Source organism: Prevotella micans F0438, from assembly GCF_000243035.1.
GTDB lineage: Bacteria > Bacteroidota > Bacteroidia > Bacteroidales > Bacteroidaceae > Prevotella > Prevotella micans.
Genome location: NZ_JH594521.1, coordinates 546400 through 588779, shown reverse-complemented (window position 1 = coordinate 588779; position 42380 = coordinate 546400). Strand labels below are relative to the sequence as shown.

At 46.3% G+C, this 42380-nt stretch carries 36 protein-coding genes, 1 tRNA gene and 1 pseudogene; 14 read left to right on the top strand and 24 right to left on the bottom strand.

Annotated features, from left to right (window positions below; all coding sequences use genetic code 11):
* The first annotated feature begins 355 nt into the window (after window positions 1-355).
* Window positions 356-649, top strand: coding sequence for a hypothetical protein (locus tag HMPREF9140_RS02390; protein WP_006951509.1), 294 nt, complete (start codon window positions 356-358; stop codon window positions 647-649).
* 84 nt (window positions 650-733) lie between these two features.
* Here the strand turns inward: HMPREF9140_RS02390 and HMPREF9140_RS02385 are convergent, their stop codons facing one another.
* Both HMPREF9140_RS02385 and HMPREF9140_RS02380 read right to left on the bottom strand, forming a co-directional pair.
* Entirely contained in the window at window positions 734-1909 is a 1176-nt protein-coding gene (locus tag HMPREF9140_RS02385; RefSeq protein ID WP_006951508.1) for a MalY/PatB family protein, read from the bottom strand.
* Window position 1910: 1 nt separating this feature from the next.
* Window positions 1911-2759, bottom strand: a complete 849-nt coding sequence (locus tag HMPREF9140_RS02380; RefSeq protein WP_006951506.1) for a DUF3737 family protein — start codon at window positions 2757-2759, stop codon at window positions 1911-1913.
* A gap of 115 nt (window positions 2760-2874) precedes the next feature.
* Here HMPREF9140_RS02380 and HMPREF9140_RS02375 point away from each other — a divergent pair, with 115 nt between their 5' ends.
* The 4 genes from HMPREF9140_RS02375 (at window position 2875) to HMPREF9140_RS02360 (ending at window position 7560) form a co-directional block, all read left to right on the top strand.
* Complete coding sequence (locus HMPREF9140_RS02375; protein WP_006951505.1) at window positions 2875-3735, top strand: T9SS type A sorting domain-containing protein; 861 nt, start codon at window positions 2875-2877, stop codon at window positions 3733-3735.
* Between the two features lie 322 nt (window positions 3736-4057).
* Window positions 4058-4519, top strand: coding sequence for an Lrp/AsnC family transcriptional regulator (locus HMPREF9140_RS02370; protein WP_006951504.1), 462 nt, complete (start codon window positions 4058-4060; stop codon window positions 4517-4519).
* 137 nt (window positions 4520-4656) lie between these two features.
* The gene (locus HMPREF9140_RS02365; RefSeq protein WP_006951503.1) at window positions 4657-6519 is read left to right on the top strand and encodes a gamma-glutamyl-gamma-aminobutyrate hydrolase family protein; all 1863 of its coding nucleotides are present in this window, start codon (window positions 4657-4659) and stop codon (window positions 6517-6519) included.
* Between the two features lie 24 nt (window positions 6520-6543).
* A complete protein-coding gene (locus HMPREF9140_RS02360; protein ID WP_006951502.1) occupies window positions 6544-7560 on the top strand; it encodes a M28 family peptidase in 1017 nt (338 codons plus the stop codon).
* A gap of 421 nt (window positions 7561-7981) precedes the next feature.
* Here HMPREF9140_RS02360 and HMPREF9140_RS02355 read toward each other — a convergent pair.
* The 5 genes from HMPREF9140_RS02355 to HMPREF9140_RS02335 all read right to left on the bottom strand — a co-directional run bounded on the left by HMPREF9140_RS02355 (window position 7982) and on the right by HMPREF9140_RS02335 (window position 10989).
* Window positions 7982-8058 (bottom strand) — tRNA-His (locus tag HMPREF9140_RS02355).
* Window positions 8059-8146: 88 nt separating this feature from the next.
* Window positions 8147-8530, bottom strand: coding sequence for a preprotein translocase subunit SecG (gene secG / locus HMPREF9140_RS02350; protein WP_006951501.1), 384 nt, complete (start codon window positions 8528-8530; stop codon window positions 8147-8149).
* Between the two features lie 4 nt (window positions 8531-8534).
* Window positions 8535-9257, bottom strand: coding sequence for a hypothetical protein (locus tag HMPREF9140_RS02345; RefSeq protein WP_006951500.1), 723 nt, complete (start codon window positions 9255-9257; stop codon window positions 8535-8537).
* Window positions 9258-9275: 18 nt separating this feature from the next.
* Window positions 9276-9794, bottom strand: a complete 519-nt coding sequence (lptE, locus tag HMPREF9140_RS02340; RefSeq protein ID WP_006951499.1) for an LPS assembly lipoprotein LptE — start codon at window positions 9792-9794, stop codon at window positions 9276-9278.
* Window positions 9772-10989 (bottom strand): sigma-54 interaction domain-containing protein, encoded by a 1218-nt coding sequence (locus tag HMPREF9140_RS02335; protein WP_006951498.1) that lies wholly within the window; start codon window positions 10987-10989, stop codon window positions 9772-9774. The genes lptE and HMPREF9140_RS02335 overlap by 23 nt, the downstream gene beginning before the upstream one ends.
* 693 nt (window positions 10990-11682) lie before the next feature.
* Here HMPREF9140_RS02335 and HMPREF9140_RS02330 point away from each other — a divergent pair.
* Window positions 11683-12651 (top strand): DUF6261 family protein, encoded by a 969-nt coding sequence (locus tag HMPREF9140_RS02330; protein ID WP_006951496.1) that lies wholly within the window; start codon window positions 11683-11685, stop codon window positions 12649-12651.
* A gap of 38 nt (window positions 12652-12689) precedes the next feature.
* Here HMPREF9140_RS02330 and metG read toward each other — a convergent pair whose 3' ends face one another.
* On the bottom strand, window positions 12690-14753 hold the full coding sequence (metG, locus tag HMPREF9140_RS02325; RefSeq protein ID WP_006951495.1) for a methionine--tRNA ligase: 2064 nt from the start codon (window positions 14751-14753) through the stop codon (window positions 12690-12692).
* A 25-nt stretch (window positions 14754-14778) separates the two neighbouring features.
* Window positions 14779-15339 carry a hypothetical protein gene (locus HMPREF9140_RS02320; RefSeq protein ID WP_025073389.1) on the bottom strand — a complete coding sequence of 187 codons (561 nt, stop codon included), beginning with the start codon at window positions 15337-15339 and terminating at the stop codon, window positions 14779-14781.
* A gap of 159 nt (window positions 15340-15498) precedes the next feature.
* On the opposite strand from HMPREF9140_RS02320, the gene HMPREF9140_RS02315 reads away from it, so the two are divergent.
* Window positions 15499-17193 (top strand): putative transporter, encoded by a 1695-nt coding sequence (locus tag HMPREF9140_RS02315; RefSeq protein ID WP_006951493.1) that lies wholly within the window; start codon window positions 15499-15501, stop codon window positions 17191-17193.
* 236 nt (window positions 17194-17429) lie between these two features.
* Here the strand turns inward: HMPREF9140_RS02315 and HMPREF9140_RS02310 are convergent, their stop codons facing one another.
* The 6 genes from HMPREF9140_RS02310 to truA all read right to left on the bottom strand — a co-directional run bounded on the left by HMPREF9140_RS02310 (window position 17430) and on the right by truA (window position 23986).
* A complete protein-coding gene (locus HMPREF9140_RS02310) occupies window positions 17430-17837 on the bottom strand; it encodes an OsmC family protein (RefSeq protein ID WP_006951492.1) in 408 nt (135 codons plus the stop codon).
* Window positions 17838-17842: 5 nt separating this feature from the next.
* The gene (locus tag HMPREF9140_RS02305; protein ID WP_006951491.1) at window positions 17843-18373 is read right to left on the bottom strand and encodes an NAD(P)H-dependent oxidoreductase; all 531 of its coding nucleotides are present in this window, start codon (window positions 18371-18373) and stop codon (window positions 17843-17845) included.
* Window positions 18374-18462: 89 nt separating this feature from the next.
* Window positions 18463-18654, bottom strand: a complete 192-nt coding sequence (locus HMPREF9140_RS02300) for a PG1828 family lipoprotein (protein WP_018571961.1) — start codon at window positions 18652-18654, stop codon at window positions 18463-18465.
* A gap of 148 nt (window positions 18655-18802) precedes the next feature.
* Window positions 18803-21346 (bottom strand): ATP-dependent Clp protease ATP-binding subunit, encoded by a 2544-nt coding sequence (locus HMPREF9140_RS02295; protein WP_026253238.1) that lies wholly within the window; start codon window positions 21344-21346, stop codon window positions 18803-18805.
* Between the two features lie 966 nt (window positions 21347-22312).
* Window positions 22313-23197: a 4-hydroxy-tetrahydrodipicolinate synthase gene (dapA, locus tag HMPREF9140_RS02285; RefSeq protein ID WP_006951482.1), complete on the bottom strand. Its 885-nt coding sequence runs from the start codon at window positions 23195-23197 to the stop codon at window positions 22313-22315.
* Between the two features lie 39 nt (window positions 23198-23236).
* The gene (gene truA, locus HMPREF9140_RS02280; protein WP_006951481.1) at window positions 23237-23986 is read right to left on the bottom strand and encodes a tRNA pseudouridine(38-40) synthase TruA; all 750 of its coding nucleotides are present in this window, start codon (window positions 23984-23986) and stop codon (window positions 23237-23239) included.
* Between the two features lie 132 nt (window positions 23987-24118).
* Here truA and HMPREF9140_RS02275 point away from each other — a divergent pair, with 132 nt between their 5' ends.
* From HMPREF9140_RS02275 to aroB, 7 genes are all read left to right on the top strand, one after another.
* The gene (locus HMPREF9140_RS02275; RefSeq protein ID WP_006951480.1) at window positions 24119-25231 is read left to right on the top strand and encodes a PCMD domain-containing protein; all 1113 of its coding nucleotides are present in this window, start codon (window positions 24119-24121) and stop codon (window positions 25229-25231) included.
* Entirely contained in the window at window positions 25221-25991 is a 771-nt protein-coding gene (locus HMPREF9140_RS02270; protein WP_006951479.1) for a porin family protein, read from the top strand. The genes HMPREF9140_RS02275 and HMPREF9140_RS02270 overlap by 11 nt, the downstream gene beginning before the upstream one ends.
* 15 nt (window positions 25992-26006) lie before the next feature.
* Window positions 26007-27071, top strand: a complete 1065-nt coding sequence (locus HMPREF9140_RS02265; protein ID WP_006951477.1) for a LacI family DNA-binding transcriptional regulator — start codon at window positions 26007-26009, stop codon at window positions 27069-27071.
* Between the two features lie 2 nt (window positions 27072-27073).
* Window positions 27074-27859, top strand: coding sequence for a hypothetical protein (locus HMPREF9140_RS02260; RefSeq protein ID WP_006951473.1), 786 nt, complete (start codon window positions 27074-27076; stop codon window positions 27857-27859).
* A 596-nt stretch (window positions 27860-28455) separates the two neighbouring features.
* On the top strand, window positions 28456-28848 hold the full coding sequence (locus HMPREF9140_RS02255) for a hypothetical protein (RefSeq protein WP_006951472.1): 393 nt from the start codon (window positions 28456-28458) through the stop codon (window positions 28846-28848).
* A 31-nt stretch (window positions 28849-28879) separates the two neighbouring features.
* Window positions 28880-31336: a ferrous iron transport protein B gene (gene feoB, locus HMPREF9140_RS02250; RefSeq protein ID WP_006951467.1), complete on the top strand. Its 2457-nt coding sequence runs from the start codon at window positions 28880-28882 to the stop codon at window positions 31334-31336.
* Window positions 31337-31370: 34 nt separating this feature from the next.
* Window positions 31371-32405, top strand: coding sequence for a 3-dehydroquinate synthase (gene aroB / locus HMPREF9140_RS02245; RefSeq protein WP_006951463.1), 1035 nt, complete (start codon window positions 31371-31373; stop codon window positions 32403-32405).
* Window positions 32406-32444: 39 nt separating this feature from the next.
* Here the strand turns inward: aroB and obgE are convergent, their stop codons facing one another.
* The 9 genes and pseudogenes from obgE to HMPREF9140_RS02200 all read right to left on the bottom strand — a co-directional run.
* Window positions 32445-33611 (bottom strand): GTPase ObgE, encoded by a 1167-nt coding sequence (gene obgE, locus HMPREF9140_RS02240; RefSeq protein ID WP_006951462.1) that lies wholly within the window; start codon window positions 33609-33611, stop codon window positions 32445-32447.
* Between the two features lie 25 nt (window positions 33612-33636).
* Window positions 33637-34209 carry an adenylate kinase gene (locus HMPREF9140_RS02235; RefSeq protein WP_006951458.1) on the bottom strand — a complete coding sequence of 191 codons (573 nt, stop codon included), beginning with the start codon at window positions 34207-34209 and terminating at the stop codon, window positions 33637-33639.
* Entirely contained in the window at window positions 34209-34748 is a 540-nt protein-coding gene (hpt, locus tag HMPREF9140_RS02230) for a hypoxanthine phosphoribosyltransferase (RefSeq protein WP_006951457.1), read from the bottom strand. The genes HMPREF9140_RS02235 and hpt overlap by 1 nt, the downstream gene beginning before the upstream one ends.
* A 76-nt stretch (window positions 34749-34824) precedes the next feature.
* On the bottom strand, window positions 34825-35265 hold the full coding sequence (locus tag HMPREF9140_RS02225) for a lipocalin-like domain-containing protein (protein ID WP_006951455.1): 441 nt from the start codon (window positions 35263-35265) through the stop codon (window positions 34825-34827).
* Window positions 35266-35283: 18 nt separating this feature from the next.
* Complete coding sequence (locus HMPREF9140_RS02220; RefSeq protein ID WP_006951453.1) at window positions 35284-36873, bottom strand: capsule assembly Wzi family protein; 1590 nt, start codon at window positions 36871-36873, stop codon at window positions 35284-35286.
* 32 nt (window positions 36874-36905) lie between these two features.
* Window positions 36906-37694 (bottom strand): tRNA (guanosine(46)-N7)-methyltransferase TrmB, encoded by a 789-nt coding sequence (gene trmB, locus HMPREF9140_RS02215; RefSeq protein WP_018571964.1) that lies wholly within the window; start codon window positions 37692-37694, stop codon window positions 36906-36908.
* Between the two features lie 280 nt (window positions 37695-37974).
* Window positions 37975-39966: an OPT family oligopeptide transporter gene (locus tag HMPREF9140_RS02210; RefSeq protein ID WP_006951450.1), complete on the bottom strand. Its 1992-nt coding sequence runs from the start codon at window positions 39964-39966 to the stop codon at window positions 37975-37977.
* 60 nt (window positions 39967-40026) lie between these two features.
* Window positions 40027-41655 carry a beta-N-acetylhexosaminidase gene (locus tag HMPREF9140_RS02205; RefSeq protein ID WP_006951449.1) on the bottom strand — a complete coding sequence of 543 codons (1629 nt, stop codon included), beginning with the start codon at window positions 41653-41655 and terminating at the stop codon, window positions 40027-40029.
* Between the two features lie 514 nt (window positions 41656-42169).
* Window positions 42170-42380 (bottom strand): annotated as a pseudogene (locus tag HMPREF9140_RS02200) (TfoX/Sxy family protein); the annotation flags it as partial.

Here is a 42380-nt window from a genome sequence, read left to right as displayed (position 1 = left end):
ACGTTTCCCCACCGGGAAGTAGTCTAACTTTTTTCTAGGGCGACGTTTCCCCCACCCGGGAAGAGCAACTTTTTTTCTCAGGCGACGTTTCCCCCACCCGGGAAGAGCAACTTTTTTCTCAGGCGACGTTTCCCCCACCCGGGAAGAGCAACTTTTTTCTAGGGCGACATTTCCCCTGCCCGGGAGACAGACAGAAAATCATTGCGAGTTCTGTAAAAATAGGTAGATTTGCGTTCGTAAATTTCAATAATACAGAGATAGACGGCAATTCGGATGAGAATATAATTTCACGACTCGCGTCACGGAAAATCCCATCCGCACAAGTTGAATATCGATTAAAACACATCTAAGTAAAATGACAAAAGTTTTTGTAATGAGCACCTGCCCTGATTGCACGCAGGTTAAGACCCGGTTGACCGGCAACCCCGATTATGAATTGATAGACATTGGCGAACACGTCAGGAATCTTAAGCAATTCTTGTCTCTTCGCGATAATAATCCGGCTTTCAATCAAGCAAAGGCTAACGGCAGTGTCGGCATCCCATGTTTCCTCCTCGAAGATGGAACCATTCAATTCTCGATGGATAATCTTACCATTGATTCAGCCCCTTCCAGTGGTTCCTGCAGTCTGGACGGCAAAGGCTGCTAATAGCAATGGAACGCAAAACGAGATTCGCTTATAGGCGAATCTCGTTTTGCATTCTTATGTTATGTTTCTACGAAGAAATAGGTATTAAGATACCCCCTGCAGAGCCTGCGAAATGCGTTGCAGAGCCTCCATGAGAATGAGTCGTGAAGTAGCAATGTTTATGCGGATGTAGCCCTCGCCGGCCGACTGGCCGTACATTGTGCCACTGTTCAATCGCACGTGAGCCCTTTCAAACAAAAGTTCAATAAGCTCGTCGGAAGTCAGCTTGGAGTTCCTAACATCTACCCAAACAAGATAAGTGCCCTCCAAACGAAGCACCTCAAACGCAGGAATGTTTTGTGCGAAGAACTCTTTGAGGGCGTTATAATTTCCAAACAAATAATTGTTAAGTTCGTCTATCCAGTCTTCGCTTTTATTGTAAGCGGCTTCGAGAGCAATCGGGCCGAACGGATTCACATCACAAACCTCGAAAATATTGATAGCACGATTTATTCGGCGCCTCAACTCGGCATCTGAACAAATGATATTTGCAATCTGTAATCCTGCAAGATTGAAATTCTTTGTCGGCGAATTAAGCGTCACCGAGTTATTCAAGCAATCGTTAGAAACACTTGCGAAAGGAGTGAACCGATGGCCTGGCATAACCAGCTCGCAATGGATTTCGTCGCTCACCACACGCACGTTGTGTTCCATACAGATTTCATTCATCTTAAGCAATTCCTCTTTTGTCCACACCCGTCCGGCCGGATTGTGAGGATTGCAGAGCAGAAACGCAACCACTTTTTCGTCGGCACAACGGCGTTCAAAGTCATCCCAATCCATCACATACGTATCGCCCTTGCGAAGCAATGGTGTTTCTTCAACTAGACACCCCTGATTGCGTATGCTCGAGAAAAAACAATTGTAGGCCGGTGTTTGCATGAGAATCTTTTCGCCCGGCATAGCCAAAGCCTTAATCGTTGCACTGACAGCCGGAACAACCCCCGTGGTATATATAATCCACTCTTTGTTGATGGCCCAGTTGTGCCGACGACCGAACCAACTGATTATCGCTTCATAATAACTTTCCGGTACCATTGCATATCCGAAAACACCATGCTCAACTCGCTCCTTCAGTGCGCGTTGAATTTCGGGAGCCACAGAAAAATCCATATCGGCAACCCACATCGGTATGATATCCTCGGGCATTGCGCCATCATCCCACTTATAACAGTTTGTTCCGCGACGATTTACAACATTATCAAAATCATATTTTTTCATCTTATGCAGTTTTTTCAGTGATAATCGTGTTGTGTCCTTTAGCAAACTCATCGTAGGTTACTTTTCCCACCTTGTCGGCTATTATCCTACCGGATATCGGATTCTTAATCTCTGAAATTTCGCCCAAAATCGTTGCGTCGATTCGTTTACTGTCCTCGAAAGCGCGGTCGCAAGCAGAATCGAAAGTACAATCCTCGAGTGTTATTCCGTCGAGATAGCACAAGGGCTGTTCGCCTGCAATATGACATCGAACCAATCGCACGTTCTTTGAATGCCACGCCAAATACTCTCCGTCAAGCACAGAATCGAATACTGACACATTGTCGCATTCCCAGAAAGAATCTTTAGTTGTTATGCGAGCGTTGTGGACCTCAACATTCTTACAGTATTGGAAAACATATTTAGAATCAGAAACCAAACCATCAACGAACACATTTTCGCAGAACATAAAGGGATAGGTTCCGTCATGAAGTTCAAGATTACGCACACGGAGTCCGATAACTTTCCAGAAAGTTTCATCAGCGTCGTTTATCTTCACATTTTCCAGTTCGAGGTCTTTCATCTCACGGAAGAACTTCGGACCATCTATAATACAGTCGCGCATCTTCATTTTGTTCGAGTACCAAATTGCCGAACGCGACCCCGCAGCGAAATAACAATTCCTAATATCGCTCCCGTCGACATGCCACCAGGGATATTTTCCATAGAATTTCGACTGTTCACACGCAACGTTCTCACAACATTTTATACCCGATTCCCCATCAACTATCTCTATGTTCGACAGCCGGACATTCTTTAAGCCGAACAACGGCCGTTCGCCGCCAAACTTTTTATTTTCTATTATTTCCATCCTGAATTATTTATTTAAACCGACGTATTAAACACAAAATCAATGCCAGATGGGCCATTTTACACTTTATAGAATTATTAATATATTTGCGACATCTAATCAAAACCTTTTTAAAATGAAAACAAGTACATTCTTATTTCTTTTGCTCGCAGCAAGCTCTATAACCGCGAGCGCACAGTCAACTAAACCTCAGACACCTTCATCCACAAGCGAGATTCACTTCGATTTCGATTATTCTGATTGGAACAATTGGGCGACATACTCGCTAGAAGCGCGCGACGGCTCAAAGTGGTCATCTGGCAATGGACGTTTCGAACACGACTATGCACCAGGCTACAAAATGGATAATCCCGTTGTAGACGACTGGATGGTAACACGCAAAGTCTACAAAATAGAACCGGGAGCAAAAATCGACTCGATTAAGATTTGGAACGTTAGTTGGATGATGCAAGTATATGAAGGCGACACCATAGGCGTTTATTTCCTACAGGGCGACAGACATCCGAACAAAGCCAAAAAACGTATCCTGGTGTTCGACATGCGCGGCGACAACTATAAAGACCGCGCCGACATCATCCGCAAGAATATTCCCCTTCCCACAGTTGATGGCCCCTTCCACATCGCGTTGAGATACAGAAATACAAAAACTCCAAGTAACTGGTATCAAATCGGGTTCGACGACATCTGCTTCAGAGGAATGAAGCAAACCACAGGTATCGAGAAAATCGCAGAAACCAAGAACCAACTATCTTACACCTTATGTAATAGTAGGCTGCAGCTAACCCGCATCATTCAAGGCTCACGAATCCGAATCTTCTCCTCCGACGGCCGAATCGTTTATTCTGCCATTTGCCCTGCCACAGAATGCGCCATTGACCTATCCTCTCAAACAACAGGAATATATATTGTAGAAGTTTCGAGCGGAAAACAAATTATCAAGCAAAAAATCGCCATCGGCAAGCCTGTCGAGAAATAATTAAATACAGTATTCATAATATCAGATTAAATCAACAAAGACTTTTTAGGATAACATCTAGCTTCGGCTTCGGCCGAAGCGTTTTTTTATGCTAGCCGGCGATCTTACGAATCGAGCAAATATTTCTTCAGGCTATTTTCCCGCAATCAATCTTCTCTAGAAACTATCGCCAGCTCTCTCAACTGTCTAAAAGTCCGATAAAATAGCCTCAGGACAGAATTCTCACACGAAACTGTTGCGTATATCACTAGAGATGGCTACTTTTGCTTTCAAATTGCAAAATAATAACACGCCCGCCAAACGCGAGCAAAAACACATGAATATGGACAAAATAGACAAACTCGACAAAAAAATTTTAGAGATACTTTCTAAGAGCGCAAGAACTCCATTCAAAGATGTTGCTGCAGAATGCAATGTTTCTAGAGCAGCAATTCATCAGCGTGTGCAACATTTGGTAGCTAATGGAGTAATCACGGGGAGCTGCTTTAACGTAAATCCAAAGAGTCTAGGATACACAACATGTACCTACGTTGGTATGAATCTCGAACGTGGCTCGATGTACAAGGATGTAGTTGAAAAACTCAATACCATACCCGAAATCATCGAGTGTCATTTCACCACAGGCCCCTACACTATGTTACTTAAACTCTACGCAAAAGACAACGAGCAACTCATGAACTTACTAAACAACAAACTTCAGAGAATACCGGGTGTTGTGTCAACTGAAACACTAATTTCGTTAGAACAAAGTATTAAACGAGAAGTACCTATATTACAAGAATAGAATAGAATAAAAAGCAGCAAAGACTGGCAATGTCCGTATCGAGCCCTAAACCAACAAGCTGAAAAAATCTATCGGGGCAAGACCGAACATCGTCAGTCTTTTCTTTGCATAAAAACAGCCAACTCAAACTCCAAAAAATGAACTACGATTTAAACGCTCAGCTCGAGCCAGTATATTCCAGATTTCCCGAAGCAACGACGCGTCCAATCATCGGAATAACCTCGAATTTCATGAACGACGACGCATGCCTACGAAAATTCTATTACGAGCAGGTAGCCGCTGCAGGAGCAACCCCCATAATTATTCCCCCCATCAGAAACACCGACATCATTTTAAATACACTTGCACAACTCGACGCCTTACTGCTTAGCGGCGGAGGCGATATAAACCCCCTCTGGAGCGGTGAAGAACCAATTCGCGAACTTCACAATATCAACTCCGAACGCGATTTGCCAGAGTTGTTAATTACACGACTAGCTTTCAATCAACAAATACCAATCTTAGGAATTTGTCGAGGTATGCAAACACTAGTAACAGCTCTCGGTGGAAAAGTGACTCAAGACATTTACATCTCTCACCTTCCAGAAACAGCACAAACTCCTGACCGTCCGTCATACACCTCGCCACAAAATATTCAGCGCCCCGCCACCATCAAACATTCTCAAGACGCCCCAGCCAACGAATCAACACATAGTGTAAAGCTCGAAAAAGGTTCGATAATTCATTCTATCTACAAAACCGAAAGAATATTTGTAAACTCATTCCATCATCAGGCTGTGAGCTTTCCCGGCGAAAAATTCAAGACGACCGCAACGGCGCCCGATGGTGTTATAGAAGCGATTGAAAGTAACGAATTTAAGAACATCCTAGGCGTTCAGTGGCACCCCGAACGCATGCAGCGCGAAGGTCAACCAATTTTCCGCTGGCTCGCAACACAAGCTGCAAACTTTAATGAAGTTAAACAACTTCACAAACGTATGCTAACCCTCGATACACATTGCGACACACCAATGTTCTTCCCACAAGGAGTTAAATTCAACTGCCGTGAAAGTAAAACACTCTACGATTTGCATAAAATGACCGACGGACTTCAAGACGCAGTCACGATGGCAGCCTATCTTCCACAGCCAAAACTTGGCGAGTCGTTTTCATCTAAAATAGATATTATTGGACTCAAACGTAACAATCCCGAACTTGGCGACATTTTAGACAACATCTCACCTGCCCGATATGCTAATCTAGTTTTTGACAAGATTGAGAAAATAGTCAAGGACAATCAAAAATACGTTAGCATAGCCCGTACACCGGCTGATCTTTACGAGGATAAACGTAAAGGAAGAAAGAGCATTATGTTTGCAATCGAAAATGGACTTGCGCTAGAACATAATCTCTCGAATGTGAAGCAATTTGCACAACGCGGAGTCACTTACATAACGCTTTGTCATAACGGTGATAACGATATCTGCGATTCAGCTCGCGGAAGTAACATGCACGGCGGTTTAAGTGCTTTTGGGCGTGAAGTCGTTTCAGAAATGAATCGCAACGGCATTCTTGTCGATCTCAGTCATGGGGCTGAAAGCAGCTTCTATGACGCACTCGAGTTAAGTTCGCAGCCAATTGTCTGTAGTCATTCTAACTGTAAAGCCCTATGCAACCATCCGCGCAACCTATCAGACGACCAGTTACGGGCCCTCGCAAAAAAAGGAGGTGTTGCACACACTACACTATATAAAGGATTTCTTACAGCAAGCGAGGCAACAATCCTCGACGTGCTCGCACATCTTGAGCATGCAATAAAAATAATGGGAATCGACCATGTAGGAATTGGTACAGATTTCGACGGCGACGGAACAGTTCGCGGAATGAGCGACGCAAGCGAAATGCTCAACTTCACACTCCTACTTCTCAAACGAAGATTTAACCCGCGAGATATCGAGAAAATATGGGGTGGCAACTGGCTCCGCGTCATGTCACAAGTCCAAAGCGTTCGCAACAAATAAACAAAGATCTCAAACTCACAAACAATGAAAAAAGCAGCAAAATTAATCCTACTAGTTTTAGTAGTCGCGCTATTTACGCAAGCAAGTAACTCGTGCATAGGGCACAAAAAACAATCCGGCGAAACCGATACCGTAGCTATTCAGAAGCCGTGCGGACCGATTTTTAATCCAGACTCAGCGATAACATTCACTGCAAAACAATGTAGCTTTGGACCACGCATCATGAACTCTCCCGCACACGATGCCTGCCGAGAATGGATCGTTTCAAAGTTCGCACAATATGGTTGCACAGTAAACCAGCAAAAAACAAATCTCACAGGATACGATGGAACACAACTTCGAGCAACAAACATCATAGCACAATTCAACCCAAAAGCAACTCGCCGAATACTAATTTGCGCACATTGGGACAGCCGTCCATGGGCCGACAACGATCCTGATTCAACGAATCATAAAAAACCAGTGCTAGCAGCCAACGATGGCGCATCGGGAGTAGCTCTAATGCTTGAAATTGCACGTTGCTTAAATTCAGACAGTACTTTCGCGGGAGGTGTAGACTTCGTATGTTTCGATGCAGAAGATTGGGGAGTACCTACATGGGAAAAAAACTTTATCGGAAACCAGGAAGACACGTGGGCACTTGGCGCACAATATTTCGCTAAGAACCTGCCACTTTCAGTAAAGCCCGAATTCGGGATACTAGTAGACATGGTAGGTGGTGAAGGTGCGCAATTCTATCAAGAAGGAATGTCACTCAAATTCGCTCCAAAAATTGTAGACAAAGTGTGGAATGCAGCACACACAATTGGATACGGAAGCTATTTCCCAAAAACAACAGGCGGAATGGTCACAGACGATCATCTACCACTAAACCAATACGCAGGCATCCCAACAATTGATATCATAGCTTTCTATCCCGATTGCGAACAAAGCTCATTTGGCCCCACCTGGCACACTATCAGCGATACAATGGAACACATTGACAAGAACGTCATGCAAGCCGTTGGACAAACCATTCTGCAAGTTCTTTTCAAAAGCTAAACCGTTCACAGTCTAGAACACATTCCATCCAACTATTTTGTTAGCATGCAGACAGCTCAATACAACCCATCCAATTAACCGCAAGTCTTCGTTAATAAATTATATCTATTTGGCCGGCCCTGTGAGGAGCCGGCTTTTAATTTATTGTATCTACACTAACCCTTCAGTCTTATAGCTCGAAATAATTTTACTGCATTTTATAGTAAGGGCAACTAATCTGCCAATGTCTGTGAGGTCTCCTTCAAAGAGAGCATTATTTTACGTTTCTAATTCTTTCAGATTCAACCTCACGATGTTATACTATTAATTAGCTATACACTTAACTCTATCGCGTATATACATACTTTCGCCAATTAGAGAATAAAGAAATGTGCTGTAATAAAAAAATAAGCGAGAACTCTTTTAAAAGAATTCTCGCCTTTGGGGTGGAAGGTCGGACTCGAACCGACGACATTCAGAACCACAATCTGACGCTCTAACCAACTGAACTACGTCCACCATTTAAGTCTATCATTGACACCTTTGCAAAGGTAAATGTTTTGTGAAATTCTGCAAAGGGTTTCTTTCCTTTTTCATTATCATGTCTTTATTTTGCTGGCTTTTCCGCACTGTTTTGTGTTGCAGGCTTATTAGCCGGAACTGCTTGTTTTTGCTGACTTGCACCGAAGTTGGGAAGGTTATTAGGGTTTGTTTTGCTGCTTTCTGTTGCGGCTTGCTCTACAACGCTTTCTTCGTTAACTGCTGAAGGAACCACGTAGGCGCATACAATGCTAACTACAACCATTGCTATGGCGAGACTCCATGTTGCTTTCTCAATAAAGTCAGTAGTTTTGCGAACTCCCATAATAGCGTTAGATGAGGCGAAGTTAGAGGCTAGGCCACCACCTTTAGATTCTTGTATCAGAACGATGCCAATCATTAGGAGTGCTATGATAACAATGAGAATAACTAAGAGGAAATAAAAAGACATTGTTTTATTGTTTATTGTTTATTATTAATTTCTCAAGAAACCTTATCTGGTCTGCAAAGTAACTGTTTTTTTTTGGATGAGCCAAATCTAAACGTTTAATAATTTCCAGGGCGTTAGCGTATCTTCCTTGCTGAATATAAATGCGTGCAAGAGTCTCGGTGAAGTATTCATTTTGGTCATTTTGTAATGGTTCTTCAATGTCAAGGGGTTCGTATTCGGGTTCTTCTTGGAGAGTTATTTTACCGCTTTCGTTACTAATGAAGTTATCAATGAGCGTTTGGCCTTTGAGTTCGGGGGTGCTATGCTCTTGATTTCCGTTATCGGATTGCAGCAGATAGGAAACATAATCTATCGTTGCGTCAGCTGGTGTGGGCTTTTTGGTTTCTTCGGATGCTTTGGGTTGGGATTTTGGTATTTGACTCAGGAAGTCGTCGATGAGAGACGTAGTTCTATCTCCGGACGGCGTAGACTCAATGACCTTTTTAACTTGTTGAGGCTTATAGTGTGCTGCTTCGACGAGCTCGAAGAGTGTTTGGCGATTGGTGATGTAGACGGCTGCCCGACGTAACTCTTCGTCGAACGTCGGGTCGTGCAGCAGGAAAAGATTTTGAAGCAGTAGGATCCTCGCCGGCTGATAGTAGGGATACAAGGCGATTAGGCTGCGCAAATCGTAGAGTGTTTCCTTATCGAGTTCTTCAGGATGCTTAATGAGGTGAGTTATATTCATAATCGATGTTTTCGGTAATTACCAGTTAGCCACTGTTGCATTGAAAATCTGGTCGGTGATGTCCTTTATCATTTGTCGCACCAGTTCCTCTTGCACGGAATTCAGGTTTCGGGTTGTTTCATAGCTCGATGTTGCCGTGAACTGGCGCTCGAAATCCTCGTGATGGTTCTTGTTATTAGTGAATCTCACGTTAACCGTGATGGACAGCTCTGTCTGGGCTGAATAGCCTTCGCTCGACACGCTTTTGTTTCGTTGCTGATATTGTGTTATTTCGCCCTCGATTTTCAGGTCGCCATTACGTTTCACCTGTTGAAGGCGTGTATTTCGGGCAAAGATGTCTTTGAGTTCATTATTGAACATTGGTCCCATTGGTCCCCAGACATACGTTGCCCGAATCGGGAAGTCGGCAATCTGAATGGTCTTAACCTTAGTGTAATCTATACTAGCGCCATTGAAAGTGTAGCTCACCGAGCATGCTACGAGTAGCAACATCGCGGCGCCAAGAAGCGTCAACTTATTTATTGGTTTCCAGCCCATATTGTTTGATTCTTCTATATAATGTTCGATCGCTGATACCTAGTTCGTGTGCAGCTTTTTTCCGATTTCCATTATTACGTTCGAGTGCTTTTTCAACCAGTTGCTTACCGATATCGTTCAGGTTCAAGCTTTCCGGTTCTGACACTTCTTCGGCATCCTCGAAGGCCTGTATCATTGTTGGTGAGGTTGTGATGACCTGGTTGTTTCCTTCCGATGATATAGGAACGCCAGACGATTGCCCGATATGACTATTTTCTTCCAACTTCTTGTGAATGTTGTTTATATCGCGCCGCAGCGTACTGACATTTTCTCTCAGTTCGTAAAGTATTTTATACAATATGTCTCGTTCTTTCTCATAGCTGTGTTTGCTTCCGTTTTGAATAATTGCCAGTTGCATACTTTCCTGGTCTTGCGGTATGAAATGCGTTAGATTTTCGGCCGTGATTTCACGCTCTCTGCTCAGAATTGACATTTGTTCTGTTATGTTCTTGAGTTGTCGAACATTTCCAGGCCATTTATAGTTTATCAGAATTCTCTTTGCTTCTTCGTTGAGTGTGATTTTCGGTAACTGATATTTTTCGGCCATTTGCAGTGCAAAAAGTCTGAAGAGAAGTATAATATCCTCTCCTCGGTCGCGCAGTGGCGGTATCTGAATTGGTATAGTGTTGAGCCTATAATAAAGGTCTTCACGGAATTTGCCTTCCGAAATGGCTTTTTGCATATTAACATTTGTAGCTGCAACAATTCTCACGTTTGTTTTTCTGATTTCCTGTCCGCCCACCTTTATATATTCTCCTGTTTCGAGCACTCGCAACAGTCTGGCCTGCGTTGCCATGGGCAGTTCGCCAACTTCGTCCAGGAAGATTGTTCCTTTATCGGCTGTTCCGAAATAGCCTTCGCTCTGTCCTATGGCTCCGGTGAATGAGCCTTTTTCATGACCAAACAATTCACTATCGATGGTGCCTTCGGGAATCGAACCGCAGTTGATTGCGAAGTATTTTTCTCTTCTTCTTGGCGAATTATCGTGAATGATTCTCGGGATAATCTCCTTTCCCACTCCACTTTCACCTATCACGAGTACCGACAAGTCGGTCGGTGCAACCTGCAGAGCAATATCGAGTGCTCTGTTGAGTTCGCTCGAATTTCCTACGATATTGTATCGCTGCTTAACGCGTTGTAGTTCTGTATTATTCATTATGCTGACAAAATTACGTCTTTAGGGCTTAACGTCTGCAATTTTGTCGTGCTTTAACAGCCGGCACCCTTTTCATCGGCTAGTGAAACCGTGCCGACAAGTTTTTTACCCTATAATACTGATATTATAATGTAAAAATTATAATATTACTTCATCATAGAAATATTTTGGTGCAATAATAATTTTGATGCAGCAGCGTAGTGCTACGATGATGTAATAAATAATTTGATGCAGCAGCATAGCAGTATTTTGGTGTAATAATAATTTCGATGCAGCAGCGTAGTACTACGATGATGTAATAAATAATTCGATGCAGCATCATAGCAGTATTTTGGTGTGATAATAATTTTTATGCAGCATCGTAGTGCTACGATGATGTAAAAAATAATTTTATGCAGCATCGTAGCAATATTTTGGTGTAATAATAATTTTTATGCAGCATCGTAGCAGTATTTTGGTGTGATAATAATTTTTAAGCATCATCGTAGTGCTATGTTGAAGTATATATAAAATTTACACATCAACATATTTATATTTTGAGGCAATAATAAAATTGACACACTATCGTAGGAATATTATAAATGAAAAATATTATATTTGCATCATAATATATGTATGATGATGTAACAACAATTTCGGCTACATCTGCATGCTATGATTTTGGCTCGTAAACAATAAGGAGACTTGAATATTATGGAATTGAAGAGGTTTGAAAGAAGTCGGCTCCACCATATGGAGCATTTTCAGTTTGCCTCGCATGTTTTGCGACTGTGCGAAGAGGCCAATTTGCCTAAACTGAATGATGCGCTTCCGCCGCTGGTGCGTGCTATTAATAATGAGGACAGGGCGCTAAACAGGCCGCGGCGTCTTCCGGGTACGGAGGAGTTGAGGCTGCTCGACAAGGAGCGTGATAACGCCTATCAGGCTTTGAGGTTGTTGATGATGGCTCAGATACGGTCGGACGACGATGCGGTGGTAAAAGCGGCTAAGGTTCTGGAGGAGGTGATGTCGCGTTACCCGCGGACGCCGATTTCGAACTATGACATGGAAACGGGAATGATAAAAAACCTGATTACCGACCTGAAAGAGCCCGAGGTGGCTGCGCAAATTGTGGTTCTGGGTATGAAACACGTTGTGGAGCGTTTAGAACGGGTTAATAAAAAGTTCGATGTTGAGTTTCATCATCGTGTGCAAATTGCGCTTCCAAGCGGAACGTACAATGTAAAGGCGCTTCGTGCGGCGGTTAACGTGGAGCTTGATTTCGTGTTGAAGCGTATCGAGGCGTTAGATAATCTGGAGCCGTCGGCAGAGGTAGAAAAGCTCATTAAGAATTATAATAATTTGGTGGATAACAGGCGGATGTTGCTCGCTCATCGTAAGGCTACAAATCGTTCGGCTCGCGAACGTGATATGGAGCGCAGCGTGCAGGCGGTTACGCCCTTGATTCCTGTTTTGGAGCATAAGTTGAATCTTACTGCGGGTTCGATTTCCTTCGCTCGGAAGACGCTTATTTTCAATCGACTTAAATATTATCTTCTGAATGTTGCCGATTCGGAGCCTATTTGGGTTTGTATAAAGAAGGGCAAGCCGGTTATTACGGTTGACCCGACATTGCGGAGGGTTAAACGCAAGAAAAAGGTTGCCGTTGAAGAGGATGGCTAAAAAAAAATGCGCCGTGCAGAACACGACGCATTGAGTATTTAGCCTACCTGACTTCCGGGGTCTGACGGCTTAAGAACCGTAGTTACGCTTAGCGAACCGTCGGCGTTCTCGGCCGAAAGAATCATTCCCTGACTTTCGATGCCCATCATTTTACGTGGTGCAAAGTTGGCTACGAAGAGTACGCTCTTGCCGGTGAGTTCTTCGGGTTCGTAGAACTTGGCTATACCGGAGAGAATTGTACGGTCGGTTCCGGAGCCGTCGTCGATAGTGAATTTGAGCAGTTTGTTGCTCTTCGGAACGCGTTCGCACGCTTTGATGTGCCCCACGCGAATATCCATCTGCTCCCAGGTTTCGAATGGCACGTTGGGTTTAACAGGCGTGCTGTCGGTTTGTGCCGATTCGTTGGCAGCCTTCGTGTCGGCTAGCTTTTTGAGCTGGGCATCGATTACGTCGTCGTCAATCTTTTCAAAAAGCAGATGCGGTTCTTTAAGCTGGTGCCCGGCTTTGAGTAGTTCGGTAGAACCGAGTTCGCTCCAATCATATTCCGTCATGTTAATCATTCCTCGCAAATCGCGACTGCTGAAAGGCAGGAAGGGCTCGAAGGCTATGCTAAGATTGGCCACCAGCTGGAGCGATATGTTCAGAATGGTTTCAACACGCTGCGGATTGGTTTTCCACACTTTCCAGGGTTCGCATTCGGTTATGTATTTATTGCCGATTCGAGCCAGATTCATTGCTTCTTTAAGTGCCTCGCGGAATTTGAATGCTTCGAGACATGTTTCGAGTTTCTCTTTAACGTCTTTGAATTCGCGAATTGTTTCGCTGTCGATGTCGTGCAGTTCGCCGCAGGCTGGCACGGCGCCATTCCAATATTTCCAGGTGAGTTGCAGGGCGCGGTTCACGAAGTTTCCGTAAATAGCCACAAGTTCGGAGTTGTTGCGCTCCTGAAAATCTTTCCATGTGAAGTTGTTGTCCTTAGTTTCGGGTGCGTTGGCCGTGAGAACATAGCGCATAACGTCTTGCTTATCGGGCAATTCACGCAGATATTCGTGCAGCCACACAGCCCAGTTCCGACTGGTTGAAATCTTATCGTTTTCGAGGTTCAGGAATTCGTTGGATGGTACATTGTCGGGCATCGCATATTCGCCGTGAGCTTTGAGCATTGTTGGGAAAATAAGGCAGTGGAATACGATGTTGTCCTTGCCGATGAAGTGAATGATTCGGCTGTCGGAATCTTTCCACCACCGCTCCCAGGGGCCGAACTTGTCGGGCTGAGCGTCGCAAAGTTCTTTCGTGTTGGAGATGTAACCAATCGGCGCGTCGAACCACACGTATAGCACTTTTCCTTCTGCTCCTTCGACGGGTACTGGTATTCCCCAATCAAGGTCGCGCGTCATGGCTCGCGGCTGCAGGTCAAGGTCGAGCCAGCTTTTACACTGTCCGTAAACGTTCGGTCGCCATTCCTTGTGCTCGTCAAGAATCCATTGTTTGAGCCAAGTTTGATATTCATTCAGCGGCAAATACCAGTTCTTGGTTTTCCTGATAACCGGTTTTGCGCCCGATATGGTGCTGTGCGGATTGATGAGTTCCATTGGCGAGAGGGCTGTTCCGCAGCGTTCGCACTGGTCGCCATAGGCATCGGGATTACTGCAATGCGGACATTGCCCCATGATGTATCTGTCGGCCAGGAACTGATGGGCCTGCTCGTCGTAGTATTGCTCGCTTTCCTGTTCGATTAGCTTCCCGTCGTCGTAGAGCTTGCGGAAGAAATCAGAGGCGAAGCGATGATGGATTTCGCTGGTTGTTCTGCTGTAAATGTCGAACGATATCCCGAACTCCTCCATAGAGTCTTTGATGAGCTTATGATATCTGTCGCAAACATCCTGCGGCGTGATGCCTTCTTTCTTTGCACGGATGGTTATAGGCACACCATGCTCGTCGCTGCCGCCAATGAAAATTACTTCGCGCTTTTTGAGTCTCAGATAGCGCACGTAGATGTCGGCCGGCACATAAACGCCCGCCAAATGTCCTATGTGAATACCACCGTTGGCATATGGCAAAGCCGCCGTGACGGTGGTTCGTTTAAAATTCTTTTCGTTCATTCTTTATTTTGTGTTTTGATTCTGTTTATTCAATTCTCACGCTCCGACCTGCTCGATGACATGCAATGCGTCGGGCACCTTTCACATAAATATCTTCGTTGCCCGCCATGTCGAGATTGAACTGTAGGGCAATAATCTGGTCGAGCAGATTCTGGTAAGCCTGGTCGTTGAAGACTGTTATGATTATAGCTCCGTCTTTGAATGCAACATAGCTGGAAACGCCTTTCTTCATGGGCTTCGGATAATCGGAATATTGCGTTGCTGTGAGAAGTTTTGCCAGCCGACAGTTCTTGTAGTACATCTTCGGAAACTTGTCGAGCCTGTAGACCTCGTAGTTCGTTTTGAGCAGATAGTCGTGCTGTCGCATAATGTTTGCCGTGCGCTCCGGATTCTCGAATATTTCTATAGCTTCGGCCACGCTTATAACGTTCGGTTGGGCTATAGCTGCCGCTGCTTGTATGAGGTTTTCCCGGGGTTGTTCGGGTTCTGCAACTGCAGGAACTTCCGCCGTTTTCACAACCTTGCGCGACGTTCCGCAACTGCTCATAATAGCAACCAGAGCAATGGCTATCAATGTTTTCTTCATGTTTTTAATTGTTCTGTATGTTAAAATCATCGCGTGCAAAGGTAGCATAAAAGATGTACGGATTTTCAGTCCGTGTAGCCGCTTTACCCAAAAAGGATGTGGCTGTTTAAGGCGTCTGCAAGTTAAACATTACCTTTGCATCGTTAATTTTTAATACTTATGGATTGGTTAATTAAATTATTTACTACCCAAGATAGTGTAGCCCACATCGTGCTGCTCTATTCTATGGTCATAGCCTTAGGAGTATACCTTGGAAAAATCAAAATTGGCGGTATCTCGCTTGGTGTGACTTTCGTTCTTTTTGTCGGCATCATTGCCGGCCATATCGGTTTCACCGGCCCATTGCCAGTGCTGAATATTCTTCAGGATTTCGGACTAATTCTGTTCGTGTTCATGATTGGTTTGCAGGTGGGTCCAGGCTTCTTTGAAAGCTTCGGAAAAGGAGGAATAAAACTCAACATGCTTTCCTGCCTGGCAGTGCTGCTGAACATTCTGGTGATGTTTGGATGCTACTACATTTTCTTCGACACCAGCAAGTCTTCAAACTTGCCGATGATGATTGGAACGCTCTATGGCGCGGTGACAAACACTCCTGGATTGGGAGCCGCCAACGAAGCTCTGTTGAGCGTTTTCCCTAATGGCACCAACTTCGATATCGCATCGGGATATGCATGTGCCTATCCGCTCGGAGTTGTCGGAATCATCGGCGCTACACTCGCACTTAAATACATGTACAAGATTAACATGGAGCGCGAGAACGAAGAAGTACTTGAGCTGGAAAACGAGAACCCCGACGCCAAACCACATTCCATGCATCTAAAAGTATCTAACTCGTATATAGCCGGGCGCACGCTGATGGAAATATCGGAGTTTCTGAAACGTAACCTTGTTTGTACACGTATCATGCACAATGGCGAATTAAGCGTCCCGAGTAGAAATACAGTGTTCGAACTGGAAGACGAGGTTCTAGTGGTTTGCGCCGAAGCCGACGTTGAAGCTATTCAGGCTTTCATCGGCCCCCAGATAGATGCGCATTGGAACGAGGAAGACCAACCGCAACCAATCGTTAGCCGACGAATCATAATAACCAATAGCTCGATGAACGGTAAAACTATCGGCAAGATGAACCTCGGAGCTGTCTACGGAGTGAACGTAACAGGAATAATCCGCCAGGGAATGGAACTCTTCGTGAGTCCAAACTTCCACTTCCAGGTGGGCGACCGTGTGATGGTTGTAGGCCCGAAAGACAATGTGAAGCGAGTTGCCGAAATGATGGGAAACTCTGAAAGACGCCTCAATGCTCCAAACATAGCAACCATATTCGTGGGAATCATCGTGGGAATCATCTTCGGAACTCTCCCAATAGCCATTCCAGGAATGCCTGTTCCGTTAAAACTCGGTTTGGCAGGAGGACCACTTATTATAGCCATCCTTATCGGCCGTTTCGGTTACAGAATGCACCTCGTTACCTACACCACCGCATCGGCAAACATGATGCTTCGTGAGTTCGGTCTTGCACTATTCCTGGCGTCGGTAGGAATCAAAGCCGGAAACGGATTCTGGGAAACAGTCGTGCAGGGCGACGGATTGAAATATGTCTACACAGGTTTTATCATAACCGTGATTCCCATCCTCATCATAGGTACAATAGCCCGTGTGAAATTCAAGTTCAACTATTTCACAATTATGGGTATGATTGCCGGAACATATACCGACCCACCAGCACTGGCTTATGCCAATTCTGTTTGTGCAGGCGAGGCCCCGGCGCTAGGCTATTCAACGGTTTATCCGCTCACAATGTTCCTTAGAATATTCACAGCACAAATGATTGTACTATTCTTCTGCGGAACCTAAAGGTCAGCTATAACAATATATAAAAGGTCGGATGCTCTATTTATGAACTCCGACCTTTTTTGTTTTGCGTTTACGACGTTGGCACAAGAGCTATGCAGTTTTGTTTTGTATTTGCGGCACCAGCGCAAACGTGATGCTTTTAAATAGTGATGATAAACTATTTATTCTGAGTAACATAATCGGGTAAGGAGGCAAACCTAAAATCATATTTATCCCCCTACCCTATTTTATTTCTTTTAGAGATCATATGTGAAAGTAAATTCTTTCTCTGCATCCAACGTGTTACCCACGAAGCATCCTTTTCTAGAGAAATTCTCCAAGCGTTTACGGAGCTTCTCATCAAACGATGCTTTTAGATGGAAGTTGATGCTGAACTTGGTTACACGATGTTCTTGCATGTCTTCCTCACATTCTCCAACCTCAGCATAGCAATCCGAGAAATCGCTTCCGGCACGCTCGGCTTGTAATCCCATAACGGTTAGAGCGCAAGCAGCCAACGAAGATGCTAGCAGTTCAACCGGTGTTTGATATTCACCCAGTCCGCCAACTGATTTCACAGCGTCGGTTTGAACGTTGATTCCCGATGTATTGTGGACAGCATCTACATGTCCATGGGATTTGTACTTTGCAATTGTGATTGTCATAATCTTTATCCTCTTATCCTGTTTATTAATTTCCGAGCATGTTCTTTCGATAGTTTTTTGATTTGCAGCAGCTGTTCCGGGTCGTTTCTCAAAGCATACGATACGGCTGGAGTGCAGATATGGTCCTGCAAGTTAAACCGGCACAAAGCTGCAATCTCCTTTATTTGTTGCATAACTATTTCGTCTATAGGATAATCCTCGGATGCTCCAAAAGTGAAAGAAGGAATCAGAATCTTTCCTTTCAAAGCATCACCTTTTGAACCATGCGAAAAACCATGCACAAACACCAATTCAATCCAGCGATGCATTATAGAGGGCATGCTATACCAAAACACGGGGAATTGCAGAACTACAATATCAGCCTTCACCAGTTTCTCTTGTTCAGCCTTTACATCAATCTCGAAATTCGGATAAAGCTCGCTCAATATTGAGAACTCGGCGTTTGGGAAAGCATTCTTCAGCTCATCGATTATCAATCTGTTTGCCACGGAATCGTTCAAGTCTGTATGGCCAGAAACTATTAGAATATTATCCATCATTAAATCCTTTTACTTTAAAACTAAAAACCGTCGAACTCTTTGAAGAGTCCGACGGTCAAAATCTCTACTTTTTCTGTTCTTGTAGCTTACTTAACAGTCTTAGCGCTGTCAGCCATGTTAGCGGTAGAATCGTTCATTGTGCTGTCGTTAACAGTAGAATCGTTCATTGCGCTGTCGTTAGCGGTGCTGTCTGCATTAGGAGCAGGTTTTGTTTTGTCACCACAAGATGCGAAAGAGATAGCTGCAATAGCTACGAACATTAAAACTAATTTTTTCATTTTTCTTTGCTTTTAAATTCTGTAAGACAATTATTGGTTTATTAAAACAATGCAAAGGTATGTATTTTTCCAATACACCATGCAAGTTCCTGAAAAATTTTTCGGGATTTATTGTAACCTTTCCGTAAACCACTGAAATCAAGAAGTTCTATACGCCTTGTTTTTGAGACGACGGAGTGAACAATAGTTCCTCGGAGTCGGATTTTTTATCGATTACGATAGTTGAACCCTTGGAAATAGACTCGGAAAGAATGAGTTCGCCCAATCCATCTTCGATGTAGTTTTGTATGGCACGTTTCAGCGGACGGGCGCCAAATTGTACATCATAGCCTTTGGTAGCGACAAATTCTTTTGCTGCATCAGTAATCTGGAGCTCGTAGCCGATGTTCTTCACACGACTGAGCAATCCTAACAGTTCGATGTCGATGATGCGCTTGATGGCATTGAGGTCAAGCTGGTCGAAAGTAATTATTTCGTCCAAACGGTTCAGGAATTCAGGGGCGAACTGCTTGCTGAGGCTCTTTTGGATTATGGCGCGAGCACGTTCCTTGTCGTGTTCGCTCTTTGAGAGGCCGTTAAGATTAACTGCGTTGAAACCTACTCCTTGCCCGAACTCTTTGAGCTGACGAGTGCCGGCATTGGAAGTCATTATGATAACGGTGTTGCGGAAATCTATTATCCTGCCGTTGCCATCGGTTAGTCGACCTTCGTCGAGCACTTGCAGAAGCATATTGAATACATTGCCGTGGGCTTTCTCTATTTCGTCGAGCAGGATGATTGAGTAGGGATGACGACGTACGCGTTCCGTGAGCTGTCCGCCCTCTTCGTAGCCTACATATCCCGGGGGAGCGCCTATAAGTCGAGAGGTGTTGAAGCTTTCGGAGTATTCGCTCATGTCTATTCGGATCAGCGCATCTTTAGAGCCGAACATTTTTTCGGCTAGTCGTTTTGCAAGATATGTTTTACCCACGCCCGTCGGGCCAAGGAACATGAAGGTTCCTATGGGATGATTCGGGTCTTTCAATCCCAAACGATTACGGCGAATTGCTTTCACCATTTTGTCTATGGCCGGGTCTTGTGCTATGACGACTTGTTTCAGTTCGGCATCCATATTTTTCAGTCTGATTCCTTCGGCCTGTTTCATACGTTGCACTGGCACTCCGGTCATCATTGAAACGACGTCGGCTACATCGTCTTCGGTTATTCTAACCTTTTCGTTGCTTTCATTTTTCTGCCATTTTTCTTGTGCTTCGGCGAGTTGTTTTTCCAATTCGGCTTGTTTATCGCGATAGCTGGCAGCGAGTTCGAAATCTTGTGCTTTAACTGATTTCTGTTTCTTTTCCTGAATAATATCCAGTTGTTTTTGGATGTCGACAATTTCTTTTGGAACCTCGGCGTGCTGGAGATGTATTCGCGACCCCACTTCGTCCATTGCATCTATGGCTTTGTCGGGGAAGAAACGGTCGGTTACATATCTATCTGTCAGTCTGACGCAGGCTTTGAGTGATTCGTTTGAATAGTCGACGTGGTGATGTTCCTCGTAGCGTTCCTTTATGTTTTGGAGAATTTGGATTGTTTCGTCGACCGTTGTGGGTTCGACCATTACCTTTTGGAATCGACGTTCCAACGCTCCGTCTTTCTCGATTGAGTTACGATATTCATCGAGTGTCGTTGCTCCGATGCACTGAATTGTACCGCGTGCCAGAGCCGGTTTGAGTATATTGGCTGCATCCATCGAGCCTGGCGTTGAGCCGGCTCCGACGAGGGTATGTATCTCGTCTATGAATATAATGAGGTCGGAATTCTGCTCGATTTCTTTAATCAATGCTCGGATACGTTCTTCGAACTGTCCGCGATATTTCGTGCCGGCCACAATGGCAGTCATATCGAGTGTCACCACTCGTTTGTTGAACAACACGGGCGATGTTATTCGCTTAACTATCATTTGTGCCAGTCCTTCAACGATTGCACTTTTTCCAACTCCGGGCTCGCCTATAAGGATGGGATTATTTTTCTTCCGCCGACCCAGGATTTCGCTCACACGCAGGATTTCTTTTTCGCGTCCGACCACCGGGTCGAGCTTGCCTTCTATGGCAGCAGCTGTGAGGTCGGTTCCGAAATTGTCGAGTACGGGAGTTTTAGATTTCGTTTGTTGTTTCTGACTTGTTCGCGCGGCGGAGTCTTTGTTTTGCTGACTGAAAACGGGTTCATCTTCTTCCTCATCGGCCATATCGATTCCATCGCGTGTTTGATTAGCCTTTTGTTGTAAATAAAGCAGGGCCGTTTCATAGTTCAGCGAATTTCTCTCGAGTAGATTCTTGGCTCCATTTCCGGCATTATCGTGTAGCAGGGCGAGCAGCAAATGATGCAGGTCGACAGTTTCGGTTCGTTGTCGTCGTGCCTCGAGTACTGCCAATCTGAGAATATTATTGGCCTGTTCGTTCAGCAGCATGTCAGCTGGCGGTATGTCGGCCTTGTTGTCACTCTTTCGAATGAGTTCCTCGAGTTCGTTTTTCAAACTCTCTATATTCACATTCAAGCTTGCTATCATTGTCGGCACGAGTCCGTTTTTCTCTCTAAGTATGGCCAGAAGAATATGTTCCGGTCCTATCGATTCGCTTGCAAGTCGTTCGGCTTCTTCTTTGCTGAACGACAGAATCTCCGAAACCTTTTGTGAAAACTGGTTCATAATGTTGTTTACCTTTCTATGTTATACGGGGTTCTAAATAATCTCTTTCTCAATTGCAAAGGCTGTGCCAAGCGTCGCAAGGCCCCAAAACTGTTTGGTTTCTTGTCTGCAACACTGTTGCAAGGCTCAAACTGTTTGGTTTCTTGTCTGCAACACTGTTGCAAAGCCCGAACCGTTTGGTTTCTCGTCTGCAACGTTGTTGCAAAGCCCGAACCGTTTGGTTTCTCGTCTGCAACGTTGTTGCAAGGCTCAAACCGTTTGGTTTCTCGTTTGCAACGTTGTTGCAAGGCTCAAACCGTTTGGTTTCTCGTTTGCAACACTGTTGCAAGGCCCAAACCGTTTGGTTTCTTGTCTGCAACACTGTTGCAAGGCCCGAACTGTTTGGTTTCTCGTTTGCAACGTTGTTGCAAGGCCCGAACCGTTTGGTTTCTCGTTTGCAACATTGTTGCAAGGCTAAAACCGTTTGGTTTCTCATCTGCGGAACTTCCGCGAGGCCCAAACCATTTGGTTTCTCATCTGCGGAACTTCCGCGAGGCCCAAACCATTTAGTTTCTCGTTTGCGGGACTTCCGCGAGGCTCAAACCATTTAGTTTCTCATTTGCGGAACTTCCGCGAGGCTCAAACTATTTGATTTCTCATCTGCGGAAGTTCCGCGGAGCTCAAACCATTTAGTTTCTCATCTGCGGAACTTCCGCGGGGCCCAAACCATTTGGTTTCTCATCTGCGGAAGTTCCGCGGAGCTCAAACTATTTGGTTTCTTATTTGCGGGACTTCCGCGAGGCCAAAACCATTTGGTTTCCTGTCTGCGGAACTCCCGCAAACGATAAACCGGTTGTTTTACTCCTTCGCTCATGGCGCAACGATTTTACGATATAATCATCCAACCTCTTCAGGATGAAAAGAGCGAATACATCGTGGTTCGACATATCCGCTCTCTTTGTTTGTTACACCTTTTCTATATATATAGGCCTACAAATTCAGCTCGGCGAGTTTGCCACGCAACTTTTTGCAGGTTGATGAACTAGCCGGAACGAGAGGCAGTCGGAGTATGTTTTCAATCATGCCCATTTCGCTGAGAAGGGCTTTGCAGCCTGCCGGATTACCGTCGACGAAGAGCAATTTGTAAAGCTCGGCCAAACTATTGTGAATCTTTCGGGCTCCGAGCATATCGCCATCGAGCGCACAGTGAACCATCTTGGAAAATTCTTTCGGAAGAGCGTTGCCGATTACTGATATCACGCCTACTGCACCGCTTGCAATGAGGGGGAAGGTGAGAGCGTCGTCGCCACTGATGACCTCAAATCGTTCGGGTTTATTTTTGATTATCTCATTAGCCTGGTCGGCATTTCCCGAGGCTTCTTTTATTGCCACGACGTTAGAACAATCGGCAGCTATACGCAGGGTTGTTTCGGCAGTCATATTCACTCCGGTTCGGCCCGGCACGTTGTAGAGAACTATTGGCAGCCGGCTATCTTGCGATATTGCTTTGAAGTGCTGGTAAATTCCTTCCTGACTGGGTTTGTTGTAGTACGGGCAGATGCTTAGCATACCGTCTATTCCGCTCCAGTCGGTACTGTTCATCTCTCGAATCACAGCAGCCGTGTTGTTTCCGCCACAATATTTCAGAATCGGAACCCTGCCGGAAACGATTGCCTTAACGGTATCGGTTATTTTATTCTTCTCGTCGGCAGAGAGGCAGGGAGTTTCGCTTGTCGTGGCGAGTATGCAAAAGAAATCGGCCCCATTTGTCAGCTGGTATTCAATCAATCGTTCTAGGGCTTTGAAGTCAACGGCTCCATCTTTTTTGAATGGTGTGATGAGCGCAATTCCTAAACCATGAAATACGTTCCGCATAATATTATTGCTTTTAATCAGTTGCTTGCAAAAGTAAGTTCAATATTTTATATCCCAAAGAAACAGGGCGTTGGCGGGCATGCTTTCTCCGGCATCACAGCGCGAACCCGAATCGAGTATTTGTTTAAATTCAGCGAGAGTTGTTCTACCGCGGCCTACTTCAATAAGAGTTCCCACAACAGCGCGCACCATATTTCGGAGGAAACGGTCGGCGGTTATTCTGAAGAACCAACGCGAAGCAAGGGTGCACTCATCGGCGGGGAGCTGATGCCATGCGGCTTCGATTACGTTGCAAATAGTTGTTTTCGAATCGGCTCCCGTTTTGCAAAAGCATTTGAAATCTTTCTGCCCGAGAAGAAGTTTTGCAGCATCATTCATCTTCTCAAAATCGAGTTTGTAGCGCAGTTCGCATGAGTAATGACGCTGAAATGCGTCTTTCTCGGTGTGCAGATAGTAGTGATAGGTTCGCGACTTAGCCGAGAATCGGGCGTGAAAATCGTTATCAACCTGCTCAACGGCCGATACGGAAATATCATTCGGGAGAAAACGGTTCAGCTTGTAAACCAAATCATGCTCGTCGATTGAGTTCCCCAAATCGAAATGCGCAACCATCATTCGGGCATGCACTCCGGCATCTGTTCGCCCAGCTCCGGTTATCGAAGTATTAGTTCGCATAATTGTGGTGAGCGCGTTTTCCAAAACCTCTTGCACGGATATTCCGTTTGGCTGAATTTGCCAGCCGTGATAGCGAGTTCCATCGTAGGAAAGCTTGATAATGTATCGTTGCATAATGCAGCAAAATTACTATAATACGCTCGGCCTCAACAGAACCTCGCAGATAGAAATGATGTATTGTTTCGATGTTTCATGCCCGAAGTGATTAACTTTGTCCGGCAGAAATCAAATAATAACCAATAGTTTATGGATAACATCAAGACTCTTTTTCTAGCCGTTCTGGCATTAGTTTCGTTTGCTTCATGCATCAAAGACGAAGCGCCGAATCAGGAAGCCGATATCCTTTCGTGCAAGGTTGGCGATGGCCTGCTCATCCGCGAACCAATAATCACGAACGATGAAGTTCGACTATATGTCAACGGTTGGATCGACCTCACGAATTTGGCACCCATATTCACACTCACCGAGGGCGCAACAATAGAACCGGCAAGCGGAACTGCACGTAATTTCACCACACCGCAAAACTACACGGTAACGTCGCAAGACGGACGGTGGAAGAAAACCTACAAGGTGTCGTTCCTCTCGGACGACCTCGCAACCGAATATCATTTCGAGAATATGAAATGGTACGAATATGCCGACGACGAAAGCCAACCGGCAAAGAAATATTTCCACATATTCTTCGACAAAACATCCGACAACAGCGAAATGGAATGGGGAAGCGGCAATGCAGGATTCATGATAACAAACAACAACGCACAGGCCGAAGACTATCCCACCAGTCAAGCCAACGACGGATATATCGGCAAATGCGCCAAACTCACAACCGTGAGCGCGGGCGAGCTGGGTAAAATGTTTGGCGCACCAATCGCAGCCGGCAACCTCTTCACGGGAACATTCCAAATCAACCCAACCGATATGCTCAAGTCAACCCGGTTCGGATTACCATTCAGCAAGAAACCGCTCGAGCTCACAGGCTACTACAAATACAAAGCCGGCACAACATTCACAAACAAAGAAGGCAACGAGGTCAAGGGACAGAAGGACGACTTCTCTATCTATGCCGTCTTCTATGAAGTGACACCCGAAGTACCCACACTCGACGGAACCAATTCGCAAACCAGTCCGAACATCGTTCTCGCTGCAGAGCTCGACGAACGACACGAAACCGACCGCTGGACACGATTCTCCATACCCTTCAAACCTGTGGCTAACCGAACCATCGACGCCGAGAAACTCAAAGCGGGGAAATATAATCTAGCCATCATCATGTCGTCGAGCAAAGACGGCGGACTGTTCAACGGCGCCGTAGGAAGCACGCTCTATGTCGACGAATTGCAATTATTCTATGAGAAATAAAATCATCACCCTCCTGCTCGTCATCAGCGCAGTTGCCCACGCGCAAACCGACCGTACCGAAGCCCTCATCCTGTCAGAAAACAACGGCTGGGAATACGAAGTGAAAGCCGGCATAAATATCGGTGGAGCATCGCCCATTCCGCTGCCTGTGGAGATTCGCAAGGTTGAAAGCTATAGTCCGAAATTCAACGGAACCATCGAAGGCGTAGTTACTAAATGGCTAGGCGCCGAAAAGAAATGGGGAATCTCGGCCGGACTAAAGTTCGAAGAAAAAGGAATGATAACCGGCGCACAGGTGAAAGCCTACGGTATGGAAATAATCAGCGAAGGCAGTCGAGTGTCGGGCCTCTGGACAGGCCACGTAAAAACAAACTACAACAGCACGATGCTCACCATCCCCGTCATGGCAAACTACAAACTTGGCAGACTCTGGAAAGTACGTGCCGGTCTATTTGCCTCCCTCAAACTCGACGGCGACTTCACTGGCAGCGTGAGCGACGGTTATCTACGCGAAAAAACACCAGTCGGACAAAAAATCGCTTTCACCAACGGCAATTCAGCCACCTACGACTTCGGCTCTCATCTTTGCCACATGCAATGGGGAGCCCAGATGGGCGGAACCTGGCGCGCCTTCAATCATTTCACCGTGAACGCCGACCTCACATGGGGATTCAACGACATATTCGAAAGCAATTTCAAGACAATCTCTTTCAAACTAATTCCCATCTATCTGAACCTCGGATTCGGGTACAGATTCTAAAAGCAAAAACATTATATGAACGAAAAAATCAGAATAAAAGACATCGCCGAACGAGCCGGCGTGAGCGTAGGAACCGTAGACCGCGTGTTGCACAACCGCTCCAAAGTTTCGAAAGAAGCGCTCGCAAAAGTTCAGAAAGCCCTCAGCGAAATGAACTATCAGCCCAACGTATATGCAAGCGCGTTGGCTTATAATCGTAGTTACACATTCCACTGCATCATTCCCAAACACAGCCGGGAAGAATATTGGGAGGAAATAGAACTCGGAATAAAGAAAGCAACCGAACAGCAGAGAGACTTCCGAGTAGAAGCCCAACTGATGTACTACAATCGACTGGACCCTGACTCGTTCGTCAAAATCCATAAAGAATGTCTCCAGCAAAAGCCCGACGGAGTGATTCTCGTGCCCCCAACCCTGGAACTCACTCAACCATTTGCCGACGAACTGCACGCAGCAAAAATTCCTTTCATCCTGCTCGACTCCAATATGCCCGAAGTGCAGCCGCTATCGTTCTACGGACTCGACTCCGTGCAAAGCGGCAAGTTCGCAGCCCGAATGTTCATGCTCCTGGCCCATGCCGAACCAGCCGTGATGCTAATGAAACAAACCATAAACGGACGAGTACTAAACCGACAGCAAGAAAACCGAGAAGTGGGCTTCAGAGCCTACATGAAAGAGCATTTCCAAAACACGGAAATAATCGACCTCAACCTCCCGCTCAGGTTAAACCAAAAACATCACGAACTGATACTCGAAAAAACATTCAACGAGCATCCCGAAATACGCCACATCATAACCCTCAACTCAAAAGCCTCAATCGTGGGCAACTATCTCCACAAAACAAGCCGGAACGACGTACAAATAATGGGCTACGACATGACCAACCGCAACGCCGAATGCCTACGCCGAGGAAACATATCCTTCATCATCACCCAGCACGCCTATCAACAAGGATTTCTAAGCATCGATACACTATTCAAAGCCATCGTGCTAAAGAAAAAAGTGCGACAGGCCAACTACATGCCCATCGACCTCATCACGAAAGAAAACATCGACTTCTATCACCGCACCCTACTCTGAACATGAATATCGTTCAACGAAACCTATTCAGCATCTTACGGGCGGGAGCTTTCAACGACCGAACTCTCCCGCCCGAACCGATGTCGGCCTACAAATGGCAAACACTATTCGAAATCGTCAGTACGCAAAACCTCATCGCCCCATTCGCCATCGGAATAAGCCAGTTCGACAACAACAAACAAACGAATCTGCCCGATAGCCTGAAAGAAATCATTAGCCAATCCCCCACCCCATCCCACCCCAAAACCGAGAAAACCATAACCCTTGCCAATCCGTTCCTCAACCGAAAGCTCCACAAAATAATCGACAACGAACGCCACAGCATCGACACCTCCGTTGAAACACTTAAAGCGCTACGCATCATCATCGACAACCTCAAAGCAATGCTCAACAGCGGAGTAAACATCGGTACCCTAATAGAACTCGGACAATATCTCCGTACCGGCGGACACAAGATAGACTTCCTCAAACTCGAACGCTGGATAGCCACCCTCCACCTCCAATCCGCAGCCCAATTTCAAGGCAACATCCTCATCGAGTTCTTCGGTTTCGAACCCGACGAACTCCCATTCGTTTCCCGAACCGACCCCAAAGTCAGCAGAATAATCATCCGCAAACTCAACCACCTCCAAAAGCTCGTCGCCTCGCACAGTCCGCTAAAAACCAACAGCCGCCTCATCCGTCGCAACTTCAAGCACGCCCCCACCTACCTACGTTATGCCCCACTAGAAACAACCAGCAACCTCCTCTACAACATCTTCCACTTCATTTCCGACATCGAAGAATAATCTTCCCCAATTCGAATCCACATAAATATCACACAAGTTTATCCCAAACCCACGTCTGGGCGCACTTCTGCCACGAAAAGACTAAAATCAACGAGGAAACACAAGGTTAATTTAAGTCGACGCTGAGTGCACCAACGCCCTAAGTCTTTCCCATTCGGCCGATAAGCCCGCATGTAGGGACAGACCCCGTGTCTGTCCGCCTCTCTGCCAACTCGGTCTGCCTACCGCATAACATATTGGAGCCTACCGGGGCGATGGATATTTATCCCGTCCCTGTAGGACGGTGCGGACAGACACGGGGTCTGTCCCTACATGCGGGCTGACGCCCGAGTTGGCATACGTGTCTATCATTTATTGTACATCCGTGGCTTAAGCAAATTCTTAAACCGAACTCACATAATAGGGCGCACTTCTGCCATGGAAGAAAGACAAAAAACAAACTAAAATGTATTTCTGCCATGGAAGAAAGACAAAAAACAACGATGGAGACGGCAAATATCGACAACATTCTACTCCCAACGGCTTAGGCACTAGCACCTAATCGTGCGTTTGCTCAAAAAAGGCATACCTTTGTCGCAACAATACCAGTCAAGAGTATGAAAAAGATAATATTACTCGCAATGAGCATAATTTTGCTTTCCGGATGCCGGGAAAGTCTAGAAGAACAAGCAGCCAGAAATTGTAAAGAATTCACGGAGAAAAACTGTCCTACTCCGGTGCAACTCAATATACGAATGGATAGTATGGTATACGAAAACACAACCCGCACCATTCGATATTATTACACCCTCAGCGGCCCGGCCGACAACGAAAAAGCGGCCCACAAAATGCAAAAGGAACTGCGCAGCCTTCTGCTCACGGCGGTCAAAAGCGACACGGGCACGAAGATTTATAAAGACGCCGGATTCAACTTCCGATACACCTATCGCTCCGAAAAATCACCCGCCACAATACTGTTCGACACCACTTTCGGGGAAAAAGACTATTGAACCTTAATTCATTAAAAGAAAAAATGTAGCTATGAAACTCTCCGAACTCAAAACCGGCCAGAGCGGTATAATAATAAAAGTATCCGGTCATGGCGGATTCCGTAAACGCATCATCGAAATGGGCTTCATTAGCGGGAAACGGGTAGAGGTACTGCTCAATGCACCGCTACGCGACCCGGTGAAATATAAAATCATGGGCTACGAGGTTAGCCTTCGGCACAGCGAGGCCGATTTGATTGAAGTCCTGCCCGACCATGAAGAGACGCACTCCGAAATACAAACCGAAACACTTCATGGACTGAAATGCAACGACCACGCACCGCTTTCGGATAAGATGAAAGAGGCCCTGAAACAAAAACGACATACCATAAACGTGGCTCTCGTGGGCAATCCAAACTGCGGTAAAACATCTCTCTTCAATTTCGCCTCCGGGGCACACGAACGAGTGGGAAACTATTCGGGCGTCACGGTAGATGCTAAATATGGCTGGGCCGAATTCGAAGGTTATCGCTTCGAACTGGTTGATTTACCGGGAACATACAGCTTGTCGGCCTACAGTCCGGAGGAACTCTACGTAAGAAAACAACTCGTCGAAAAGACACCCGACGTGGTGATAAACGTTATCGACGCATCAAATCTGGAACGCAATCTCTATCTCACTACCCAACTCATCGACATGCATCTACGCATGGTTTGTGCACTGAACATGTTCGACGAAACCGAGCAACGAGGCGACCACATCGACCACCAGAAACTGTCCGAACTGTTCGGCGTGCCAATGGTTCCCACGGTGTTCACCACCGGTCGGGGCGTCGACCAACTCTTCCGAGAAATCATCGCAACCTACGAGGGACAAGAAGATTCACAACCCAATTTCAGACACGTGCACATCAATCACGGTCATGAGCTCGAACATGGTATCGACGAAATTCAAGAACATCTGAAACAGGAAGCCGATCTTCGACAAAAATACTCAACCCGCTATCTGGCCATAAAACTCCTCGAAAACGATGCCGAGGTGGAAAAAATAATCTCCCGACTACCCGATGCAAAAGAGATTATAGAGCATCGTAACCAAGCTGCCGCACGCGTAAAAGAAGAAACGGGAAACGATAGCGAAACGGCCGTTATGGATGCAAAATATGGCTTCATCCACGGGGCTCTGAAGGAAGCCGAATATTCCACCGGTCGGCAGAAAGATACCTACAGAACCACGCATGTCATCGACGCTGTGCTCACAAACCGCTACCTGGGATTCCCCATTTTTTTGCTATTGCTTCTGCTGATGTTCAGCGCAACATTCACCCTCGGACAATATCCCATGGACTGGATTGAAGCTGGCGTGGAGTGGCTGGGTAATCTCATCAGCGAAACATTGCCCGACGGACCGATAAAGGATATGCTCATCGACGGCGTAGTAGGCGGCGTGGGCGCCGTGATTGTGTTTCTGCCGCAAATCCTGATTCTCTATTTCTTCATTTCCTACATGGAAGATTGCGGATATATGGCGCGCGCAGCCTTCATCATGGATAAACTAATGCACAAGATGGGACTCCACGGCAAATCGTTCATTCCGCTCATAATGGGTTTCGGATGTAACGTACCGGCAATTATGTCAACCCGAACCATCGAAAGCCGTCGCAGCCGATTGGTCACGATGCTCATCCTCCCGATGATGAGTTGTTCGGCTCGAGTTCCCATCTACATCATGATAACCGGCTCGTTCTTTGCCCTGAAATATCGTTCGCTTGTAATGCTGTCGCTCTATCTCATCGGTATAATCATGGCCGTCGTCCTGAGTCGCCTTTTCACGAAAACTGTGGCTAAAGGCGAGGACACACCCTTCGTGATGGAACTTCCGCCCTATCGTTTCCCAACATGGAAAGCCATCGGACGACACACCTGGGAGAAGGGCAAACAATATCTCAAAAAAATGGGCGGAATAATCCTCGTTGCATCGATAATCGTCTGGGCGCTGGGCTATTTTCCTATCCCCGACAACCCAGATATGGGAAAACAAGAACGACAGGAACAGAGCTATATCGGTAAACTCGGCCATACCATCGAACCACTCTTCAAAGCACAAGGATTCGACTGGAAACTCGACATGGGACTCCTAGCTGGAGTCGGTGCCAAGGAAATCGTAGCCTCAACGCTGGGCGTACTCTATTCGAACAATGATTCTTTCAGCGACGACAATGATTTCAACGACGAAGGCGGTAAATACGAAATCCTACACCGGCAGATAACTGCCGAGGTGGCCCGCGAAAATGGAATAAGCTATAAGGAGGCTGAACCCATAGCCACACTCACAGCCTATTGTTTCCTTTTGTTCGTATTGCTCTATTTCCCTTGTGTTGCAACCATCGCGGCTATCAAAGGCGAAACCGGAAGCTGGAGATGGGCACTCTTTGCGGCCGGCTATACAACCGCGCTTGCATGGATTGTTAGCGCAGCCGTGTTCCAAATCGGCCGACTTTTCATTTGAAAAATCACATCACACAATCAATATACACCCGATTATGAAACAGAGCATCATCTCAACAAACCACCTCGAACTAACCCTCGCGGAGGTTATAGCCGAATGCGAACGCGACCGAATATTTGTTCTCACCGACGACAACACTGTGCACAAATGTTGGCCGAAAATAAGCTCGTTTCTCTGTTTGAAAAGGGCGCAGTTAATTACTATTGATTCAGATGACAAGAACAAAAACCTCGCCTCGCTCGAATATGTTTGGAATGCGTTTCAGTCGGGCGGCGCCACTCGTCACTCGCTCCTTATTAATCTTGGCGGCGGAATGGTGACCGACCTCGGAGGATTCGCCGCCGCAACCTTCAAACGTGGTATAAATTTCATCAATATTCCCACAACCCTGCTCGCAATGGTCGATGCTGCTGCAGGCGGAAAGACAGGCATAAATTTCGGCGGACTGAAAAACGAAATCGGTCTTTTTGCCCAACCCAACTTCGTTATAATAGACGCCGAATGGCTTGAATCGCTCGACCATGCGAACATTCTCAGTGGCTATGCCGAGATGCTCAAACACGGCCTGTTATCATCGCGCAATATGTGGGCCGAGCTTATCGATATTCCAACCCTCGCCGAAATTCAACCGCTGATTGGGCCAAGTATAGAAGTAAAAGAACGAATTGTTGAAGCCGACCCCAACGAACATGGCTTGCGCAAGGCTTTGAATTTTGGTCACACCTTCGGTCATGCATTCGAAGAATGGGCCATGAAACGCTCGCCTATTCTGCACGGCTACGCGGTTGCCTTCGGACTTATTGCCGAGCTTTATCTCTCAACTATTCTAACCGGATTCCCATCAGCCGACATGTACAAGACCGTACAATTCATTCGCGAAAACTACGGTTCGCTACCAATCACATGCAACGACTATCCAGAACTGATTGACCTCATGCGTCACGACAAAAAGAATCGCGGTTCGCAAATCAAATGTACCCTTCTCGAACAAATCGGAACTCCTCACCTCGACTACTCTCTCAACGAAAACTATATAAAAGAAGCCCTCGATTTTTCCAGATTCACATAAACATCATTCCAATGATTAAAACACCAACATCGAAGACAGTTAGTCGGTATACTCGAAGTCGTTGAGCTCTTCGATGTCTTCGATTTCGTCTTCGGATAACAGAGAAGAGTGTTCGAAGTCGGCACCCTCGGCATGAATTTCATCTTCGAAGAGTAACAGGTCTTTATCGCGGTGAACCAACGATTCGTCAGAAGTTATGCTTTGAAGTTTGTTGCTCTCGGAGTTTAGCTCACGCCAAAGAATGTCTTTCAGCTCGTTGATACCCAAGCCAGTGACGGCTGAAATGAATACTGCCGGCAAATCGGACGGTAAGGTTTCGCGAAGCATTTCAATGAGCTCGTCGTCAAGTAAATCGCTTTTCGTTATTGCCAGCACGCGATGTTTGTTGAGCATTTCAGGATTGAACTTACGCAGTTCGTTGAGCAGAACTTTATAGTCGTGAGCTATGTCGTCGGTGTCGCCGGGTACCATGAACAGCAGGAGTGAGTTACGTTCGATGTGGCGTAGGAATCGCAAACCGAGACCCTTCCCTTCACTTGCACCTTCGATGATTCCCGGAATATCGGCCATTACAAAACTCTGTCCTTCCCGATAGCTCACGATTCCGAGCGATGGCTCCATGGTTGTGAATGGATAGTTGGCAATTTTGGGCTTCGCGCTCGAGAGAGCGGAGAGTAGTGTCGACTTTCCTGCGTTGGGGAAGCCCACTAATCCAACATCAGCCAGGAGCTTTAGTTCAAGGATAACGGTCATCTCTTGCATCGGTTCGCCGGGTTGGGCATAGCGCGGAGCTTGATTAGTGGACGTGCGGAATTGGAAATTCCCCAATCCTCCGCGGCCACCTTTGAGTAGCATAACCGTTTGTTTGTCGTTGGCTACGTCGCAAACATATTTTCCTGTTTCGGCGTCGTAGACTACCGTCCCGCACGGCACATCAATATATACGTCCTTGCCGTCGGTTCCGTGACACTTGTCGCGCCCGCCGTTTCCACCATGCTCGGCATAAACGTGACGCTGATATTTGAGATGTAACAGTGTCCAGTAGTTGTGATTTCCACGCAAGTACACGTTTCCTCCTCGACCACCGTCGCCTCCATCGGGTCCACCGTTGGGGTTGTACTTCACATGGCGCAGGTGCATAGAGCCACGTCCACCTTTGCCCGAGCGGCAATATATTTTTACGTAGTCAACGAAATTGCTATCCATTATTTTCGAACATCGGTTAGGGTGTTCAGAGTTTTTCTATGATTTCGGTTATCTTACCGAAGATTTCGTCTATCCCGCCGAGACCTTCAATGTGGTGATGTATGCCTTCGTTTTTATACCAATCGATTAGTGGCGAGGTCTGCGTGTGATAAACGTCGAGTCGTTTCTTGATTGTTTCCTCGTTGTCGTCGGTTCTGCCGCTTTGCTTTCCGCGTAGTACTAGTCGGTTCATGAGTTCGTCTTCTGGAACATAGAGTTCAATCATTGCAGCGACGGAATGGTTTCGTTCGGCGAGCATCTTCTTGAGCGCTTCGGCTTGCGGAATGGTACGTGGGAATCCGTCGAAGATTACACCTTTGTGTTCCTTGCCGAACGAATCGTAGACTCCGGCTAGGATGTCAATCATCAGCTCGTCGGGGATGAGCTGTCCGTTGTCGATGTATTTCTTTGCTGTTTTGCCGAGTTCTGTTCCGGCTTTGATTTCACTGCGGAGTACGTCGCCAGTGGAAATATGTCCTAGTCCGTACTTCTCAATCATTTTATCGCTCTGGGTACCTTTTCCTGCACCGGGAGCTCCGAATATTACAATGTTCTTCATCATTCTTTCACTAAAGTGTATATGTCTTTTAAGTTTCTCCCTTGTTGATTGTAATCGAGTCCGTAGCCCACTATGAAGTCGTTCGGAATTTCCATTGCCGCGTATTCAATATTGAGCGGTACTGTGAGTTTGTCTGGCTTTAATAGAAGTGTGCAGACATGTAGTCCGGCAGGGCAATGAGTTCCGAGTGTGTCGAGCATGCGTTCTATTGTTCGTCCGGTATCTACGATATCTTCCACGATGATAATCTCGCGGTTGCGGATATCTTCGTTTAGTCCGATAACCTCTTTTATCGTCCCAGTGGATGTGGTTCCTTGATAGGATGCCAGCTTCACGAACGATATTTCGCACGGTATGGTGAGATTCCTCATCAGGTCGGCCGCGAAGATGAACGACCCGTTGAGCACCGCAAGCAGTAGCGGATTCTTCCCTGCCATGTCGCGGTTTATACGTTCAGCCACTTCTTTGATACGTTTCAGGATTTCGGCCTCCGGTATGGAGGTTTCGAATGTTTTGTCGTTGATTGTTACTCGACTCATTGATTTTCTGTTTGAAATAATTTCGCGCAAAAGTACTAAAACAAGGTGATTTTGTTAGCTTGGCATTGCACCGTCGCTAGAACTTGATAAACGTAAGTCTGACGGAATCGGTGGAGAGTTCTAGGTTTTTCCGATTGAACGAGACCGTATAGGTAGGTGTGAACGACTGTATGCCAAACAGTCTGAGATATGATTCGTCGGTGAGCGGCCGGTCTCCGTTTTGGCGGTCATATATATATGGTTCGGTTAATTCGAGTTTTCCGTCAATCTGTTTGAAGCGATAGAGAATACTGGTGTGGGTTCCCGATTTGTCTTCGAGTTGGAGAAGTTTTCCTTGGAATAACCAGTAGATTCTGTCGTGCGAAAAATCGGTCGTCGTGATTTGTCCTGTGGAACTTGTGTGGCGCATTGAGCGTAGATGCCACATGCCTTCGAGTGCCCCGGGATAGTTGTCGGTTTCGAGTGAACAGCTCACTAGGATTGTTGCTATGAGTGCTATGATGATATTTTTTTTCATGTTTTGTTTTCCTTTTGTTTAGAGTTTCAGCAAGCCACGCTTTGCTATAGTTATTTGCATTCCATAGTTTATTCCGCCGAGGATTGCTCCGAAATCGGCTCCGGCTCCAACGGTGATACTCATTCCGTCAAGCCAGCGGTAGCGGTTTCCCAGGAATCTATAGGATGTTTCGGCTAGGAGACTAACATTATGATGTTGGTCGAAATAAGGTTCTTCATAGGTTCCGAGTCCTTTCTGCCATGTTGCTAAGAATCGCCAGTCGAGATACTCGCTGGGATGACCGCCAAGTCCGATGTGGAAGGCTTCGAAGCGATTGTTTGCAACTAATATACGTCCATCGGTGTTGTAGATTGGTGAACGATAGAGTGGATTGCCCATCACCTGCCCCCAGTGCTGATGCCCCGTATATATATAATGATTGTAGAAGTTATCTTTTCCGCCTATGTGGTCGGCAATAGTATTCGTATGGTCATGGTAAATCGGTCCGCTTTGATATTGTGTGTATAGATATTCGAACACGAAATCGTTTATCCAATTGTCGGGTTTGTAATTGTATTCGAATCCGATTTGCCAGTCTTTGAAGTCGTAGAGCAGAAAGCGCCGCTTTACTTTTTTAGTCCACTCGGTGCCGTTTCCATAACCATCATAGTCTAGCTGGAACATACTCGACTGATCTTCGAAGAACTTGTCGGCATATATAGCTACCATGTGCCAGTCGCCGTCGTATTTCAACTTGGCCATCCAGCTTCCCAACTGGTCGCCAGCGATATTCTGATATGTTGTTTCTCCTGCATCAGATCCTCCGGGTAACAGTGCGTTAATAAAGTCGCGTGGCCTCGTTCCGCCTTTCATGGGTTGCATCGTTCCATTGGGCTGTATAACATATCCTGTTCCTCCAAAGAGGGTCACCATTTCCAATCCCATTTCCAACGACCATGGGCAGAACACTTCCTCGTTAGAAATCTTAAGGAAGCCTGCTTTTGAATGATAAAGAACGTTGTCGGCATATCTACTTTTCTTGCCTGTGAAATCGTGCTGCCAATTCTGGTCGGTCATGGCGCCATAGGCCAGATGTCCTTTGAGGTGTAACCAGCCATTGAACACTGGAAGAGTCCAATAATCGGGCAGAGCTACTCTTATCTGCGGAATCGGACGGGTATTTATACCAAGCGTTTGTGCACCGGTACTGAGCTTAGTATTCTTCATCATCATGGGTTCCTCCTTGGCACCTACGGTTAGCTTCCCTTTGAGCCATCTCAGTTCGGCATATGCTTGCTGGGCTACCAATCTACTGGTGTAACCCTGAGTTATGGCTATGTCGAGTCCGTAGCCGATGCCCCATTTTCTTGCTTCGTCGGTTTCTATTGGCCGGTAGACAGCTGCGCGCGCATAGGCATTGAATTTTTCGAGTGAGCTCAAACCGTATTTATTTGCATTGAGCCATAGCGGAGTTTTATTTCCGGAGAGCGACGCCTGCGCTTCGAGGAGATATTGCACATTTTTGAGCGGTTGCAATTTTACGGTGTCTTTCTTCTCGGAATATCCGTACTGTGCCTTCATCGGCATAATGCTCGAGGCGAGGGTCAGGGCTATAATTATTCGCTTCATAATTATTTGGGTTATATAATTAATGTTGTTCTCTACTTGCTGGTTGACAACCCACTTCGTTTCGGTCGTTTGAACGAGCGATAGTCGTCTATCTCGATTTCAACGTCCGGCTCGTGTAGACTTATATCGTGCGGAAGGGCGAACTTGATGTATTTGATGTTCAATCCGCGTTCAATCCACTGGTTTTCATAATAGGTTCTGATGTTTAGAATCTCGCGTGTGTACAAGTCGAGCTTATCGGCGGGCAACTCGGCGTTACGATTATAAAGGTCGTTGGTTTGCAGAAGAACGGGCAAATTATTTTGTTGTACTAGTGCCGAAGTGTAGGTGAAAAGGAGGTTTGAATCGGTTTTCAGATGAATCGTTCCTCTGTCTATTAGGAAGCGTTTATATCGCTTAAGGAAATAGGTAGATGAGAGTCTTTTTCTGGGATTTTTCATCTGTGGGTCAGAGAAGGTGAGCCATATTTCTTGTACTTCGTTTTCGGCGAAAAACCGGTCGATTATCTCGATATTAGTCCGTAAAAAAGCCACGTTTCCGAGTTTTTCCTCAAGTGCCTGCTTAGCTCCGGTGTAGATTCGTGCGCCTTTTATGTCGACTCCGATGAAATTCGTATCTGGATATCGTTTTGCCAATCCCACGGTGTATTCTCCTTTACCACATCCCAGTTCAAGGATTATGGGATTTGAGTTTCCGAAGCACTCTTCATTCCATCGTCCCTTTTGTTCAAAAGGTTTTCCGTCGATAACACTGAATGGATATTGATATACATTTTCAAAAGTTTCCATCTCTGCAAACTTTTGTAGTTTTCCTTTACTCATGGATGCAAAGGTAAGCAGATGTGTAGGATTAATCCTCCAAGTAGGTAATCAGACGCCATGCTTGTCATATTGTGTCATGCCTATAGATCTCGTGAATTTGTGTTTTTGAGTTACGCAAACTCGCTTGACATCAAAAACAATGTTTTTCGAATGAACTCTGGACCACTGGATTCTTATCTAAAACCTGAGATAAAAACTCTGCCGGGAATTTGCAGCATATGCAAAAGCCGGCAGAGAAAATATAATCATGAAAAAAAACTTTCTCGATTCCGAGTGGATATTATTCCCTCTTAGTTTGCTTGTTCTTTGGCTTCGTGGCAAGGATGAAGTAAAGAATCAAGGCAGCATAAGCAGCTATGGCCAGAAGTTCGGAAAGATGATTAGCCCACCAATTGGAATAGTCGAACTCAATGCCGCCAAACTTCAGCAAGGCCGATACAACACCCATTAATGCACCGCCGGCAATAAATCCGGAGGCAATGAGTGTACCCTTGTCGCCACGCGCCTTGTTCACAACCGAATCTTTTGAACGAGTGGTTACGAACCAGTTCACCGTTCCGCCCATGAGCAACGGAATGTTCAGCTCGAGAGGAATAAACATTCCCAGCGAAAAAGCCAGTGCGGGAACCTTACAGCGGTCGAGCACCAAGGCTATCACGGCGCCGATTGCATAGAGAATCCAGGGTGCACCCTGGCCGCTCATCAGAGGTTTGATTACAGCTGCCATTGCATTAGCCTGCGGAGCGGCCAGTTTTCCGGAGTTGAATCCATAGGTCTTGTCGAGCACAATCATCACGCCTGCTACGGTAGCCGCCGAAATAATTGTTCCGAGGAACTTCCAGGTTTCTTGTTTCTTGGGAGTTGTACCGAGCCAGTAGCCAATTTTCAGGTCGGTTATAAACGACCCGGCCATCGAGAGAGCCGTACAAACAACTCCACCCATGAGTAGCGCGGTGAGCATTCCAGCGTTGCCTTTCAGTCCGACGGCAACCATAACAACCGACGCCAGGATGAGCGTCATGAGTGTCATTCCCGATACGGGGTTCGAGCCTACGATGGCTATAGCATTAGCGGCTACGGTTGTGAATAGGAAAGCAATCACAGTGACTAGCAATATGGCTACAACGGCATGCAGTAGGTTAAAATTCATCACGCCGAAATAAAAGAACAAGAATGTTACGAGTAACGTGCCCACGCTTCCGAAGCCGATAATCTTGAAGGATATGTCGCGCTGGGTTCGCATAACGGCTTCGTTCCCGCCACCCTTACCGCGAATTTCACGTGCTGCGAGGCCCACGGCACTACGAATTATTCCCCACGACTTCACGATGCCGATGATGCCGGCCATGGCAATTCCGCCTATTCCGATAGAGCGAGCATAGGCCTTGAAGATTTCTTCGGGTGCCATGTCGCCAATTGCCTTGGTTATACTTGGATCCCACTGATTGAGCACCGTGTCATGGAAAAGAACATTCATTCCCGGAACAACGAGCCACCAAATGGTGAGCGACCCCATACAGATGATGAATGCGTAACGCAGACCGATGATATAACCCAGGCCTAGCACGGCTGCGCCGGTGTTCACCTTGAAAATTAATTTGAATCGCTCGGCAATATCCTCTCCGAATCCCACGATGCGCGTTGTGACGTTTTCGTTCCACCAGCCAAAGGTGGCAACTACGAAGTCATATAGTCCGCCAACCAATCCGGCCAGCAACAGCGGCTTTGCCTGACTTCCGCCTTTCTCGCCGCTTACGAGTACCTGTGTTGTTGCGGTTGCTTCGGGGAAGGGATATTTTCCATGCTGGTCTTTCACGAAATATTTTCGGAAAGGGATCAGGAACAGAATTCCTAACACACCTCCCAGGGCGGCGGCAATGAATATCTGTAGGAAATCGGCTTGCAAATCGAGCATATAGATTGCTGGCATTACGAAGATTCCGCCTGCCACGATTGCGCCCGAGCATGCGCCGATACTTTGAATGATTACGTTTTCGCCGAGGGCGTTCTTGCGATTCGTTGCCGATGAGAGTCCGATGGCGATGATGGCAATCGGAATGGCGGCTTCGAACACTTGGCCCACTTTCAGGCCGAGATAGGCTGCGGCGGCCGAGAAGAGTACAGCCATCAGGATACCCCATGTTACCGACCACGGTGTTACTTCGCGCGGTGTGCTGTTGGTATTCATCACGGGTTCATACTGTTCGCCTTCTTTCAATTCCCGGAATGCGTTTTCGGGAAGTTTGATGTCTTGTTTTTCCTTATTTTCCATTGTATTTCGGTTTTAATTTCATGCTTGCAAAGATATTAAAAAGGCCTGTCCGCATGTTTCTCACCACACGCCGCTGGTTGAGATTTGCTTCTCTTTCCAAAGGTGACGGGCATATTGATAGCCATAGCAATCGTAGAGGTTACTGAGGCGGAGGGCACGTTTGTTAAAGTCGTCGAAATTCTTCATTTCCGGAGCTGTCCACTGCACTTCGCAGAGTGCTGCCATGCGAGGCAGAACCATATATTCGGCCTGTGTTGTGTAGGGAATATATTCTGTCCACAGATTAGCCTGCACGCCTAGGATGTGTTTCTTAGCCGATTCCGAAAATGTTTCGGACACGGGGTTGAATTCATATACTTTCTGGACAGGGAGGAATCCGCCGATGGCTTTAGGTTCGGAACCGGTTTCCTTTGTTTGATAGAAGTCGAAATAGGCGTGCGACACTGGTGACATAATCACGTCATGGCCTGCCAGTGCAGCCTTTTCGCCGGGTTCGGTGCCTCGCCAACTCATTATGGTTGCACTGGGATTCAGGTTGCCGCCGAGGATTTCGTCCCAGCCGATAATGCTTTTCCCTTTGCTGTTGACATATTGCTCGATGCGGTTCGTGAAGTATGACTGCAGATCCTCAACATTGATTCCTTGCTCTCTGGCCAGCTTGGTGCATCGGCTGCATTTGGTCCACTTTTGAGTTGGTGTTTCGTCGCCTCCGATGTGAATGTATTTTGCTGGGAAAAGTTCAATCAGCTCGTCAATAATATCTTGCAGGAAAGGATAAATCTTTTCGTTACCGAGGCAGAGCACGTCGGTATAGACGCCCCATTTGTGGCCCACTTCATATGGTCCGCCGGTGCATCCCAGCTCGGGATAAGCCGCCAGAACAGCTAACATGTGGCCTGGCATGTCGATTTCAGGAATAACTGTAATGTTCCTCTCCCGGGCATACTCCACAATCTCTCGAACTTCGTTTTGGGTGTATATTCCGCCGTGGGCCGTACTGTCGTCAACCATCGAGTTGTGCCCGATGACTGTTCCGCTGCGTTTCGATGAAATTTGCGCCAGTTGTGGATGACTCTTGATTTCAATTCGCCATCCTTGGTCGTCGCTCAAATGCCAGTGAAACACGTTCATATTGTGCAGCGCAATGAGGTCGATGTAACGCTTCACAAACTCAACTGGGAAGAAATGCCGGGAGCAGTCGAGCATCATTCCTCGATAGCCGAATCGCGGTGAGTCGGATATCTTCACTGCTGGCATCACAACTTGTTCGCCCGACGATTGCACAGGGAGCGATTTACGAATGGTTTGAATACCGTAGAACACACCGGCCGACGTTTTTCCGGCCACGATGATTAACTTTTTCCCGACGGATATTCTATAACCTTCGGCCGATGGAATCTCGGGGTCGATAACGAGTCTTATCTCTCCGCCTTCCTTGCGACTTTTATCGGCCACTGCAAGATTCAGTTTAGCTGCCTTTGCAACATATTCGGCCAGGAACAGTGCGTTACGTTTCATTTTGTCGTTCTGTGCATCGTAGGTAATAACTGTGTTTCGCGACATCACGAACGGTTCGCCTTTCACATATTCAATTCGTTGCGGAAGTGGCACAACCCGATAGTCGGTTCTCTGTGCATTTGCGCATAACAGCGACGCGCAAAGTGTAATCGATAAGAAAAGTCTTCTCATAAAATTATTCCAGTTTGATATTGTCCACAAAGTTATGAACTAATAGTGTCTTTCGCGGACTGTGTTCTCGATGTGGACGATAAACAGCTGTAGCACGTCTTCCAACCAGTTGGAAGAGATGAAATCATTTGTGGCACGTCTTCCAACTAGTTGGAAGAGATGAAATCATTGGCGGCACGTCGTCAAACTAGTTGGAAGAGATGAAATCATTGGCGGCACGTCGTCAAACCAGTTGGAAGAGATGAAATCATTGGCGGCACGTCGTCAAACTAGTTGGAAGAGATGAAATCATTGGCGGCACGTCGTCAAACTAGTTGGAAGAGATGAAATCATTGGCGGCACGTCGTCAAACTAGTTGGAAGAGATGAAATCATTGGCGGCACGTCGTCAAACTAGTTGGAAGAGATGAAATCATTGGCGACGTGTCGTCCAACTAGTTGGAAGAGCTGAAAATAACCCGGAACGGTTTACTAGTCTTTCGGCGACTCTTCATAACGACCGTTCTGGGTTGAATTTACTTTTTTGTGGACAACTTCCTTTTCTTTGGTTTCGGCTCCGGTAAATCGTTGTAGGTGGCTCGAATGAGAGAGACAATGTATTCACGGTCGTCAACATCGGCGATATAGAAATAATCTTTCGCACCAGGGTATGGTGGACGCATATCCTCATCGCGCAGCAATCGTCGTCCTCCCTCGGTCGGCTTAATATAGAGCCGGTCGTCGCAT

Excerpts from the sequence above, each read along its gene's own strand:
- HMPREF9140_RS02390 (WP_006951509.1), top strand. The coding sequence starts at position 356 with ATGACAAAAGTTTTTGTAATGAGCACCTGCCCTGATTGCACGCAGGTT.
- HMPREF9140_RS02385 (WP_006951508.1), bottom strand. The coding sequence starts at position 1,909 with ATGAAAAAATATGATTTTGATAATGTTGTAAATCGTCGCGGAACAAAC.
- HMPREF9140_RS02380 (WP_006951506.1), bottom strand. The coding sequence starts at position 2,759 with ATGGAAATAATAGAAAATAAAAAGTTTGGCGGCGAACGGCCGTTGTTC.
- HMPREF9140_RS02375 (WP_006951505.1), top strand. The coding sequence starts at position 2,875 with ATGAAAACAAGTACATTCTTATTTCTTTTGCTCGCAGCAAGCTCTATA.
- HMPREF9140_RS02370 (WP_006951504.1), top strand. The coding sequence starts at position 4,058 with ATGGACAAAATAGACAAACTCGACAAAAAAATTTTAGAGATACTTTCT.
- HMPREF9140_RS02365 (WP_006951503.1), top strand. The coding sequence starts at position 4,657 with ATGAACTACGATTTAAACGCTCAGCTCGAGCCAGTATATTCCAGATTT.
- HMPREF9140_RS02360 (WP_006951502.1), top strand. The coding sequence starts at position 6,544 with ATGAAAAAAGCAGCAAAATTAATCCTACTAGTTTTAGTAGTCGCGCTA.
- secG (WP_006951501.1), bottom strand. The coding sequence starts at position 8,530 with ATGTCTTTTTATTTCCTCTTAGTTATTCTCATTGTTATCATAGCACTC.
- HMPREF9140_RS02345 (WP_006951500.1), bottom strand. The coding sequence starts at position 9,257 with ATGAATATAACTCACCTCATTAAGCATCCTGAAGAACTCGATAAGGAA.
- lptE (WP_006951499.1), bottom strand. The coding sequence starts at position 9,794 with ATGGGCTGGAAACCAATAAATAAGTTGACGCTTCTTGGCGCCGCGATG.
- HMPREF9140_RS02335 (WP_006951498.1), bottom strand. The coding sequence starts at position 10,989 with ATGAATAATACAGAACTACAACGCGTTAAGCAGCGATACAATATCGTA.
- HMPREF9140_RS02330 (WP_006951496.1), top strand. The coding sequence starts at position 11,683 with ATGGAATTGAAGAGGTTTGAAAGAAGTCGGCTCCACCATATGGAGCAT.
- metG (WP_006951495.1), bottom strand. The coding sequence starts at position 14,753 with ATGAACGAAAAGAATTTTAAACGAACCACCGTCACGGCGGCTTTGCCA.
- HMPREF9140_RS02320 (WP_025073389.1), bottom strand. The coding sequence starts at position 15,339 with ATGAAGAAAACATTGATAGCCATTGCTCTGGTTGCTATTATGAGCAGT.
- HMPREF9140_RS02315 (WP_006951493.1), top strand. The coding sequence starts at position 15,499 with ATGGATTGGTTAATTAAATTATTTACTACCCAAGATAGTGTAGCCCAC.
- HMPREF9140_RS02310 (WP_006951492.1), bottom strand. The coding sequence starts at position 17,837 with ATGACAATCACAATTGCAAAGTACAAATCCCATGGACATGTAGATGCT.
- HMPREF9140_RS02305 (WP_006951491.1), bottom strand. The coding sequence starts at position 18,373 with ATGGATAATATTCTAATAGTTTCTGGCCATACAGACTTGAACGATTCC.
- HMPREF9140_RS02300 (WP_018571961.1), bottom strand. The coding sequence starts at position 18,654 with ATGAAAAAATTAGTTTTAATGTTCGTAGCTATTGCAGCTATCTCTTTC.
- dapA (WP_006951482.1), bottom strand. The coding sequence starts at position 23,197 with ATGCGGAACGTATTTCATGGTTTAGGAATTGCGCTCATCACACCATTC.
- truA (WP_006951481.1), bottom strand. The coding sequence starts at position 23,986 with ATGCAACGATACATTATCAAGCTTTCCTACGATGGAACTCGCTATCAC.
- HMPREF9140_RS02275 (WP_006951480.1), top strand. The coding sequence starts at position 24,119 with ATGGATAACATCAAGACTCTTTTTCTAGCCGTTCTGGCATTAGTTTCG.
- HMPREF9140_RS02270 (WP_006951479.1), top strand. The coding sequence starts at position 25,221 with ATGAGAAATAAAATCATCACCCTCCTGCTCGTCATCAGCGCAGTTGCC.
- HMPREF9140_RS02265 (WP_006951477.1), top strand. The coding sequence starts at position 26,007 with ATGAACGAAAAAATCAGAATAAAAGACATCGCCGAACGAGCCGGCGTG.
- HMPREF9140_RS02260 (WP_006951473.1), top strand. The coding sequence starts at position 27,074 with ATGAATATCGTTCAACGAAACCTATTCAGCATCTTACGGGCGGGAGCT.
- HMPREF9140_RS02255 (WP_006951472.1), top strand. The coding sequence starts at position 28,456 with ATGAAAAAGATAATATTACTCGCAATGAGCATAATTTTGCTTTCCGGA.
- feoB (WP_006951467.1), top strand. The coding sequence starts at position 28,880 with ATGAAACTCTCCGAACTCAAAACCGGCCAGAGCGGTATAATAATAAAA.
- aroB (WP_006951463.1), top strand. The coding sequence starts at position 31,371 with ATGAAACAGAGCATCATCTCAACAAACCACCTCGAACTAACCCTCGCG.
- obgE (WP_006951462.1), bottom strand. The coding sequence starts at position 33,611 with ATGGATAGCAATTTCGTTGACTACGTAAAAATATATTGCCGCTCGGGC.
- HMPREF9140_RS02235 (WP_006951458.1), bottom strand. The coding sequence starts at position 34,209 with ATGAAGAACATTGTAATATTCGGAGCTCCCGGTGCAGGAAAAGGTACC.
- hpt (WP_006951457.1), bottom strand. The coding sequence starts at position 34,748 with ATGAGTCGAGTAACAATCAACGACAAAACATTCGAAACCTCCATACCG.
- HMPREF9140_RS02225 (WP_006951455.1), bottom strand. The coding sequence starts at position 35,265 with ATGAAAAAAAATATCATCATAGCACTCATAGCAACAATCCTAGTGAGC.
- HMPREF9140_RS02220 (WP_006951453.1), bottom strand. The coding sequence starts at position 36,873 with ATGAAGCGAATAATTATAGCCCTGACCCTCGCCTCGAGCATTATGCCG.
- trmB (WP_018571964.1), bottom strand. The coding sequence starts at position 37,694 with ATGAGTAAAGGAAAACTACAAAAGTTTGCAGAGATGGAAACTTTTGAA.
- HMPREF9140_RS02210 (WP_006951450.1), bottom strand. The coding sequence starts at position 39,966 with ATGGAAAATAAGGAAAAACAAGACATCAAACTTCCCGAAAACGCATTC.
- HMPREF9140_RS02205 (WP_006951449.1), bottom strand. The coding sequence starts at position 41,655 with ATGAGAAGACTTTTCTTATCGATTACACTTTGCGCGTCGCTGTTATGC.